This window comes from Prevotella bivia DSM 20514 (assembly GCF_000262545.1).
Taxonomy (GTDB): Bacteria; Bacteroidota; Bacteroidia; order Bacteroidales; family Bacteroidaceae; genus Prevotella; species Prevotella bivia.
This window is the reverse complement of the sequence record NZ_JH660660.1, coordinates 325,509-383,179: the sequence shown is the minus strand read 5'-3', so window position 1 is coordinate 383,179 and position 57,671 is coordinate 325,509. Positions and strand designations below refer to the sequence as shown.

At 40.9% G+C, this 57,671-nt stretch carries 47 protein-coding genes, 3 tRNA genes and 1 pseudogene (1 of these 51 only partly in view); 28 read left to right on the top strand and 23 right to left on the bottom strand.

The annotated features are described in order from the left end of the window. The 3 genes from PREBIDRAFT_RS03995 to PREBIDRAFT_RS03985 all read left to right on the top strand — a co-directional run. Positions 1-214: the 3' portion of a hypothetical protein gene (locus PREBIDRAFT_RS03995; protein ID WP_004338613.1), read on the top strand. 203 nt of this gene lie to the left of the window's left edge; the window shows 214 of its 417 coding nt (coding positions 204-417); its start codon lies beyond the left edge, outside the window; the stop codon is at positions 212-214. A 230-nt stretch (positions 215-444) separates the two neighbouring features. Continuing rightward, positions 445-1,488 carry an energy transducer TonB gene (locus PREBIDRAFT_RS10790; protein WP_162010940.1) on the top strand — a complete coding sequence of 348 codons (1,044 nt, stop codon included), beginning with the start codon at positions 445-447 and terminating at the stop codon, positions 1,486-1,488. 20 nt (positions 1,489-1,508) lie between these two features. Then, the gene (locus PREBIDRAFT_RS03985) at positions 1,509-1,997 is read left to right on the top strand and encodes a hypothetical protein (protein ID WP_004338618.1); all 489 of its coding nucleotides are present in this window, start codon (positions 1,509-1,511) and stop codon (positions 1,995-1,997) included. A gap of 349 nt (positions 1,998-2,346) precedes the next feature. Here PREBIDRAFT_RS03985 and PREBIDRAFT_RS03980 read toward each other — a convergent pair whose 3' ends face one another. Both PREBIDRAFT_RS03980 and PREBIDRAFT_RS03975 read right to left on the bottom strand, forming a co-directional pair. Then, entirely contained in the window at positions 2,347-3,123 is a 777-nt protein-coding gene (locus tag PREBIDRAFT_RS03980; protein WP_004338620.1) for an ABC transporter ATP-binding protein, read from the bottom strand. 28 nt (positions 3,124-3,151) lie between these two features. After that, complete coding sequence (locus tag PREBIDRAFT_RS03975; RefSeq protein ID WP_004338621.1) at positions 3,152-3,898, bottom strand: MlaE family ABC transporter permease; 747 nt, start codon at positions 3,896-3,898, stop codon at positions 3,152-3,154. A 151-nt stretch (positions 3,899-4,049) separates the two neighbouring features. Here PREBIDRAFT_RS03975 and lptB point away from each other — a divergent pair, with 151 nt between their 5' ends. The 7 genes from lptB to PREBIDRAFT_RS03945 all read left to right on the top strand — a co-directional run bounded on the left by lptB (position 4,050) and on the right by PREBIDRAFT_RS03945 (position 11,819). After that, complete coding sequence (gene lptB, locus PREBIDRAFT_RS03970) at positions 4,050-4,880, top strand: LPS export ABC transporter ATP-binding protein (protein WP_004338622.1); 831 nt, start codon at positions 4,050-4,052, stop codon at positions 4,878-4,880. A 145-nt stretch (positions 4,881-5,025) separates the two neighbouring features. Then, positions 5,026-6,393 carry a trigger factor gene (gene tig / locus PREBIDRAFT_RS03965; RefSeq protein ID WP_004338623.1) on the top strand — a complete coding sequence of 456 codons (1,368 nt, stop codon included), beginning with the start codon at positions 5,026-5,028 and terminating at the stop codon, positions 6,391-6,393. 183 nt (positions 6,394-6,576) lie between these two features. Next, positions 6,577-7,242 carry an ATP-dependent Clp endopeptidase proteolytic subunit ClpP gene (clpP, locus tag PREBIDRAFT_RS03960; protein ID WP_004338624.1) on the top strand — a complete coding sequence of 222 codons (666 nt, stop codon included), beginning with the start codon at positions 6,577-6,579 and terminating at the stop codon, positions 7,240-7,242. An 11-nt stretch (positions 7,243-7,253) separates the two neighbouring features. Continuing rightward, on the top strand, positions 7,254-8,489 hold the full coding sequence (gene clpX / locus PREBIDRAFT_RS03955; RefSeq protein ID WP_004338625.1) for an ATP-dependent Clp protease ATP-binding subunit ClpX: 1,236 nt from the start codon (positions 7,254-7,256) through the stop codon (positions 8,487-8,489). Positions 8,490-8,599: 110 nt separating this feature from the next. Continuing rightward, on the top strand, positions 8,600-10,783 hold the full coding sequence (gene recQ, locus PREBIDRAFT_RS03950) for a DNA helicase RecQ (protein WP_004338626.1): 2,184 nt from the start codon (positions 8,600-8,602) through the stop codon (positions 10,781-10,783). Between the two features lie 167 nt (positions 10,784-10,950). Continuing rightward, positions 10,951-11,091: a hypothetical protein gene (locus PREBIDRAFT_RS11580; protein ID WP_004338627.1), complete on the top strand. Its 141-nt coding sequence runs from the start codon at positions 10,951-10,953 to the stop codon at positions 11,089-11,091. 218 nt (positions 11,092-11,309) lie between these two features. Next, a complete protein-coding gene (locus PREBIDRAFT_RS03945) occupies positions 11,310-11,819 on the top strand; it encodes a nitroreductase family protein (RefSeq protein WP_004338628.1) in 510 nt (169 codons plus the stop codon). Positions 11,820-11,947: 128 nt separating this feature from the next. Here the strand turns inward: PREBIDRAFT_RS03945 and PREBIDRAFT_RS03940 are convergent, their stop codons facing one another. The 17 genes from PREBIDRAFT_RS03940 to PREBIDRAFT_RS03860 all read right to left on the bottom strand — a co-directional run bounded on the left by PREBIDRAFT_RS03940 (position 11,948) and on the right by PREBIDRAFT_RS03860 (position 32,965). Further along, positions 11,948-14,146, bottom strand: a complete 2,199-nt coding sequence (locus PREBIDRAFT_RS03940; protein ID WP_004339281.1) for a C10 family peptidase — start codon at positions 14,144-14,146, stop codon at positions 11,948-11,950. Between the two features lie 31 nt (positions 14,147-14,177). Beyond that, positions 14,178-15,824 (bottom strand): thiol-activated cytolysin family protein, encoded by a 1,647-nt coding sequence (locus PREBIDRAFT_RS03935; protein ID WP_004339279.1) that lies wholly within the window; start codon positions 15,822-15,824, stop codon positions 14,178-14,180. A gap of 602 nt (positions 15,825-16,426) precedes the next feature. Next, positions 16,427-16,660, bottom strand: a complete 234-nt coding sequence (locus PREBIDRAFT_RS03930; RefSeq protein WP_004338631.1) for a YecH family metal-binding protein — start codon at positions 16,658-16,660, stop codon at positions 16,427-16,429. Positions 16,661-16,727: 67 nt separating this feature from the next. Next, positions 16,728-16,802: transfer RNA gene (locus tag PREBIDRAFT_RS03925), tRNA-Val, on the bottom strand. Between the two features lie 46 nt (positions 16,803-16,848). Further along, positions 16,849-16,923 (bottom strand) — tRNA-Val (locus tag PREBIDRAFT_RS03920). 123 nt (positions 16,924-17,046) lie between these two features. After that, positions 17,047-17,985 (bottom strand): IS30 family transposase, encoded by a 939-nt coding sequence (locus tag PREBIDRAFT_RS03915; RefSeq protein WP_036875421.1) that lies wholly within the window; start codon positions 17,983-17,985, stop codon positions 17,047-17,049. A gap of 195 nt (positions 17,986-18,180) precedes the next feature. Continuing rightward, complete coding sequence (mutL, locus tag PREBIDRAFT_RS03910; protein WP_004339277.1) at positions 18,181-20,124, bottom strand: DNA mismatch repair endonuclease MutL; 1,944 nt, start codon at positions 20,122-20,124, stop codon at positions 18,181-18,183. Between the two features lie 10 nt (positions 20,125-20,134). Continuing rightward, entirely contained in the window at positions 20,135-20,464 is a 330-nt protein-coding gene (locus PREBIDRAFT_RS03905) for a hypothetical protein (protein WP_004337747.1), read from the bottom strand. A gap of 16 nt (positions 20,465-20,480) precedes the next feature. Beyond that, positions 20,481-22,370: an OstA-like protein gene (locus PREBIDRAFT_RS03900; RefSeq protein ID WP_050772592.1), complete on the bottom strand. Its 1,890-nt coding sequence runs from the start codon at positions 22,368-22,370 to the stop codon at positions 20,481-20,483. Positions 22,371-22,420: 50 nt separating this feature from the next. Beyond that, a complete protein-coding gene (locus PREBIDRAFT_RS03895) occupies positions 22,421-23,881 on the bottom strand; it encodes a peptidylprolyl isomerase (protein WP_004337745.1) in 1,461 nt (486 codons plus the stop codon). A gap of 14 nt (positions 23,882-23,895) precedes the next feature. Next, on the bottom strand, positions 23,896-25,029 hold the full coding sequence (locus PREBIDRAFT_RS03890) for a peptidylprolyl isomerase (RefSeq protein WP_004337744.1): 1,134 nt from the start codon (positions 25,027-25,029) through the stop codon (positions 23,896-23,898). 128 nt (positions 25,030-25,157) lie between these two features. Next, on the bottom strand, positions 25,158-26,642 hold the full coding sequence (gene guaB / locus PREBIDRAFT_RS03885; protein WP_004337742.1) for an IMP dehydrogenase: 1,485 nt from the start codon (positions 26,640-26,642) through the stop codon (positions 25,158-25,160). Between the two features lie 774 nt (positions 26,643-27,416). Continuing rightward, complete coding sequence (locus PREBIDRAFT_RS03880) at positions 27,417-28,745, bottom strand: zinc-dependent metalloproteinase lipoprotein (RefSeq protein WP_004337741.1); 1,329 nt, start codon at positions 28,743-28,745, stop codon at positions 27,417-27,419. Positions 28,746-28,770: 25 nt separating this feature from the next. Beyond that, positions 28,771-30,168 carry a hypothetical protein gene (locus tag PREBIDRAFT_RS03875; protein ID WP_004337740.1) on the bottom strand — a complete coding sequence of 466 codons (1,398 nt, stop codon included), beginning with the start codon at positions 30,166-30,168 and terminating at the stop codon, positions 28,771-28,773. 266 nt (positions 30,169-30,434) lie between these two features. Then, the gene (udk, locus tag PREBIDRAFT_RS03870; RefSeq protein WP_004337739.1) at positions 30,435-31,058 is read right to left on the bottom strand and encodes a uridine kinase; all 624 of its coding nucleotides are present in this window, start codon (positions 31,056-31,058) and stop codon (positions 30,435-30,437) included. A gap of 113 nt (positions 31,059-31,171) precedes the next feature. Further along, the gene (locus PREBIDRAFT_RS03865; protein ID WP_004337738.1) at positions 31,172-31,762 is read right to left on the bottom strand and encodes a uracil-DNA glycosylase family protein; all 591 of its coding nucleotides are present in this window, start codon (positions 31,760-31,762) and stop codon (positions 31,172-31,174) included. A 156-nt stretch (positions 31,763-31,918) separates the two neighbouring features. Beyond that, entirely contained in the window at positions 31,919-32,965 is a 1,047-nt protein-coding gene (locus PREBIDRAFT_RS03860; RefSeq protein WP_004337737.1) for an endonuclease/exonuclease/phosphatase family protein, read from the bottom strand. Positions 32,966-33,175: 210 nt separating this feature from the next. Here PREBIDRAFT_RS03860 and PREBIDRAFT_RS03855 point away from each other — a divergent pair, with 210 nt between their 5' ends. The 7 genes from PREBIDRAFT_RS03855 to PREBIDRAFT_RS03825 all read left to right on the top strand — a co-directional run bounded on the left by PREBIDRAFT_RS03855 (position 33,176) and on the right by PREBIDRAFT_RS03825 (position 40,602). Further along, on the top strand, positions 33,176-35,758 hold the full coding sequence (locus tag PREBIDRAFT_RS03855) for a TonB-dependent receptor (RefSeq protein WP_004337736.1): 2,583 nt from the start codon (positions 33,176-33,178) through the stop codon (positions 35,756-35,758). A gap of 21 nt (positions 35,759-35,779) precedes the next feature. Continuing rightward, positions 35,780-36,988 carry a DUF5689 domain-containing protein gene (locus tag PREBIDRAFT_RS03850; RefSeq protein WP_004337735.1) on the top strand — a complete coding sequence of 403 codons (1,209 nt, stop codon included), beginning with the start codon at positions 35,780-35,782 and terminating at the stop codon, positions 36,986-36,988. A 35-nt stretch (positions 36,989-37,023) separates the two neighbouring features. After that, a complete protein-coding gene (locus tag PREBIDRAFT_RS03845; RefSeq protein ID WP_004337734.1) occupies positions 37,024-37,941 on the top strand; it encodes a single stranded DNA-binding domain-containing protein in 918 nt (305 codons plus the stop codon). A 57-nt stretch (positions 37,942-37,998) separates the two neighbouring features. Next, a complete protein-coding gene (locus tag PREBIDRAFT_RS03840; RefSeq protein WP_036875451.1) occupies positions 37,999-38,412 on the top strand; it encodes a hypothetical protein in 414 nt (137 codons plus the stop codon). A 143-nt stretch (positions 38,413-38,555) separates the two neighbouring features. Further along, complete coding sequence (locus PREBIDRAFT_RS03835; RefSeq protein ID WP_004337733.1) at positions 38,556-38,807, top strand: type B 50S ribosomal protein L31; 252 nt, start codon at positions 38,556-38,558, stop codon at positions 38,805-38,807. A gap of 141 nt (positions 38,808-38,948) precedes the next feature. Beyond that, positions 38,949-39,905 carry a DNA/RNA non-specific endonuclease gene (locus PREBIDRAFT_RS03830; RefSeq protein WP_004337732.1) on the top strand — a complete coding sequence of 319 codons (957 nt, stop codon included), beginning with the start codon at positions 38,949-38,951 and terminating at the stop codon, positions 39,903-39,905. A gap of 271 nt (positions 39,906-40,176) precedes the next feature. Then, positions 40,177-40,602 (top strand): hypothetical protein, encoded by a 426-nt coding sequence (locus PREBIDRAFT_RS03825; RefSeq protein WP_004337731.1) that lies wholly within the window; start codon positions 40,177-40,179, stop codon positions 40,600-40,602. Between the two features lie 29 nt (positions 40,603-40,631). On the opposite strand, the gene PREBIDRAFT_RS03820 is transcribed toward PREBIDRAFT_RS03825, so the two are convergent. Further along, positions 40,632-41,537 (bottom strand): IS982 family transposase, encoded by a 906-nt coding sequence (locus PREBIDRAFT_RS03820; protein ID WP_004339036.1) that lies wholly within the window; start codon positions 41,535-41,537, stop codon positions 40,632-40,634. 219 nt (positions 41,538-41,756) lie between these two features. Beyond that, positions 41,757-42,146 carry a DUF3127 domain-containing protein gene (locus PREBIDRAFT_RS03815; RefSeq protein ID WP_004337457.1) on the bottom strand — a complete coding sequence of 130 codons (390 nt, stop codon included), beginning with the start codon at positions 42,144-42,146 and terminating at the stop codon, positions 41,757-41,759. Positions 42,147-42,349: 203 nt separating this feature from the next. On the opposite strand from PREBIDRAFT_RS03815, the gene dnaN reads away from it, so the two are divergent. The 6 genes from dnaN to PREBIDRAFT_RS03785 all read left to right on the top strand — a co-directional run bounded on the left by dnaN (position 42,350) and on the right by PREBIDRAFT_RS03785 (position 49,398). Next, positions 42,350-43,474, top strand: coding sequence for a DNA polymerase III subunit beta (dnaN, locus tag PREBIDRAFT_RS03810; RefSeq protein WP_004337455.1), 1,125 nt, complete (start codon positions 42,350-42,352; stop codon positions 43,472-43,474). Between the two features lie 89 nt (positions 43,475-43,563). After that, on the top strand, positions 43,564-44,427 hold the full coding sequence (locus PREBIDRAFT_RS03805; RefSeq protein WP_004337453.1) for a 3'-5' exonuclease: 864 nt from the start codon (positions 43,564-43,566) through the stop codon (positions 44,425-44,427). A 24-nt stretch (positions 44,428-44,451) separates the two neighbouring features. Further along, positions 44,452-45,696, top strand: a complete 1,245-nt coding sequence (coaBC, locus tag PREBIDRAFT_RS03800; RefSeq protein WP_004337452.1) for a bifunctional phosphopantothenoylcysteine decarboxylase/phosphopantothenate--cysteine ligase CoaBC — start codon at positions 44,452-44,454, stop codon at positions 45,694-45,696. A 112-nt stretch (positions 45,697-45,808) separates the two neighbouring features. Next, a complete protein-coding gene (gene recN, locus PREBIDRAFT_RS03795) occupies positions 45,809-47,470 on the top strand; it encodes a DNA repair protein RecN (protein ID WP_004337449.1) in 1,662 nt (553 codons plus the stop codon). Between the two features lie 11 nt (positions 47,471-47,481). Continuing rightward, positions 47,482-49,146, top strand: a complete 1,665-nt coding sequence (locus PREBIDRAFT_RS03790; RefSeq protein ID WP_004337446.1) for a tetratricopeptide repeat protein — start codon at positions 47,482-47,484, stop codon at positions 49,144-49,146. A 177-nt stretch (positions 49,147-49,323) separates the two neighbouring features. Beyond that, positions 49,324-49,398 (top strand) — tRNA-Arg (locus tag PREBIDRAFT_RS03785). Between the two features lie 63 nt (positions 49,399-49,461). Here PREBIDRAFT_RS03785 and PREBIDRAFT_RS11395 read toward each other — a convergent pair. Beyond that, positions 49,462-49,710, bottom strand: a pseudogene (locus tag PREBIDRAFT_RS11395) (IS30 family transposase); the annotation flags it as partial. A gap of 42 nt (positions 49,711-49,752) precedes the next feature. Then, on the bottom strand, positions 49,753-50,778 hold the full coding sequence (locus PREBIDRAFT_RS03780; protein WP_004337441.1) for an IS110 family RNA-guided transposase: 1,026 nt from the start codon (positions 50,776-50,778) through the stop codon (positions 49,753-49,755). 604 nt (positions 50,779-51,382) lie between these two features. Between PREBIDRAFT_RS03780 and PREBIDRAFT_RS03775 the strand changes: the two genes are divergently transcribed. The 5 genes from PREBIDRAFT_RS03775 to PREBIDRAFT_RS03760 form a co-directional block, all read left to right on the top strand. Beyond that, positions 51,383-52,456 carry a metallophosphoesterase gene (locus tag PREBIDRAFT_RS03775; RefSeq protein WP_004337439.1) on the top strand — a complete coding sequence of 358 codons (1,074 nt, stop codon included), beginning with the start codon at positions 51,383-51,385 and terminating at the stop codon, positions 52,454-52,456. Positions 52,457-52,522: 66 nt separating this feature from the next. After that, entirely contained in the window at positions 52,523-54,271 is a 1,749-nt protein-coding gene (locus PREBIDRAFT_RS11690; protein ID WP_004337436.1) for a TonB-dependent receptor, read from the top strand. 9 nt (positions 54,272-54,280) lie between these two features. Continuing rightward, complete coding sequence (locus tag PREBIDRAFT_RS11685) at positions 54,281-55,354, top strand: TonB-dependent receptor domain-containing protein (protein ID WP_262497949.1); 1,074 nt, start codon at positions 54,281-54,283, stop codon at positions 55,352-55,354. 53 nt (positions 55,355-55,407) lie between these two features. After that, positions 55,408-56,814, top strand: coding sequence for a hypothetical protein (locus PREBIDRAFT_RS03765; RefSeq protein ID WP_004339268.1), 1,407 nt, complete (start codon positions 55,408-55,410; stop codon positions 56,812-56,814). Between the two features lie 61 nt (positions 56,815-56,875). After that, positions 56,876-57,671, top strand: a 796-nt coding sequence (locus PREBIDRAFT_RS03760; protein ID WP_004339267.1) for an IS982 family transposase, incomplete at its 3' end; no start/stop codon positions are given.

Below are 57,671 nucleotides of genomic sequence, written 5' to 3'. Positions count from 1 at the left end.
TTATAAAGATCAGTTGGCTATCAATTTGCAGAAGTTCACAGAGGCACGCACAAAAGATCATGCCAAGGTCGACTCTATAACCATTGTCAACGCCACGTTCTCGGTCAAAGATAGTACCGCACGTGCTTATCTTATGTTGCATTATGCCGATACTACTCAAGAACAAATCGTTGTTCCGATGGAGAAATATCATGGTAAATGGTTGATGCGGTAAATACAGATACATTACTATATAAAATCCCATAATAGCAAGATTTTTTGTTGTTATGGGATTTTTTAGTGTCTTTACGTTTCTTATGATGTTAAATTTTAGTATTTTAGCACCAATTATCTGTTATTCCGCTTATGAAGAAACTATATCTACTTCTATTATTTACATTTTGCTTTAGCCTTATTAGGGCATACATTTATCGTGTCCCCGATAAGATATTTTTGCAAGGAAAGATGTATGAACTCAATGATCGTCCGCTTTATCATGATAGAGTAAATGTATCAGTCTTACGGAACTACCTTAACAAAAATATAAAACACGGTAATAGTTACGACGATGTTTGTTATTGGTCGGTAAAGGACAGTATGCTGGTGCTGGATAGTATTGTGGTGAGTGAAACAAACAATCGTCAAAAATCCTTATGGAAAGTTCCTAACCTTGAAGAACTTCTATTGGTCTATACGCACAATAATCGTATTGAAGCAACATGGCTAAACACTACGCTTTCTATCTTTGAGGGTGAGCCTGTTGAAATTTTAGGAGATGCCGTAAGGCACACGACAGACGAAATCTATATTTCTGTTATGGAAGGCAAGATCCTAGGTGTCAAAAAGCTGCATAACAAGCTTTATCATGGAATGTCGTTGAATGATATTCTCAAGCGAGATACTATTGAACGCGTCTTTCCTTTAGGTCTGTTTAAACAACTTGATGGGCATAAGTTTGGTTTTTCTGCTAGATTAGGCAGAATGCAAAGTGGTATGCTACAGGATATGCAAATCAGGTTTAGACAACTCGACAAGAAAGAAATAGATACGACTGTAATCAGAGAGGTCGAGGAGATGCTTCACAAAACTATGTTAGCTCAGTACCCTATGATGTCGGCATGGATTAATTCTACCCTACGGTATGTTGGCGGTTGTTGGAATGTAGCCGTAGATTATACGAAAAATCCATTTCAACCCATCTATACCGTATGTGAAACGATGCCTGAATTTCCTGGAGGCAATGGAGCGATGTTTAAGTTTATAGCCGAGCATTTACAATTCCCGCCTGAAGCTGCCGAGAGTAATATTCAAGGGCGTGTGATACTCAGTTTTGTCGTAGAGACAGACGGACGCATTTCCTGCATCGGTATTGAGCGATCGGTAGACCCTTGCTTGGATAGAGAGGCGATAAAAGTGTTGAAGCAGTTTCCTAAGTTTAGCCCTGCTATGAAAGTTGGGCAGTCCGTGCGTTGTCTCTATCGCCTTCCTATATCTTTTAGATTACTGTAAAAACAAAATTATAGAAAATTATGAAAGTAACACAGAAAAAGTCATTGTTGATACTAGCCATCTTTTCTAGTATGCTCCTCACTAGTTGTAAAGAGAACTACTCTAATGGAGAAAAAGTAGGCAACTTAATCGAATTTACACAGAAGGGAGTGTGGTGGGACTCATGGGAAGGGCGTTTGAATATGACACAAACAGGTATGAATACTAGTGGTGAGCCTTTTTCTTTCTCGTTCGATAACGATCGTGATAATCAGGATTCGCTTATCACATTAATGAAGGAAGCACAGGTAAAGGGTTGGAAAATAAAGTTGCGTTACCACGAAACATGGGGATTTAAAAACTTGTTCCAAAATCGTGGCGAAACCGATTACTTTATTGACGAAGTAACCGTGCTTGATAAAAACTTTGCTAATCCGCTCCGTAACAGCTTCGGAGGTGGAGGGCGACAAGGCAGAGTGGTCGATACCGTCTTTGTGGTGATAGACAAATCGCAGTTGAAGAAGAAGTAAAAGGCGGCACTAAAAGCGTATCTGCTGGCACTAATTTTCTGCCATAGCGCATGTGAGAATAAATGATTTTTTGCTGAGAAGTGATCCTTTTAATAGCAAAAGCTAGTTGCTTATATAGCAAAAGGTTGTTTATTATCTTGCAAAACGTGAGATTTTTAGTGCAAAAATAAATTATTTTTGCTCTATTTTTAATTTATTCTCCTACCAAAAATAAATTAAAAATACTTTTAAAAGCTCACCTTTTGTTGCCCGATAGGTTATCTCTTGCGCTCTGAAAGTTGCTCTTTCGTCAAGATAATAAGCGTTTTAATAAAAAAATAATGGTATTGTGTATGCTGTAACCTTGGGTTTAGCCGTTGTTTTCAGCTTCTTCCAGCTCGGCTTCTTTTACTTTTTTGAATAAATCGGAAGCAAAGACAAGACCGTTTAACTTCTTATTTTTGGCAGTCATAACACTTTCTTTGTCGCCTTGCCATTCGGCTCTACCATCTGCAATAAAGACAATGTTTTCTCCAATTCCCATTACAGAGTTCATGTCGTGGGTGTTGATAATGGTAGTTGTGTTTAGCTCGTGCGTAATATCAGTGAGCAGTTCGTCGATCACTAGCGAGGTCTTTGGGTCAAGACCAGAGTTTGGCTCGTCGCAGAAAAGGTATTTAGGCTTCATCACTATGGCACGCGCAATAGCCACACGCTTCTGCATACCCCCTGATATTTCGCCAGGGAATTTATCCTCTGCTCCCGTTAGGTTGACACGATCAAGACATTCCATTGCACGCTTCTGACGTTCACGCAAAGTCATGTTAGAGAACATATCTAGCGGAAAGCGCACATTCTCGAGTACTGTTTGCGAGTCGAAGAGGGCTGCACTTTGGAAGATCATACCCATTTCTCGGCGCATCTGTACTTGTAGCTTCTTCTTGAGGTTTACAAAGTTGCGTCCATCGTATAGCACTTCTCCACTTGTAGGGATCATCAGTCCCGTTACGCAGCGCATCAATACCGTTTTACCCGCACCACTCTGTCCGATGATAAGGTTGGTTTTGCCATCTTCAAACACCGTGCTGATATTCTTCAAAACTTCCTTATCGCCAAATGATTTATATAGATTTTTTACTTCAATCATAGTTGTATCTGTTAAAAAAGTGATGCGCCTAGCTAAGTATTTGTGTAAGGAAAACATCGCTAAAGAGCACTAGAACACTCGAGGTTACCACCGCATCAGTCGATGCTTTACCCACCTCTTGCGAACCACCTTTGACGGTATAGCCCATATAAGCAGCCACACTCGCTATGATAAAGGCAAAGAAGAGGCTCTTAATAATACTCATCCACATAAACCATTGGTTAAACTGATGTTGTACACCATCGGTTAAGTCGGAAGGCGAAATAATATGCCCAATATAAGCTGTAGCGTAAGCACCCAGCATACCTGTGGCAGCCGAGAAGATTACTAAGAAAGGCATAATAGTAACTAACCCAAGAATTTTAGGGAGAATAAGGTAGCTAGCCGAGTTGATACCCATAATTTCGAGAGCATCAATCTGTTGAGTTACACGCATGGTACCAAGTTCTGATGCTATGTTCGACCCCACCTTACCCGATAAAATCAAGCACATGATACTAGAAGAAAACTCCAATAACATAATCTCGCGGGTTACATAGCCCGATACCCAATGGGGCATCCAAGGACTTTGCACATTCAAGCGAATTTGAATACAAATAACAGCACCTATAAAAAAAGAGATCAATAGCACGATACCGATGGAGTCGACACCGAGTTGCGACATCTCTCTGATGTATGATTTCAGAAACATCCGAATACGTTCAGGACGACTAAAAGTGCGCCCCATAAGCATAAGATACTTACCAAAGCTAGTGAGCCAATTTACTATAAACATCTATTACAGTTTAATTATATTAGGTGCAAAAGTAGCTAAAATATACTATATACAAGCATAACAGATAGTTGAAGTTGCTGAAAATTTCCTTAAAAGCTCAATGATAACCAATTAAATTTCTTACATTTGCAAAATAAAGTAGAACTCAGAAATGAACGAAACAGAAGAAATTGTAGTTCGCCCAGAAGGAGAAGGAAGTGTTCTCCATACCGAAAATCTTGTGAAGAGATATGGTAAGCGTACAGTAGCTAATGGTGTTAGTATTAATGTGCGGCAAGGCGAGATTGTGGGATTGCTAGGTCCTAATGGAGCAGGCAAAACCACTTCTTTCTATATGACAACAGGGTTGGTAGTTCCTAACGAAGGTCATGTATATATTGACGATAAAGAAATAACCAAATATCCTGTGTACAAACGTGCTAAGGCAGGTATAGGCTATTTGCCTCAAGAGGCGAGTGTGTTCCGCAAAATGAGTGTGGAAGACAATATTATGAGTGTGCTTGAGATGACCAAGCTCAATCGTGAAGCGCGTATTGAGAAGATGGAAAGCCTTATCCGTGAGTTTCGTTTGGAAAAAGTACGCAAAAACCTTGGCGATCGTCTTTCTGGTGGTGAGCGTCGTCGTTGTGAGATAGCACGATGCTTGGCAATCGACCCTAAGTTTATTATGCTTGACGAACCTTTTGCTGGTGTCGACCCTATTGCGGTGGAAGATATTCAGCATATCGTATGGCGACTCAAATTTCGCAATATTGGTATCCTTATTACCGACCACAATGTGCATGAAACACTGAATATTACCGACCGTGCTTACCTCCTCTTTGAAGGTCGTATTCTCTTTAAAGGCACCCCTGAAGAATTAGCTTCTAACAAGGTGGTGAAAGAGAAATATTTGGGAACCGATTTTGTGCTTCAGAAAAAAGACTTCCAGTTGCTCGATGAGCGTAAACGTGCTCAAGAGGCAGAGATGACAGGCTTATAATTCGTTTTTTATACCTTATTAATTGGCTGTCGCTTAAAAAATTACTATCTTTGCACCTCATAATAATCTATGGCACGTTATGTGCTGATAGTTTGTCAATGGTTTTGATAAAAATAATAATAAATAATATAATAAATAGCTAGAAATGAACATTTCATTTGAGAATCCAGACAAGATCAATGGCTTGATGACCATTGTTGTTGAAGAAGCAGACTATAAAGAAGAAGTAGAAAAAGCTCTCAAAGACTATCGCAAGCGTGCAAACATCCCTGGTTTTCGTCCGGGTCAGGTGCCAATGGGCTTGATTAAACGCCAATTTGGTACACAGCTCAAGATGGATGCTGTCAACAAACTCCTTGGCGAGAACCTACAAAAGTATATTGCTGATAACAAGATTCAGATGTTGGGTCAGCCAATGGCTTCTGAAAAGCAAGATGCTGTAGACCTAGAGAAAGAAGCACCATACACCTTTATGTTCGATATCGCTGTAGCACCAGAGTTTAAGGCTGCATTGAGTGGTAAGGATAAGGTGGCATACTACGAGATTGAAGTTGACGACAAGATGATCGATCAGCAAGTAGAAATGTTCCAAAGCCGTGCAGGACACTATGATAAAGTAGAGGAGTTTGATGCTGATAAGCGTGATATGTTGAAGGGTGATCTTCGTGAGCTAGATGCTAATGGCAACACGCTAGAGGGTGGTTTGACTATAGAGGGTGCTTCTTTGATGCCACAATATATTAAGGTGGAAGATCAAAAGAACTTGTTCAACGGTGCTAAGCTAGGCGATATTATCACATGGAATCCATGTGCTGCATATCCAGAGAATGATGCGGAAGTATCTTCTTTGTTGAAGATAAAGAAGGAAGAAGTGGCAGAACACACAGGCAACTTCTCTTATCAGATCACTGAAATATCTCGCTTTGTTAATGCAGAGAACAACAAGGAACTATGGGTTAGCGTTTATGGCGAAGATGCAAAGATTGAAGATGAGGCAGCTTTCCGCAAGCATATTGCTGATGGTTTGGCAACACAGCTAGAAGGCGACTCTAACTACAAGTTTATCCAAGATGTTCGTACACACATGGAGAAAAAGGTTGGTAAGCTAGCTTTCCCTGACGAACTACTAAAGCGCATCATGCTTGCTAACAACCAAGAGAAGGGTGCTGAATTTGTAGAAAAGAACTACGAAAATAGCATTAAAGAGCTAACATGGCACTTGATTAAGGAACAGCTTGCAGTGGCTCAAGGTATTAAGGTTGAGGATAAGGATATTCGCGATAGCGCAATTCAGATGGCTCGTGCGCAGTTCGCACAGTATGGCATGACTAATGTTCCTGAAGAATACTTAACCAACTATGCTGATGAGATGCTAAAACAGCGTGAGAACATTGACTCTTTCGTTGAGGCTGCACTTGATCGCAAGTTGTCTGAGAAGCTAAAGGAAGTAGTTAAATTGGATAAGAAGACTATAAGCCTTGAGGAGTTCAACAAACTTGTAAGCGCAAAATAAGACTTATTTTTTAGGGAAAATAATCCCTTATAATATAGAGGTTACCGATTTTTTTCCTTATCTTTGTGTTAGATATAATGAGTTATGCCCCCTAGAGGTGGCACAATCTTTGTAAATATCACAGGCGATAGGAGAGGTCAGTAACCTCTATTTTTGTCTAATTTAATAAAGGAAACAATAAGAATGAATGATTTTCGAAAGTATGCTACACAGCATCTAGGGATGAGTGGTATGGTGATTGATGATGTGATAAAAACACAAGACCAGTATCTTAATCCTTATATTTTGGAGGAGCGCCAGTTGAACGTTACCCAAATGGATGTTTTTTCACGTCTGATGATGGATCGTATTATCTTCCTCGGTACACAGATTGACGATTATACTGCTAACACCTTGCAGGCACAGCTACTCTATTTGGACTCAGTAGATTCTGGTAAAGATATTTCTATCTATATCAATTCTCCCGGTGGTAGCGTAACTGCTGGTTTGGGTATTTACGATACTATGCAATTTATTTCTAGCGATGTTGCCACCATTTGTACAGGCATGGCAGCTTCGATGGGTGCCGTTTTGCTTGTAGCAGGTGCAGAAGGTAAGCGTTCGGCTTTGCCTCATAGTCGTGTGATGATCCACCAACCATTAGGTGGTGTACAAGGTCAGGCATCTGATATAGAGATAGAAGCAAAGGAAATTCAAAAGTTTAAGAAAGAACTGTATACCATCATTAGCAACCATTCGCACCAATCTTTTGAGAAAGTTTGGAACGACAGTGATCGTAATTATTGGATGACAGCCGACGAAGCAAAGGCTTATGGTATGATAGATGAAGTTCTAATACGTAAGAAGTAAAAAGGGGTTAGATGGCTCAGAATAAATGTAGTTTTTGTGGAAGAAATGAAAAGGAGGTAAAACTCCTTATCAATGGTTTACACGGACATATCTGCGACGACTGCGCACAGCAAGCTTATCGCATCTTGACGCAGGCAGGTGTGGTAGCAGAAGAGCAGCAAGCAGATGGTGAAAAGTTCCAATTAAAGGAAGTGCCAAAGCCACAAGAAATAAAGCAATATCTCGATGAATACATCATTGGACAAGATGAAGCAAAACGCTATTTGTCGGTTTCGGTGTATAATCATTATAAACGTTTGCAGCAAGAGAAAGGCGATGATGGTGTAGAGATAGAGAAGAGTAATATTATTATGGTGGGATCGACAGGTACGGGAAAAACCCTCCTTGCACGCACCATAGCTAAATTGCTCGATGTTCCTTTCACCATTGTTGACGCTACCGTGTTTACAGAGGCTGGTTATGTGGGCGAAGATGTAGAGAGTATTCTCTCTCGTTTGCTCCAAGTAGCTGATTATAATGTGGCTGCTGCCGAGCGTGGCATCGTTTTCATTGACGAAATTGATAAGATAGCCCGTAAGAGCGATAACCCAAGTATTACGCGTGATGTAAGTGGTGAGGGGGTTCAGCAGGGTATGTTAAAATTGCTCGAAGGTACGATGGTCAACGTTCCACCAAAGGGCGGTCGTAAACATCCTGATCAAGACTATATCCACGTGGATACAAAAAATATCCTTTTCATTTGTGGAGGTGCTTTCGATGGTATCGAACGCAAGATTGCTCAGCGATTGAACACACACGTTGTAGGATATAACTCTGTACAAAATGTGGCTAAGATTGATAAAAAAGACTTGATGAAGTATGTGTTACCACAAGACTTAAAGTCGTTTGGTTTGATCCCTGAAATCATCGGTCGTTTGCCAGTTCTTACTTATCTTAATCCGTTAGATAAAGAGGCTTTGCGCCGAATATTGGTGCAGCCTAAGAACTCTATTGTGAAGCAATACATCAAACTCTTTGCGATGGATGGTATCAAACTAAGTTTCACAGAAGAAGCACTCGATTATATTGTAGATAAAGCTGTAGAGTATAAACTCGGAGCACGTGGTTTACGCTCTATCGTGGAATCGGTAATGATGGACGCTATGTTTGAAATTCCTTCACAAAAGCTTACTAGCTTTGAGGTAACCAAGGACTATGCCGTTGCACAACTCGATAAGTCGCATCTTCAAAAGATGACGGCAGAATAATTTTGAGATAAAGAACATCTAGTGAATGGGTATTATTCCCATTCCTAGATATTTATTATTTACATCGCAATACCAAATAATACGATAGCACTAACACTGATTCTATTCACATGACTAAAGAGGTAAATCTTATTGATAATCTGAAACATTACTTTGGTTTCGACAACTTCAAAGGCGAGCAAGAAGCAATTATACGTCATCTTTTAGCGGGATATGATGCTTTTGTTCTTATGCCTACAGGTGGAGGTAAGAGTCTATGTTATCAGCTTCCATCGCTCATCATGGAAGGCACTGCAGTGGTGGTGTCGCCACTTATAGCACTGATGAAGAACCAAGTGGATGTTATCAATGGTATAAGTGAAGGAGATGGTGTAGCTCATTACTTGAATTCTTCGCTTAAAAAAGCTGAGGTTGACAAAGTAAGAACCGATATTCGTGAGGGTAAAACAAAATTGTTGTATGTTGCTCCCGAGTCGTTAAATAAAGAAGATAACATAGAATTTTTAAAAACTGTCAAGGTAAGTTTTTATGCTATTGATGAGGCTCATTGTATCTCTGAATGGGGACACGACTTCCGACCAGAGTATCGTAAAATCCGCAATGCTATCGAAGTGATAGGAAGAGCACCTATCATAGCCCTAACCGCAACAGCCACTGCTAAGGTGCGTACGGATATTGTACGCAGTTTGGGCATAGAAGGTTGCGCCGAATTTAGAAGTTCTTTCAATCGTCCAAACCTTTATTATGAAGTACGTCCTAAAAAGAGTGAGGACGATACCAATAAACAAATCATCCGTTTTATTAAACAGCATACAGGCAAGAGTGGTATTATCTATTGCCTATCGCGCAAGAAAGTGGAAGAACTTGCTGCCGTATTGCTGGCTAACGATATAAAGGCAGCCCCATATCATGCAGGACTTGACTCGGAAGTACGTTCCAAAACACAGGATCAATTTCTAATGGAAGATATTGATGTTATTGTGGCTACCATAGCCTTTGGGATGGGTATCGATAAGCCTGATGTGCGTTTTGTGATCCATTACGATATTCCTAAAAGCCTAGAGGGCTACTATCAAGAAACGGGACGAGCAGGGCGCGATGGCGAAGAGGGCATTTGTCTTGTATTCTATTCTCGCAACGACCTCAAGAAGCTAGAGAAGTTTATGGAAGGCAAGCCCATTGCCGAACAAGATATTGGTCGTCAGTTATTGCAAGAGACGGAGGCATACGCAGAGTCGTCGGTGTGTCGTCGTAAATTATTGCTTCATTATTTTGGTGAGGAATATCCTAAGGAAAACTGTGGTATGTGTGATAATTGTCGCCACCCCAAAACACTCATTGAGGCGAAAGAACCTTTAAAAATTGTGCTAGAAGCCATTAAAGAATTAAAGGAAAATTTCCGTCAAGAGTATGTCATCGACTTTGTAAAGGGCAGAGCTACTGACGATCTTCGCGACCATAAACATGACGAACTAGCGTTTTTTGGTGCAGGTGAGAAGGTAGATGTTAAGATGTGGAATCCTGTAGTACGCCAAGCATTGCTGTTGGGTTATATAAAAAAGAGCGTAGAAAACTATGGTATTTTGAAGCTCACAGCCAAAGGTGAACGCTTTATCAAGTCGCCAGAGTCGTTTATGATCGTCCTTGATGCCGAATTTAAGGACGAACCGAATGATGCCGAGGCTTACGGTGGTGGGGCGGTACTCGATCCTGAGCTTTTCTCTTTGCTAAAGGCTTTGCGTAAAACGGTGGCACATAAGCACGATGTTCCTCCTTATGTGGTGTTCCAAGACGTATCGTTAGAGCAAATGGCAATGATGTATCCCATTAACGAGCAAGAGCTTCAGAATATCCAAGGGGTGGGTGCTGGTAAGGCAAAACGTTATGGAAAGGAATTTTATACCTTAATTAGTAAGTATTGTGAGGAAAATGAGATAGAGCGTCCTGAAGAGCTTCGTGTGCGTACGGTAGCTAAGAAGTCGATGCAAAAGGTGAAGATTATCCAAAGTATAGACCGAAAAATTCCGCTCCATGATATTGCTTCTAGTGAAAGCTTATCATACGAAGCACTTTTAGCAAAGATCGAAGAGATAGTATATAGTGGCACAAAACTCAATATAGACTATGAAATAGATGAGGTGTTTGATGACGATCAGATAGATGATATTTATGATTACTTTATGGATAGCAAGTCTGATAGTATTGATGACGCTATGGACGAGCTAGACGGTAGCTTCTCTGAAGATGAAATACGCTTGGCACGTATCAAATTCTTGTCGGAGATGGCAAATTAAAAGCAAACTTATTTTATCAAAGTGGAAGGCTAAAAATATAAGGGGGGTAACTTTTAAAGTCGTAAGATTTAGGAGTTTCCCCCTTTTTGTTTGCCTTATATTTTGTAGTCCTTCCTATTCATACATTTATGTAGTATGAGTAAATCTTAATCTAACGAATAGACAAAATGAACGATATAAATTTTATAGCCATCGACTTTGAAACAGCTACAGGTAAGCGTGCTTCCATTTGCGAGGCAGGTATCTACCATACGACACGCATCACCGTGCAGGCGATGATGCCGAAATCTGCGCCCAACTGTTCTTAAGAGAAATAAAGAGTGCTGGGTGGGTAGCGTTGGAAGAGATGGTATATTGTAAAGGAAAGCTATAGTTTCTGTCATTTTCTTTGCAGCTCTCTATCTTTTCTTTGTGTGCAAAATATATAGTGCTTAACCATTTATCACGGTTTGGGCTATTTTCATTCGTACTTTTCTCTGTATCTTTGCTCTCGAAAGAAGTTTTTTTACTATTAAAAATTATACTTATGGACTTTAAACTATTATCGGCAGAACGTTATTCGTGCCGTATTTTCAATGATAAACCAGTGGACGAAGCACTCATAACGGATGTGTTGAAGCTTACCACACTAGCACCTACAGCCGTAAATTATCAACCGCTGAAATTCTTTGTTGTGAGAGATGAGGCTAAGAGGCAAAAGCTAATCGAAGCAGGTAACATCCGTTTTGTGGCTCCCGTGTATATTATCTTAGCGGAAGACGAAAGGGCAGCATGGGTGCGCCGTTACGATGGACATAATTATGCCGATATAGATGCTGGTATTGTAGGGGGACAACTTCTGCTGGCTGTTCACGAAGTAGGCTTGAGAACAGTATGGGTGGGATCGTTTGATGCCCCTAAGGTAAAGGAGGTTTTCCCCGAGCTGACCAGCTATACGCTTACCGCTGTATTCCCTATTGGTTATACCGATATTGACGAACCAGCCCCTCGTCATTTCCTTAGAAAAACCATTGAAGAGCTTAGTGCGGAGCTATAGAAAAGCGATTGATTTGTAAAAGGTTATCTTTCTTTTCTATGTTAAGTTTTTTCGCAACAAAATAAGCCCTGTATAGCGCAAAAATCGCTATACAGGACTTATATTATCATTATTCTATCCCAGCTATTTTAATAAATATATAGACTGTAATCTTCTACTTCACCATAGTTGAAGCGTTCACAAGGATCGGCATATCCTCCCTTTTTCATCGATACACGAACGCGATAATATTTACGTCGGGTTAAGTTGCTTGGAAGCTTAAAGTAGCCATAAATAGACATCTTATCGACTTTTTCAAAAACAAGTTCTGAGTTGTCAAATTCTTTATCATTATTGGCATCAATCCATATTCTCCAATACAAATCCTCACATGAATTATCAACGCCACTCAGTGTATAACGAAAGCTATAACCAGCATAACCAGAAGCCACCTTACGGTTATAATAATTGGTGTAAGAAGAAGCACCTGTTAAGTTTACCATACTACCTAATTGAACACTACGAATATATGCCTCTTGTGGATAGATAGATCCACTCTTGCAATAATCTGTAGGTGTTGGGGTTGGGGTAGGGTTAGGAGTAGGCTTTGGATTAGGGTTAGGAGTAGGTTGTGGGGTTGGTGTAGGAGTTGGATTTTGCTTCTCAACTACATAAATATCGTAATCCTCTACTTCACCATACCCAAACTTTCCTGTTGCAGCCGCATAGCCTTCCCAACTCATACAAACGCGAAGACGCGACTTATTGGTACAAGCGGTAGTAGGAATAGTAATATATTGCTGGTAAGGGCTAGTGCTGGTTGTTCTACCATAAGCTACTAACTCGCCATCATCAAACTTTCGGTTACAGTTATAATCAATGTAAGCAGTCCAATATTCTGCATATATGCCATTGGTAAATCCAGGTGTTAAGGATAGCAAATACTTTTCGCCAGCATATACTTTGAAAGGATTAGTTCCGTTATAAGTATAGCCTTGGCTGCTACTGCCTGATGTGCGGCTCTGACTTCCAAGCGATATATTCTTGATATAAGTGGTATGCCCACTTTCGCCCCATGCTTTTTCATACCCTCCGGGTGCGGGAGTAGGCGCGGGGTCAGGGGTAGGCTCTGGAGTAACGCCTCCTGGAGGAGCAAAGTTGATGACGATAGATTGGTTCCAATTAAATCCACCACCTGTTCCTCCGCCTGTTCCAAGCGAACCAGGATTAAGAGCATTAAGCCTAAAATAGTTGTCGGACATACCTCCCCAACCCCAATTAAAATGGAAATAACTGCTGCCCCAATAGCCATCACAAACAAAAGAGTGTGCTCCTCCTGTGCCACCACCGCAATACTGAACTGGACGTCCTGCACGTAGCTCACGTAAAACTAAAGCTTCCCACTGTGCTGCCGTATAGTTGTCTCGATTGGCATTAGTAACATTTGAAGGATATTTGTAATACTTCTTCAATACATTAGGAACATAATACTGCCACGTACCGCTACCATTAGGCGAGAAGCCCATATCTAGTGCCACAGCAACTCCATAGCAGAATTTTGCAACATCATCATTATAATAAGTCAATCTACCCTCTGGCATATTATCCCAATTAATTTGATAATTATAGTCAAACGATAGGTATCCATAATACGAGTTGTATCCATGCTTTCCTTGACCACTCTTTGGATACTTATAATGGCGCATAATCTGTGCTGTAGCAGTAGCAACACAACCTACAGGACAGTTTCTTGGGCAATACGTATTGTAGTAAGGTTGCTGATTCCAATGAATGTCACCCAAGATAGGTTCTATCTGCGCACCACCACTAGCACGTGTTACAGCTATCGGCTGCAAATCCTTTTCGCGCATTTGCTCTGTTGCCGATGTTGGCTTTAAAGTTTTGTTATAATACTTCACTTGATTAGCCAAATCGCCCAACATAAAGCCAACCCCATCAGGAATGGCTTGTGGCGTAAAAGCGGTATTAAAGGAGAAACCCAAAACAGGGGTTGTAACTTTCGACCCTGATACGACTACAAAGCTAGTAGAATCTAGGTTTACAACATAATAGGATGGGTGCTGAGTAGCAGAGGCACGTGTCTGTCCAGGAAGATCGGTATACACTACTTTAAATTGTCCTCCTGCAGCTGCACGTGTTACTGTGCTTTGTTCTCCATTGTTTTCTACAAACTTCTTCGCTATTTCTATTGCTTCATCAGAAGTAATATACAGGTCCGATTTAGGTTCTGATGTGCTTTGATGCACATCATCAGCACAAGAAGCAAAGAAAAATAAGCCTAGCAATACCGCAAGACAGCTTCTTAAAAAAGATCTTAAATTATACATAATCTTATATTTTTAATTACACATAGGACAATTATTTAAAATATATATTACTAATAGTAAACTGTGTATCTACCTTTACTCCTCTTCCATAGCTAGAAACAACGAAGTGTGGCTCACCACCTTTATACTTAGCAAGAAGATCAGAGATAGAATACTCTTGATAAGTTTCGCTATAGTCTTTATCATTCTTAGCTATAATACGAGCATCATAATCGCGCATATGTGTATAAATGCGGACACGGCTATTCATAAAATCGGCAAAGTTTTCACTAGCAGGCTTCTTAATAATAACCTCTGCTCTCTGACCATCTATGGCTGTAAAGTTAGTTCCTTTTGCAACATTATAATAGTTATGACGACCTATATTAAAGATGTCGTTAAGCTTATTTCCATTGTATGATGCCCATGCTGTACCATACATTTCAAATTCCTTACCAACTTCGCGAAGACGATTGCCCTCTGTACCTTTTAGTCCAGACAATGCTATTTCGATACGCATCTCTTTAAATTCTGGAACAAAAGTCTTAGAGACTACATCATATTCATTATTGTTCATAACCTTACAGATAGCGTTATCAGCAGCATAACGAAGTGAGAAGCTAATAGGGGTAAGATCTTGTACTTGAGGATCTACCTTCATAAACTCCTTAAAGCCTACTAAACCATCTATCAAAGGCATTGCCTGAGATGTATGATTGCCACCGATAATAGTAACATGTACTTTACTATCATCAAGCACTTTACGATATTGCTGCTCTAACTCAATATTCAAGTCAATGGCTTTCACGGCAAAGTTGAGTGCTGCTCTTACTTCATCAACACTGTGCTTAGTATCAATAGTCATCAACACCATACGACCATACGTAATATTACTTACATAAACAGGTTGATAATTTTCAAGGATATATGGATTAACCGCAGTAAAAATCGTAGGAGTGCGTGGGAAATCAGTAGTAACCGTGTATTGTTTTTGGATAAATTTTGCCAAAATATGGTTTTCGTTTCTATTAAAATCAAAACCTAAATTAGCACCTACATCCACTTGTTCGCTCTTGAAAGTAGCACCAAGCTTGGCCATAGCTTCTTTCTCCGAGGTAACAGTCTCAAGACTTTGCATAGATGTAACCGCACCTTTCTTAAAATTGAGACGCGCCCACTCATTAAAGACTGTACGATAATCGCTCATACGAGGGTTAAAAAGTGTATGACGAATAGCCGTAGGATCTTCGCCTTTCTCTAGCACCTGACTAATAGAGAAAGTAATCTCACCCACTTCGGCATCTGTAATTGGAGCATAGGTTCCATCTTCAATAGACTTACCTCTAAGCACACATCCTGGGTATAAGATTTCAGCCTTAGGGTCTAATACGATTGTTTCGTCCCATGCGTGGGAAGCCTTGTAATGTTTTTTGTTTATAACCCAATAACCTGGTACTCCGTTTTCTACACCCGGTATCTGCTCTGTGCTTAATCCTTCTGTAGGACTTCCTATAGCTGCACGAGTGGCAGGGCCGCCTTCTCCGGGCTTTACTAAACGAGAAAGGTAATCCTTAATAGCTTGAGGATCTGTAATTCGCCCTTCTTGTTGCTGGATCATTGCAGGTTCGTCAACATTTGAACAGCTACTTATTCCTAATAGCATCGCTGCTGACATTAGAGGAATGATTGTTTTTTTCATAATTCATAATAATTTAGATAATTATATTGTATTTAAAAATATCTAGAGAGTTCGGAATACTACTTCAGTAGTTCATCATTACTGCCATATATTTATTACTGAAAAGGATATAATTACTTCGATTAAACAAACAACCGAGTTATAGCGAGTATACGACTAGAGGTAAGCAACTCTTTATCCTTTCATTTAAGGCATACTATCGTAAGACCAACATCACCTTATAACTTTATAGAGAAAGCCCCTTTTTTATGTTCACTTGTTAGGGTAAAAATCTCTAGTTACTAGTTTAGGGTGCAAATATATAATACATATCAAAATTACTCAAATTATTAATACCTAAAACTTTTTCATGTTTGTTTTTTTTAATATTTTTGCAGCCAAAAAAAACAAAGTATCACATATATACATTTTAGTTCTGCTATTTTAACATTAAAACAGCCATTCTTCACTAAAATGTAACAATAGCTAAAATAAAAGAAAGACAAAATAGCAAAAAAACAGATAGAGATAATAAAAAACAGCATATAAAAAGAGATAATCTCAATTTATATGCTGTAGGAATATCATTGATAGTGTATCTTAAACACTAACAACAGAAGTGCTTAATGATTGCAGATCTTAGTAGTATCTACTGTGAAAGCATGATCATTAGCAAACAAGAACTTACCCTTCTTTGCAAGAAAATCTACAATTTCAGCAGCAGTCATACCTTCTGCAGAGCAAGTATGAAAACGCTCGTCCGTGCCAAACTTTTCTTCAACAGCCTTAACCAACTGTTCCTTACTTTCATATTGATTGCCCTCCATCATATGGAGAACGTCGTGTCCATGTGCCATTTAACATTTACTTTTAATGAATAAAACAAAAAAAGCCTAGCAACAATGTTGCAAGACTCGTCTTATGTGGGCGTTGACGGATTCGAACCGCCGACCCTCTGCTTGTAAGGCAGATGCTCTAAACCAACTGAGCTAAACGCCCGAAAGGGAACTTTTCAGATATTACAGCTTTTGACTTTCTTTTGAAGTGGGCGTTGACGGATTCGAACCGCCGACCCTCTGCTTGTAAGGCAGATGCTCTAAACCAACTGAGCTAAACGCCCGAAACATCTGAAAAGCGAGTGCAAAGATAGGGAGAAAAGATGATATTACCAAATTTTTAATTAAAAAAGTTGGCTTCTTCGAAGTAATAATGCAACTCGTAGAGTCAACTAGCAAGTGCAAAATTATAAAACGTATTTGAAGAATTCACACTTTGGTGTAGAAAAGTTTAATTTTTCTCTCGGTCTTTCGTTCAATTTCTTTTGTATCGACATTATTCTCTTGTCTGTGTAATGTTCAAACGAATCCTTTTTCGGTATATATTGTCTGATTAGTTTATTTGTATTCTCAATAGCTCCCTTTTGCCATGAGCAATATGGATCAGCGAAGTACACGGGTACGCCTAAGAACTTGGTAATGTCCTTATGTGCTGCAAATTCAGGTCCGTTGTCTGTTGTAATGGTCTTCAGACTGTCTTTGTATGGTAGCAGTAGTTTCCTAACTACCTTTGCCAGAGGCTTTGACTGCTTTCCAAATGGCAGTTTCTGCATAAGTAGCATATTGGTGGATTTCTCCACCAGTGTGAGTATGGCATGCTGGTCAGGGTCTACGATTAAGTCCATCTCAAAATCTCCGAATCTCTTCCCGTCAACTTCCTTACTTCTTTCATGGATACTCAACCTATCTTTAATTGGAAGATGTCTGCCCTTGGGACGATGCCTGTATTTCATCTTATGTCTTGTGTGTTTGGCAAGTTCCCCTGTTGTATCATTATGGATGATATTATAAATGGATTGGTGGGATACCTTTATCCCCTCACTCTTGCGCAGATAACCTGATATTTGTCGTGGAGACCACTGATCATTAGTGATATATTCCTTAATCCTCCAGACTAATTCATCGGAGAGCCTGGCGTTCTTTACCGTTCTCTTTCTGCGCTGCATAGCCATATCGTGTGCCTTTGTCCAAATATACTTTCCCGATGACGTACTGTTGCGTTTGATTTCACGCGAAAGTGTTGACTGGCTGATGCCGACGATTGCGGCAATCTCTTTTCTCCCTGTTTTCTTTTGGAGTAAGGCGAAAATTTGCGACCTTTGCTCCGAGATTAATTGATGATACATAAACAATACAAAGTTAGTTAATCTTTGGGAGACAGAGGTCTCCTTTTTTTTATTTGTATTGCTGGTTGTTTCTTTTTCCTCACCGAGAGATGCAGACAACCTCTCGCTACGCTTCGAGAACGTCTGCATCTCTCGGTGAGGGCTACTCTTTTATTGCACTTCGTTTTGGAACTTGCAACTTTCCTTTATTCTTTTCTAAAACCTACTTTCTATATCCTGCTGCTTTAATACGGCTATAATTACTTTACCAGAGGGCGTATAGTTTACATTTTCACAAGCAAAGAGATCGTTAACAAGGGCTTCCATCTCCTGATTGCTAAGCACTTGACCTGCAGGAATAGCTGCATTGTGTGCCAAGCTTGTGGCCAACGATTTATTAATATCTTCTTTTACACTTACCCCTTTTTCGTGTGCAGTACTGATCATTTCTTGCACAAGATTAATAATATTCAAGCCTTCTAGTCCTGCAGGCACACCATTAATAGCAAAGCTTCCACCACCAAGATCATCGAGTTGAAAACCTATTTCTTGCATTTCGATTGATATTTTCTCTAGCACTGTGAGTTCAGTTGCCGTGAGATGTACCACCTCAGGAAACAACATCTTTTGCGTATGTCCTTTGTGTTCGGCAAACTGCTTGAGATATTGCTCATACAATATGCGCACGTGGGCACGATGTTGGTCGATTATCATCAAACCCGATTTTACAGCAGTCATAATATATCGTCCCTTATATTGATAGTGCGAAGGCGATTTTTCTTCAATAATAGCTGCCGCTTCGTCCGACATTTTAGAAGCAATAAGCACCCCTTCATCTTCATGCTTAAAACCTAAACTAGGCAAAAGACACGCTTCCCCTTCTTCGTTTTTATCATTCGCTAACAATGAACCTGCATAAAGTTCCTCCCAATTATCAGAACTTACTTTAGAAAAATCAGCCCTAGAAGTATAACTTTTACTAGAGGTTTTTCCTTGAGTTGCTGCAAAAGTCGTATTAGAAGATTGGCTTCCTCCCTCCAAGAAGCTACTTTCTTTAAAGGGATTGAAGTTAGGATTAAAGTCCATTTTTGGCGCAGAAGCCTCATTTTCAGGATCGAAAACTGGAATATCGGGACGCCCTTCTGTATCAAAGTCTATCGCAGACACATCGTGGAACTTACCTATAGCATCGCGAACAGCCGCCATTAGGATCTGCCAAATAGCTTGTTCGTTCTCAAATTTTATCTCTGTCTTTGTGGGATGGATATTTACATCAATATCCTCGGCTGGCACATTAAAATAGATAAAATACGAAACTTGTTCGCCTTGTGGTATCAATCGTTCATACGCCGACATAATAGCTTTATGAAAATAAGGATGTTTCATATAGCGATCGTTCACAAAAAGATATTGGTGCGCCCCCTTTTTTTTGGACGACTCTGGCTTTCCGACGAAACCATGAATATTGCAGAGCGTTGTTTCCACCTCTACTGGCAATAGTTCATGGCTTAAACGCTTACCGAAGATCTCCACAATGCGCTGTTTAAAGCTACATGCGTGGAGGTTGAACATCTCTGTATCATTGCTGTGCAAGGTAAAAGTAATCGAAGGATATACTAGAGCTATGCGTTGAAAGGCAGTGATGATATTATTGAGTTCGGTAGTATTCGACTTCAAAAACTTTCTTCTGGCAGGTACGTTAAAGAACAAATTTTCTATTAAGAAATTGCTCCCTACTGCACACTGACAAGGCTCTTGTCCCACAAAACTACCACCAGAAATAGACAAGTGGCAACCTAACTCATCGCCCTCTATGCGTGTTTTCAACTCTACTTGAGCCACAGCTGCAATAGAAGCGAGTGCCTCTCCACGAAACCCCATTGTATGAAGCGAGAAAAGATCATCAGCTTTACGAATCTTAGAGGTGGCATGGCGTTCAAAGGAGAGACGAGCATCAATTTCTGACATACCCTTACCATTATCTACAACTTGTATAGATGTTCGTCCAGCATCAACTACTAGTACTTTGATAATTGTAGCTCCAGCGTCAACAGAGTTCTCTATCAACTCTTTAATAACAGAAGCGGGACGCTGAATAACTTCACCTGCTGCTATCTGATTAGCAACACTATCGGGTAATAATTGTATTATATCGCTCATGCAAAAAACTCTATGAAAAACAAAAATAAATAGACAGTAACAATACGATGAGTAACAAAGCCATCATACCCATAGGCATTATACGAAGAAAATAGGTGGACTTTAGGTGATGATTACCCGTGCGAAAATTCTCTCTTACACGTTCAGCCATCTCCTCTTGATAACTATTTGACGACTCAAAGCTAGGCAAGTCCTTATCAGGACTTGCGGTATTCGTATCAAGTCTAGTTTTTTTCTTATTATGTTTAACCTTCAACTTTTCAAGAAATTCTTTACGTTCATCTACGTAAATGTATTCATGATGAAAGCTGCGAGGTTTTTGATTGAAAAACAAAGCCATCCATTTTTCTCCTTACCTATTTTCCTCCTTCTATGCGCTGCATAGGAGGTGGAGCCACTTGGGCATTGCGCACAGTGGTAGCCGACTTACGCTCGGCTCTACGAAAAATATCCTTTTTATCCTTAGGACGTACCTCCTCAAACCATTCAAAATGAGGAAGTTTCAGTCGTTCAGGGGGGATTTGTGTCATCGGGCTCAAGGTGCCTGTCGACTTTGACAACCATATTTTCTCCAATTGTCGTCGTTTATCCATAAACATACGCAACGTATCAGTCTCAGTATAGTTGTGTCCCATAAGTGTAGTGTCATTCTTTTCCGTGTAATAGTAAATTGCAAGCACATTATCTATTGCATCTACACGACGCACTTTGCCATCGGTAAAGAAGGCATGCATCGTTTTTGAGGACAATTGGTTATAATGAACTTTATCGTGCAACTGCTCTATGGAAAAGGCATTTCCAAAGACATAAGCTTCTCTCACTGTAGAGTCGTTCATATAAGCACGAATAGAGTCGCCCACCAACTGTCGTGAACCGTTCCACACAATAGGATAATCATAGAGCGTTATCGTAGAGTCTTTCGTATTTGAAACTAAGAAACCACACACAGCCTGAATATCTGTGCGATAAGCACGAACATTATTCACGCCATATATCTTTCGATACATCTGTGGAGTATTCATATTAAAACCTTTCATGCTGATGGTGTCGGCATGTACATGAAGCGTATCCTTGCTCTGTGAAAAATCCATTGCCTCTGCACCAGGAGTACCTCCAAAAGCAATGGCAGCAGAGTCGGTATAGTGTACATAATCGCCTTTAAAAGCATGTTTTGCCTTATGATCAATGAAATAAACATTGCCTCGTCCCTCACCTTCATGTGTCTTATCGTTATAAATAAGGTCGCGCCCCGTGATGACACGTTGTTTTTTATCATCAACAATCTTCACATTTCCATGTCCTTCGCTATGTCCTGTCTTGGAATTGTATATCACAGCATCGCCTGTTATAGTACGTTGCTCTCGATTATCTATAACTTTCACATTACCCTGACCTTCGCTATAGCCAGTTTTTGCATTATAGATAACATCCTCACCTGTTATGATGCGCTTGTTCACCTTATCTACAATCTTCACCTTTCCATGTCCCGTAGCATCGCCCGTACTACTATTATAAGTAATATAGTCGCCTTCCACATCGCGTTGAGGAGAAGTAATTGTAGAGCGACCGTTAAGTGTCATATCGTCCGACTTACTATTATAAGTACCGTCATTGGTATGCACCACCTCACCTTTTGCTGTACGAATAACGGATGGTCCCATAACATGCAACTCACCTGTTTCCATATTACCCTGAGCTGTAGGGGTGTTGATTTTATATTTTGGGGTGCGCATCACTACATTACCAGAAAAGTTGGCATCTTTCGTCTCTGTATTATAATCGCCCTGATCGGCTATTATCGTGGTATTACCATATACTAAAGTGCCACGCCCACCAAAATAGTTGGCAACCTTTGAGGTCATATTATAGTCCAAACTATCACAACGAAGAGATCGTCCGGGCGCACGTAACACCACAGCACCACGTGCCCGCATCATCTGACTATACCCTTCGTAATAAGCACGCTGACTATCCATTATCACGCCATCTGGACGCGTTATATGAACGTTTCCAAATGCAGAGAAGCTATTTTGCACATTATTTAAATAAGCACTATCACATCGAAGCGTAGAACCTTTATAACGCATCATAACGTTACCTTTTGCCACCTGTACATCGGGTAAATCGTTCTGATGATGACGTAAAATATCAGCACGATCCAAATAAACCTTAGCTCCCTTCGACTTATCTTTTGTTTGTGCATGTAACCGCCCAGCCACACAAGTCCCAAAAAGGCATAGAACCATCATTATAATAATTCTATGCCCAATTATTGCTTTATATAAACGATTTAAAATCATCTAACCCAACCTTCATATTGATACTTGCCATTTCTATATTTAGGCAACATTCTCACATAAGTATCTTTTATTTTTTTCACCACCCAATCGTGAATAACTTCCTTACGTCGCTCTGCTAACACAATATCTTTCATCTCTTGGAAATCTTCTGTAATAGATGCGCGATGCTCTGGTGTACGCGATTTTAGCTTTACAATAGCACAAACCACCTTGCCCCGAGCATTAGCCATAGTGAACGGTGCAGAGATTTCATCTACTTTCATCGTGTCGACCACACGTGCTACCTCTGTAGGAAGGTCTTGCATGCGGAAGCGTGAGGTACGCGAACTTGCTGTAGAGTTAACCATCAAGCCCTGACTATTCTTCGTGTCTTTATCATCTGAAACGTAAGCCGCTGCCGCTTCAAAGGTAAACTTCTTTGCACGAATATCATTTCCAATAGAGTCGAGACGTGCTTTTGCAGCATCAATAGAAGCTTGCGAAACCTTTGGTTTTAACAAGATATGGCGCACATTAATCTTATCACCCCGCTTATCAATGAGCTGAATGATGTGATAACCAAACTCGCTCTCTACGATCTTAGATAGTTTCTTTGGATCTGTAAGGTTGAAAGCGGCACCAGCAAAAGCAGGATCAAGTGCTGCACGACCAATGAATCCTAGCTCACCACCTTGTCGAGCCGACCCAGGATCTTCAGAATAAAGGCGTGCCAATGTTTCAAAAGAAGTTTCTCCCTTGTTCACACGATCGGTATAATCGCGTAATTGGTTTTTTATTCTGCTTACTTCTTCTTTCTCTATTTTAGGAGTTTGGGTTAATATTTCCACCTCTACACGGGTTGGAATAGTAGGAATACTATCGGCAGGCAATTTCTTAAAATACGCTCTCACTTCAGCAGGCGATACTTTTAAGTCGGAAACCAACTGCTCTTGCATCTTCTGAACAAGCTGTCTGTTCTTGTAATCGTCGTGCAAATCCTGACGAATTTGTGCAACACTCTTACGCTGATATTCCTCTAACTTCTCTTTAGATCCTATCTGTGGCAATGAGATCCAATAGTTTATCTGTTGTTCTACACCTTGAGCAATCTCGCTTTCGGAAACACTGATACTATCCAAAGCTGCCTGATGAAGGAAAAGTTTCTGAACAGCTATTTGCTCTGGCACAAGATATTCAGGATCGCCATCCCATTTCATTCCCTCTGCTTCACCCTGCAACTTGGTGATCTCTACTTCCGATAGCAGGATAGGTTCATCGCCTACCACCCAAATAACTTCATCAATAGTGTTTTTACCACTAACATAAGTGTCTGCTACTTGCTTAGCAGTATCCACTTTGGTGGTATCGCTCAACGATAAAGGACTCTTCTTTGCGCTGAAAGCGCCAGCCTGAATGCCCATTACGGATAGTGCTGCCCCAAAAAGCAACATACCTGTCTTTGCTTTATTTATCTTCATCTATTTTAAATAACTTACTTATGATTGATAGCCGACAACACTTTCTTATTGACAACTACTTTATATTTTCTTTTTAATTCTTTTTCCCAACCTTTTTCGAGCGACTGCTGATAATCGTTTTCCACGAGCGGAAGTACCTCATCAACCGATTTTGGCACATCGCTTTTGCCTTTCAAAACCCCTCGATATTCTTTCCTATGTTTACGAAAATAGCGTTCGAGTTCTGACCTGTTATTAGCTAAAATTCCCAATTTTTGATGGGTAATAGCAGTTACTAATAATCCATCGCATACCTCTCGTTTTAGGTTTTCATCAACAGCCGTTGCTCCTTTTGTATCTAAACTAGGTGCTAAAACGACAGTATTCACAGACTGACCTTGCTGCTGACGGATAATCTGCTGGCGCAAGTTTGCCATTTCTAGCTGTTTGATCAATCGTGGACGCACCACCTCATAAGCTGGATATTGCTCACGAGCATACACCTTTAATATATGAAAGCCAAAAGGAGAAGTCACTGGAGCACGCAGCTCGCCTGCCTGCATAGAGAAGAGAGCTTTCTCCACTTCCTCTAAAACTTCATTTCTTCCCACTACTGCAAACACGCGTCCTCCTTTGGTTTGTGAATACTTCTTGGCAAGCGTTGCAAAGTCGGCACCACCTTGTAGCGCACGATAAACCGAGTCGGCTAACACACGTGCCTTGTCTTCTTCATACGCTGTAGCATGCTGGTTTATGCGGATCAATATCTCGCCATAACTCACTAAGCCACCGTTGCCTTCCACCTCTCTCCGCTCCTCGTTATACAAACGGCGAGCATCTTGCTCAAGACTAGCCGAGGGGGTGCTAACAGTAGGTATGGAAACAGGCGCAACAGTTGGAGAAAGCAAAGATTCTACTTGCTCATTAAATGAAGCAGTCTTGTCTAGCCGTGCCTCTTCGGCGGCTGCTACTTTCTGCTTATAAAGTGCATATTGTTTAGCAAAGTTGGCTATTTTAATATGCCGACCATTCTTATTATTTTTTTGATAAGCATACTCAAACTCCGAACGCGTAACAGCTTTGCCGTTAATCGTCATAACAATAGAATCTGTTTGAGCTATAGCTTGCAATCCTATCATTGAGAGAAGGAGTAACATCTTTATTTTCATACGTACTTAATATCAGAGTACAAAGATAAGGATAAAATACCATAACTCACAAAAAACAACGATCCCTCTCTCCTAATTTTCACATAGAAGAGAGGGATATAACTTATTTTTTAATTTTATTAATCTTATTATTCGTGGCGAGAGTAGTTTGGAGCCTCACTGGTAATGGAAATATCATGAGGGTGGCTCTCTAGCACACCAGCATTGGTAATGCGTGTAAACTTAGCTTCGTGAAGTTTCTCTATAGATGCCGAACCGCAGTAACCCATACCCGAACGAAGTCCACCAACGAGCTGATAAACCACTTCTTGCACTGTGCCTTTGTAAGGCACTCTACCCGCAATACCCTCTGGTACAAGTTTCTTCACATCATTAACATCGCCTTGAAAATAACGATCGCGTGAACCATTCTTCTGCTCCATTGCTTCCAAAGATCCCATACCACGATAGCTCTTAAACTTACGACCATTGAAGATTATGGTATCGCCGGGACTTTCTTCCGTACCTGCTACCAATGATCCAATCATAACCGAACTACCACCTGCCGCCAATGCCTTGACAACATCACCAGAATAGCGCAAACCTCCATCAGCGATCAATGGCACATCGGTGTTTTTCAAAGCTGAATATACATCATAGATGGCACTCAACTGTGGCACACCCACACCAGCAACCACGCGTGTAGTACATATAGAACCTGGTCCTATACCCACCTTAACAGCATCGGCACCATTCTCTATTAAGAACTTAGCAGCATCGCCAGTGGCTATATTTCCTACTACTACATCAAGATTAGGGAAGGCGGTCTTTACATCGCGAAGCTTACCAATAACGCCTTGAGAATGTCCATGAGCAGTATCTATAACAATGGCATCGACACCAGCATCGACCAACGCTTGCGCACGTTCCATTGTGTCAACCGTAACGCCTACACCAGCAGCCACACGCAACCTACCTTTCTCGTCCTTGCAAGCCATAGGTTTATCCTTAGCTTTGGTAATATCTTTATAGGTGATCAAGCCCACAAGATGATTATTATTATCTACTACGGGGAGCTTCTCTATCTTATTTTCCTGCAAAATATCGGCAGCTTCAGCCAAGTTGGTCTTTTGATGAGTTGTAACAAGGTTCTCACTAGTCATCACCTCATCAATACTCTTATCCAAACGACGTTCAAAACGTAAGTCGCGATTGGTAACAATACCCACCAAATGGTTGTCATCATCTACCACAGGAATACCTCCAATGTGATATTCTGCCATCATTGCCAAAGCATCTCTTACTGTACTACCACGACGAATAGTAACAGGATCATAAATCATACCATTCTCCGCTCGTTTTACGATTGCCACTTGGCGTGCTTGTTCCTCTATCGACATATTCTTGTGAATAACACCGATGCCTCCTTCGCGTGCAATAGCAATAGCCATAGCACTTTCTGTAACAGTGTCCATAGCTGCTGTTACGAAGGGAACATTCAGTTCGATATTACGAGAAAACTTGGTTTTTAACTGTACTTCCTTAGGAAGCACTTCTGAATAAGCGGGGATTAATAGGACATCATCATAGGTCAATCCGTCCATAATAATCTTTTCTGCAACAAATGAAGACATAGTAAGTAAAAATTTTGTTGCATGCAAATATACTAATTACCCAATAATTAACAAAAAAACAGGGAATATTTAACGCTGTCTTTAAAAGAATTTAACTGAAGATCTTTCTAAACGCGTAACAAACATTGTTACTACACAAAAATGCGTATTTACACACTTTTATGCAATGGCCCACAAACTACTAAGAAAACATTATATAACGATATAAATAATACTTTTTCTTTACGTTGCCCAAAGTTTTATAAATAGAAAGTGCCTAGTACTTTAGCTGAAGTTGCAAAAAAGTGCTTAGTGGCCCCAAGAAAGTATAGTACATTTTTTGCCTTTGTAATGATTTGTATATCAGGCACTTACAAAATGTTATCTTTTGCCTTGCAAAACATAACCTTTTACCGAGTAAAAGGTTATGTTTTACGACGTAAAAAGTAACCTTTTGTTTTGGACTTGTAAAATGTTTGATTTTTAATTGCTTGCTACCTGTAGAGATGTGGTAACGCATATTTTGGTGGTTTGAAAAATATATGCAATATCGGCTCACTATCGTTCTGTCTTTATGTTGTTCCAGTTATGGTATTTGCTCTCTCAATATCGTCAGGTAAAAGCAATACTAGTCTAAAATAGTAGATATAAGTTTTTTAGTGTATTATTTTTAGGAGGGTTAGAAAAGGTCTACCTAGAACTGTACTCGCGTTGCTTATAGAAAGCGTAGTACGCCACTAGGTAGACCTTTTAAAGTTTTAGCTAAAAATGCTATTAGTTTGCTGTGTTTAGTTTTTACAAGTCTCTACGATCAATCTGAATTTGTGGACGTAGCTGTGCCTTTGTGTTTGGTGTGCCGTTTGTAGCACGTGTCTTTACTGTAGAGTATTTTGGACCCGGAACGTATGGGCAGTTGAGTAAGACATAACGGATACGTGCTACTTGCTCTGGAGTAAACTCATTCTGGCGTGTGAAGTAATAGTCCATTACATTGGTAGACTCGAAAGTTTGTTTTGGCTTAGTGTTTGGGACAACTCTTTTGAGGAGGAAAGGAAGATCGGCATCTGTAAGATTTGGATGTTTTCTAATATAGTTTGATACATTGATTACATAGTTTTTGCGATGATAGGTAGGAGTATCGGTACAGTAGTCGGTATCCTTAGTAGCATCATCCGATGTTTTTCCCTCTCCAAAGACATGGCGAAGTCCAAAATAATGACCTAATTCGTGTGCAATGCTTTCTGCAAAGTTGCTACTTCTTGTGAGTGTTTGTGGAAAGTCTTTCAAGTAAGCAGTGTTTAGTGCAACACAGTAAGGAAGTATTAGTTCATTAGGCTTTACCCAGTGGTTTAATTTTGTAAGACCTATTAGCGTATCAGGGGCTATAGTGTAGGGGAAACACGAAATTCCTGCTACGTCTTCATCGGCAAAGTCGAAAAGACAAATATTGATATATCTGTCTTGGTCCCAAAGAATATTCTTATATTCTGCTGGAGCATCCTTAGTATAGCCCATAAAAGCATCGGTGTTTATGCTTTTGATAGACAATTTTGTGCGATTGATACCCGCAATATCCATCTTCTTTCCATTTGGAGTTTCGGTAGCCAGTACAAACTCAACGTTAGCTCCCGACTTTTCATAGATTTCGTTTACCCTGCCTAATACTGTAGTGAGATAGCTTTGGCTCATATCTTCTAGGTTTTTTGTAGAGTCAGAGTAGATTATCTGAAACACTACTGGCAGTTTGTAATGATAATCTTCGGTAAGTTTGGTCGTTGTGGCTTGCTCCACCTTGATAATCTTAACAGCTGTACCATCTACCGATGCTATTTGGATAGAGTCGGTTCTGTTGCCGCGATACAGATTTTCAGGAATTGTTACGGTTACTACATCAGATCCTTCACCCTGTGTTACCGAGGTGGTAAGCCAACTGTGATTGGTGCGCAGTGTCCATTTCACATTTGCTTCGATGGCTAGTTTTACAACAGTACCCTCTAGTGGAGCTTTTATTTCACTATTATCAACGTTTAGTTGTGATGTTTGCTCTATCTCATTATCATTGCAGCTGCCAAGCAGGAAAAGAGCAGCGATGGGCATTGCCCAAATAATATTTTTAAAGTTCATATTTTCTTATTTTTAAGGAGTGAGACTATTTTGTAAAAAGTTGAAAAGCAGGTAGTTCGCCAAAGATAGGCTTGATTTGGTCTCCCTGGAAATAGAAAACCTTTGCCGAAGTGCTGCTACTGGATGATGTCGAATCAATGATAGTGTTATCAGGGCAAGTATAGTCGAGTGTAATCTTATATCCTTTCTTTGTTGTGGCATTAACAACAATGTGTAAGTTGGTAGGGTTATCTGAATCAGCAGAAATAGTTATCGTGCCACTATTTAATAGACCTATAATATCTATGTTTTCTCCTGTTTCATCATAATGTGCATAATACGATCCATTAGGTAACCATATACCATAGTTGCTAGAATATATTCCGCCAACAGATCTTCCTGGCTTATAGTCGGTTACACTGCTTTCTCCACTTATTATGGTAAACTCTCTCTTTAGGTTATTAAGATCCATTGTGGTGTTAGGATTAGCAATAAGGAGGAGATTTAACAAATCGCCAGCACCATTAGTGAATCCGTTTGCATCTACTGGAACATTGAATAGTGTAAGATAATAAATACTAAAATCAGAATTGTAAGGCATAAATCTTCCTGTCATCTTTGTAGGTTTCACTTCAAAATCTTGGCGTAGTGCGTTGTAGTGAGAAGGATCTTGGTCTGTGTAGGTAAGTTTGCCTTTGTATGTAGCATGGATATATTGAGCAGGGTCGTATTCACTTTGTGCGCTTACTTCAATGGTGTAAATGCCCTCATTGTCTTTTTCTACTTTCACGATTGTAGAAATAAAGCGCACACCATACCCCTCTAGCTTTCCGTCGGCAGTTGTTCCCGTACTATGTTGGAACAAGCTACTTGGGCTATAAACAGTATATATACCCTTGCCTTCTGTTAAGGTATAGGTGCCACTTGCTAGGCTAATAGCATCTCCGTCTATACTTGGTTTTGAGGCTAGATAGAGGTGCATCACGTCTTGGTTAACCTTTGTAGGCAAACCTTTATCGGTTACAATATCGGTTCCTAGATAAAGCATATAATAGCCGTTACCATCGGTCATAGCATCGCCATAATAGGTAACATTAGCATAGGTCATATTCGACTCTATGTTGTATTGTGTCTTTGTAGTAAATTCTACGTTTTGCATATCGGCATACACACTGTTACGAACCACAACATATATGCGATAGGTTTTGTTTACCTTTAGATTGGACAGCGAAATTTTTGGCATTTGGGTAGGATTAAAGGCTTTTCCTTTTTGCCACACATCATAATTGGTAGGTGGTGCATCTTCTGCGGGTAGGCAGAGGTAGGCTGCTTCGCTAGTGTTGGTGGTCGTTACATTTACGGTAGCTGTGGTTGGGAATACTTCGCCAACAGCAAGTGCAAGCGTGGGTTGCACTGGTGTGTTGTCTTCACTGCAACTTGTCATTAATATGCAACTAATGAAAAGTAGGTAACTCAAAATTTTTCTCATATTAATATTTATTAGTTATAAAAACGGTAATAGGCTGCTAAATTAGTAAATTGTGTTTGATAATAGTATTATTTTCGATGTTATTAACATCATTTTTTTTCTAATTGTTATGAAGTTGTTCGTAAAACGTATAATAATACATACAAAAAGGAGATGTACTGTGCGTACACCTCCTTTTTGTATGTATTATTATAGAATGTGTTAGTATCTTTCTTCTTTTCTTATATAGAGGGTGTAAGTCCTTCGATATATTTACAGAGAATGGCTATTCCCTTAACGTTTTCACCACCCTGTGGGATAATGAGGTTAGCATAACGCTTGGTAGGTTCGATAAACTGTTCGTGCATAGGTTTGAGAACCTTAAGATAGCGATCGACAACCATTGACACCGTGCGACCACGATCAATAGTATCGCGCTCAATATTACGGATAAGACGCTCGTCAGGGTCGCAATCTACAAATACCTTCAGATCCATCATATCACGGAGCTTCTTATTACTTAGGGTCATAATACCTTCTACGATGATAACGGGTTTAGGCTCTACGTGTATGGTTTCGGGCAAACGATTGCTAAGCAAGTAGCTGTATGTGGGCTGTTCGCAGGCATGCCCATTGCGCAATTCGTTGATATGCTTGATGAGAAGTTTCCAATCGAAGGCATCAGGATGATCGAAGTTGATCGCTTTACGTTCCTCATCGGTGAGGTCTGTAGTGTCATTGTAATATGAGTCGAGTGGCACTACAGCGACATAATCGGGTGGTAATGCTTCTACTATCTTACGTACTACAGTACTCTTTCCAGAGCCTGTTCCGCCTGCTATTCCTATAATGGTTGTTTTTTCCATAAACGAATTGGTTGAAATTTGAAAAAGAGTGTTACGATTTTTCTATCTTATAAATATGTGGGACACTTTGAAAAGTGGAGTGCGTACGAAAGGGAGAGAGAGAAAAAAGCTATTTATTCAACGCTTAATTCCTCAAACATTTGTGCATAATACTCCGCCTTTTTCTCTACTTTCATAGGGTAGGCACGACTGCTACTCGGTTCTCTGTATAGTCTTATCTTGCGCCCTTCAAACTCGAAAGTAGTATATTCTCCCATCTTTAAGTGCTTAGCATCGATGCCATAGTGGCGTGTGAAGATGTCGGTGGCAAGCCTACCTGCAGTTATAACGGCTTTACATTTTGGTAAAGCATGCAACATTCCGTCAAGATCGGCAGGTTCTATGATTTTCAAATCTTTATCGGAAGCTGTGCCTGTGGTGCGGTGTATGCGCTGTGCGGTATCAAAGATTGCTACACCTTCTTCTATCAGCATCTCTTTAATGGCTTCAAGGCGATAGGTCTTATTGACTTCATCTACAAACGCTAGTTTGTCGTTGCGAAAGAGAATACCAAAGATGCGCCACATATCGTTGGTATAGTTAGGGTAATACCAAGGCATACACCAGCGTTTGGGCGCAGGCGGAAATGTGCCTAGCATAAGTAGTTTGGCATGTTTAGGAAGCCAAGGCTCAAAAGGATGGTTTTCTATCTCTACTTCAGACATAATGTACAGTATTTTTTAGACAAGACTTACAAAATCCTTTGTTTCTCTTTTTCGACATAATTTATAAGATTTACAAGAATCTTTATCGCTAGTCTTTTTAGAAAAGTCTTGTTAATCTTGTAAATTATGTCAAGTCCTAGTCCTATCCTTCTAGTCTTACTTCTGCTCCTTTGCGAGATATGTTACAACAGGAAGGTGATCGGAATAGCCGTCAAGCCATACACCACCAGCTGTGGTACGCTTTGTGTTTCCTTTGTATTTGCCTTCTTGCTGGAAGAGGTAATCGCGACGGAATATTTGGCTTTTCCAATATTTTAGCGTAGTATAATCCTTAGTTCCCTCCTTATTTAATAGGTTAGGAGAGAGGATAATCTGATCGAATAGGTTCCACTTACCTTGATATTGTAAGGTGCCATGACCTTGCTTAGCAAGGATATTATACCATGGATTGTACATGTCGTTAGGACCTACCTCGGCTATTTCAGCTTTAGCCGATAGACTTTTGTGCATAGAAGCATCCATTGGGTCATCGTTCATATCGCCCATTACAAAGATTTTGCAGTTAGGATCTTCTTGAAGCAGCGAGTCTTTCAAAACTTTTACCTGCTTAGCACCTAGCTCACGATAGTAAGAGCCTGCACCACGACTTGGCAAGTGGCATACGATTACGGTAACATGCTCGTTTGCCATTGTTCCGCTAACAGTAAGGAAACCTCTGGTAGCGCGGGTGCTGTCCTTTGGTAAATCGTAAACGTAGGGTACAAGCTTGGTATTGCGTACAGTAAAGAACTTTGGCTGGTAAATAAAAGCACAATCGATACCACGTTTGTCTGGACCTTCTATGTGTACATATTGATAGTTGCGTTGTGCCAAAGCAGGTTGGGCTACAAGGTCTTTCACTACGTGCTCATTTTCACATTCTGCTAGTCCTATAAAGGCACACCCTACGTTTGGTAGCACATCAGTACCCATTTCTGCAAGAACTTGCGACATGTTGGCTAGCTTATGTGTGTATTTCATTTCGTTCCAATGATAACTACCGTTAGGGGTGAAATCGTAATCATTTTTGCCCTCATCGTGTGTATAATCAAATAGGTTTTCTTGGTTATAAAAACCTACTGCGTATACAGAAAACTTCTTTTGTGCATAGGTTGTTATAGCACAAAGGCATAAACAAATAATTATTAAGCAACGCTTCCTCATTTTTTTATATTTTAGTTAATATTCACAACTATTTTAACGATTATATTATGTCGTTAATGCTAATTTGTGACCTTATGTCGGCTACAAATTTCGGTAATTATTTTGATATTCTCGCATTTATATCTAAGTTTTAACGAAAATATATGCTATGTTTAAAATATATTTTGTTACTTTGCAAAACATAATATAACATACATTAATATTAATAATATGCAGAAAAAGCTAACGTTAGCGGTTCTTGCGTTATGTAGTTCTACAGCAGTATTTGCTCAGAATACTACTACTAAATCTACTACACAGCAGGAGCAAACGGCAAATATTATGGATGAGTCTTCGTTTACCTTTTCCGAGTCGCAGCTCGGCGAGGACAATTCTATGAGTGAGAATGCCATTATTCTAAACTCTAGTAGTAATGTATATGCTTCCCAGATAGGCTATCTTTACTCGCCGATGCGCTTCAGGTACCGTGCCTTAAATCAGAAGTACAATGAAATTTATATCAATGGTACTCCTGTGAACGATATGGAGAGTGGACAGTTCCGTTACTCTATGGTGGGTGGTATTAATCAGCAAACTCGTAATGTAGACTTTGCGTTGCCTTTCGAGAACAACAATTTCTCGATGACAGGTATTGCAGCAAGTAACAATTACGATTTCCGTGCAGGATCAATGGCTGCTGGTAATCGTATTACGCTTTCGGCTGCTAATCGTAACTACACCGCACGTGCTATGTACAATTATGCTAGTGGCTTTAATGCTAAAGGGTGGGCTGTTGCTGCGAGCATAGGTTATCGTTGGGCAAACAGAGGTTATGTAGAAGGCACTTTCTATAACTCTTTGTCTTATTACTTCGGTGTTCAGAAGAAGTGGAACAATGGTCATTCTTTGAGCTTCTCTACATGGGGTAACCCTACTGAGCGTGCTGGACAAGGTGCTAGTACCGATGAGGCTTATTGGTTGGCTAATGATTACCAATACAATCCTTATTGGGGGTATCAGAACGGACATAAGCGTAATAGTCGTGTGATTAACGACTTTGCTCCTTCTGCACTCTTAACATGGGATTGGAATATCAATAAAAAGACAAAGCTTACTACGAGTTTGTTTGCAAAGTATGGTATTTACAAGAGTACTAAGCTAAATTATAACAATGCAGAAAATCCAGCACCAGACTATTGGAAGAATATGCCAAGCAATTTCTTTGATGTATGGCATAATACGAATAGTCGTTATCGTACAGCACAAGCTTTTGACGATTGGAAGAGTGCTGTGGCTTATTGGGGTGTGAAGGAAAATCGCCAAATACAATGGGATCGCCTTTATGCTGCTAATGCACAGGCTGCTGCTAATGGGCAAGATGCGCTCTATTACTTGCAGGCACGTCAAGATCGTAATATGACTACAAGTTTGGCTTCCACTTTAACTAGCCATTTAGGCAAGAATAAAGTGTTGAATGTTGGCTTTGTGTTGGCTCAAAACTTAGGGCATCATTATCAAACAATGGAAGACTTGCTTGGTGCTAACCAATACCATAATATTAACAATTATGCAGTGGGTACATACGCAGCAAGCGATCCTCGTGTGCAGTATGACTTGAACACGATGGGTACTATGGGCTTAGGTAAGCTGGTATATGAGGGCGATCGTTTCGGTTACGACTATAATATTAATGTGCGCAAGGCTAAACTTTGGGCTAACTATGCTGAAACCTTTGGTAACGTACATTATATGGTAGCAGCTAAGCTGGGTTACGATAATATGTATCGTAAGGGCTTTACTCGCAATGGCTTGTTCCAAGATAATTCATACGGTAAGAGCCGTCATGCCGACTTTATTTCAGGAGGTTTTAAGACAAGTGCAACCTTTACTCTCGGTGGTGGTAGTGCATTGTTAGCAGGTGTAGGATACGAGCTTCGCGCACCAGAGGCAAGAAACGCATTCGTTTCGCCTGAAATGAATAACGACTTTGTTCAGAATTTGCGCAATGAGCATGTGTTCTCATCTGAGTTGGGTTATCAATATTCAGGTAGCTGGTTGCGTGCTAACTTGAGTGCATACTATAATCGTTTGACGCATGTTACTGAATGGCAGAACTTCTTCTTTGATGATGTCAACTCGTTTACTTATGTTAGTATGACTAATATTAAGAAGAGTTTATATGGGGTAGAACTTGGATTGGATTTCAAGTTGACAAACTTCTTAAATTTCAAGACTTTGGCAACATGGCAAGAGGCTAAGAATGTGAATAATGCAGATGTTGTTTACATGAACTCTACAAAGAGTACCTTCTATAAAGATGTTGTTTATAATTATGGTATGCGTGAGGCAAATACTCCATTGTCTGCATATAGTGCTATATTGAGCTTCCATAAGGGCGGATGGTATATTGATTTAGCAGGTAACTACTATGACAGAATATATTTGTCTTACTCTCCTAACCAACGTTATGGCTCTACGCTAAAGACTATGGGACAAGCATTTGGAGGTATTGATGCAGAGGGTTATTACAATCCTGCTCCTCAAGCAAAAGGTCATGGAGGTTTTATGCTTGATGCTTCTATAGGTAAGAGTATTTATATCGGGCGCAAGAGTTTGTCTATCAATTTGATGGTAACTAACATTTTGAACAATCAGAAGATAGTAAGTGGTGGTTATGAGTATGGTAGAAGTAGCTATACGGTTAATAAAAAAACAGGTGCAACAATGGGTCGTGCTTACGATTTCGGTAAAAATCCTAAGCTTTACTATGTTTATGGTATTAACGGAATGTTGAACATCGCTTATAAATTCTAAATTATACTAGATAATTATCTTATGAGAAATTTTAAATTCTTAGCATTAGCTGCAATAGCAATAACGCTCTTTGCTTCATGTATGGGCGAAAACTATGCTGCACCACAGGGTTCTGAAAGTCCTTACGGTAACAATGCGCTCACAGAAAGCAACGTGTTGACGGTTGCTCAGTTGAAAGAGAAATTTGCTTCTGCTTTTGCAACAAATAAAGCTTTTAAGGAGATAACAGAGGATATCCAAGTAAAAGGTGTTGTAACAAGTTCTGATAAAGAAGGTAATATTTATCAAGAGGTTGTGTTGCAAGATGCTACAGGTGCTATAAGTGTATTGGTAGCACAGAGCAATACATACGGTTACTTACCTTTAGGAGCTGAAGTGTTGGTTAGCTTAAAGGGACTTTGTGTTGGCAACTATAAATTTCAGCCACAGATACGAGCATTAGGAAGTGGATCTTTAGGTAAGATTAATAAGTTCGTTTGGAATGAACATTTTAAGATATTAAGTAATAATAATAAGGTAGAACCAAAGGTTTTTGATGGTTCTTGGAACCTTGATGCAGACGCAGGTAAACTTGGTATTATCAAGAATGTAAGTCTCAAATCGGGTTATGATTTCAATGCTAAAGTCAATGTTACTACATACGCCAATGCAAATGGTGGTGCAGGTAGTGTTAGTTGGAGCTTGAACGAGCAAGATAGCAAAACCCTTGTAATGTACAATAGCAACTTTGCAAAGTTTGCAAGCCTTCCTGTTCCTGTAGGTAAGAAGGTTAATATAACAGGAATTTTTAAGCGTTATAATAATCTTTGGGAAATCATAATTCGTTCTATTGATGATGTTGAAGAGGTAAAAGCTCCTCTTGATCCTTTGGCAGGCTTAAAGGGTACTGGTAAAGGTACTGCTGCCGATCCTATGGATGTTACACGTGCGTTGGCTTTGATCAATTCGGGTAATGCTGGCACAACAGAATGGTATGTAAAGGGTAAGATCTCTACTTTAGCAGCACGTGGTTTTAATGCACAATACCATAATTATACTTATAGCATATCACAAGATGGAACCACTAATAATGAGTTGGAGGTGTTCCGTGGTAAGTATCTTAAAGGTGCCGATTTTACTTCTGCCGACCAACTAGCGTTGGGTAAGACAGTTGTTGTTGCGGGCAAACTCAAAAACTATAACGGAACATTAGAGTTTAATGCAGGAAGTAAACTTATCTCAATAAACTAAATCAATCTTTAAATAAAATAGAAAATTAAAACAACATGAAAAAGATATTAATTCCATTGATGGCACTAGCGTTTACGGCTACTGCTTTTACAAGTTGTTCAGATGTTCCTGCTCCTTATAGCATCAACTTTGAAAACAATAATAATAATACAGGCGGTGCTACTACTAGCGAAGCAAAAGGCACTGGTACTCAAGCCGATCCATTTAATGTGGCTGCAGCTTTGGCATACATTACAGCAGGTCAGAACTTAGATAAAGAAGTGTATGTAGCTGGAACTGTAACCGATTATAAGGGTTTTGATGCTAAATATGGCTCGGCAGGATATTCCTTGACAGATGACGGCACAGGCAACAAACTTGTTGTTTTCGGCGGCAAGTACCTTGGTAATGTTAAATTTACTTCAAACGACCAACTCAAGAATGGTGATAAAGTTACTGTCTGTGGTAAATTGGTTAACTTTAATGGAACTAAAGAGTTCGCTGCTAAAAATTATATTTATGAATTGAATGGTAAAAAGGCAGGTGGTACTGCACCTGCACCTGCAGCCGATTTGAATACAGAGGAAACCGCATGGACACCCGAGCAGGCTGTAGAAAAGATAAAGGCAGAGGCTGATGGCGTTCTTGATGGCGAGGCTTATGTAAAAGGTAAAATTGCTAGTGTAGAGAAGTATAATGCTAAGTTTAAGAGCATGGATTATTATGTTTCTACTAATGGAACAGATAAGACTCTCTATATATATTCTGGTAAGGGCTTAAATGGTGCTGATTTTGGAGCGAAAGGAGATTTAAAGGTCGGTCAAGAAGTTATCATTAAAGGTCTTTTGACGAAGTATCACAATAAGAAAAAGGGTGATATTTATCAGTTTAATATGAAGAGCAAGATAGTTAAGATTATAGGTGAAGGTACTGCTACTCATACTGACCCAGACCCTTCTACTCCAGGTACATAGCCAGGTACAGGTGGTAGCACAGAAACTCCTGCTGCTGGTACAACTGTAACTTACTCAATGAAAAGAGCTGATGTTACTTCTGACCAAAGAAGTCCAACTTTCAAAGTTAATGGAGTGACGTTTACTGCAACAAAAAATGGTGGTCAGAATCCTCCTTTATATCATGCTAAGTATCCTGCAGTACGTTTGTATGCAAAGAACCAACTTGAGATAGTAGCTGAAAAGGAAATTGTAAAGATTGAAATTGTTGTTGATAATGGAGATCCTAAAGGTAATAGACCATTCAATGGCAACGATGAAGCTTATGCAGAGAGTGGCACAAAGAAAGTTAAGATTAACAAAGATAGCGATGATAAGATTTCTTTCAGTGGTTTAAATAGCAAAGTTGTTACTATTGTAAATGATTATACAGAGAAGAGTGGCGGTCGTCAGATTCGTGTAAAAGAAGTAGTTGTTACCTACGCTAAGTAATAGATAAAGGTATAAAGTACTTAAAATATTTGGCAGGGTGCAGAATTATTCGTAATTTTGCACCCTGTTGAGTATCTACTAGTTAATGTGCTTAGTGGTTCTTATACAGAAAACGATTATTATAATTAAACAGAATAAATAAAATGAAACAAGGTATTCATCCAGAAAACTATCGTCCCGTCGTATTTAAGGATATGTCTAACGGCGATATGTTCCTTTCACAATCTACATGTAAGACAAACGAAACAGTAGAGTTTGAAGGCGAAACTTACCCATTGGTAAAAGTCGAAATCTCAAGTACCTCTCACCCATTCTATACAGGTAAGAGCAAGCTTGTTGATACAGCAGGTCGTGTTGACCGCTTCATGAGCCGTTACGGTAAGTTGAAGAAGTAAGCTAGATACCTCTTACATTTAAGAAATAAAGTGCGAATAAACGTAGTTGCATATACGTTTGTTCGCACTTTTTTTGTATCTTTGTGTCATAATAATAATCATAATAAACATCTATATTAACTAATTAGATAATCAGACAAGATGAAAAAAACAACAATCTTTGCTTTGTTACTATCCTTTGTCTTTGCGCTGGGTTTCACTTCATGTACTGTTGATGATGAAGTTAGAGTTTACGCTGGAGTAAAACCAGAACAAGGAAATAACGATGATGGCAAAAATCCAGGTGGACTTCCAGGGGGAGGCGGTGTTACTAACCCTAGTGATTTCTCACGTAATCTTGAAGTTCCAAAATTAAAGGGAGGAAATAGTTTGTTTATAACCCATACGCTCGATAACGGTGATGTTAATTATAGTGTTGAGTGGGATAAGGAAAAGATGTCTAATCGTTGGTCATGTTGGACTTTAACAAAGAAGAATACAGAAGATAACGTAAAACGTGCAAGGGGTGATCAATTTGCTTTCGATCCTATGTTGCCAGCAGGTTCTTATTTGAAGGTTCTTAACTTCGGTAGTGGTTTTGATCGTGGACACTTATGTCCTTCTGGAGATAGAAAGTCGTCTCGTCAAGCAAATGATCAGACTTTCTATATGAGTAATATACAGCCTCAATACAGTTATTTTAATCAACATGTATGGCAAGCTATGGAAAACTGGACTCGTGAGAACTTTAAGCAAGAATTACATTCATGTTCAGATGCAGTATTGTATATATGTCGTGGAGGTACTATAGATAATCCAAGTTACCTGTTGAAAAACTTCAAAGGCTTGCTAGTACCGAAATATTTCTTTGCAGCACAGTTGCTTCAATACAAAGAAAGAGGTCAGGGTCAATGGAAGTATAAAGCTATTGGTTTTTGGTATGAGAATGTACCTAACAAAGATGCAGATACGACTTTAAAAATACATGTTGTAAGCATTAAGGATTTACAAGATAGAACTAATATTGATTTCTTCTGTAATCTACCTGATGACATAGAAAATAAGGTTGAAAATGTAAGTAGAGATCAAGTATTATCTTCTTGGCAACTACCTAATTAATGATATTGAGCTACAAGGTTAAACAGAGAATATCTTTATAGTATTAATAAGCTATTAAATGATCGCTTCTATACAACAAAACTTGCTGTGTAGAAGCGATTTCTTTTAATATATAGTTTTGTTTTTTATAAAACTAATAAAACGCTAATATCCCATAGTAAATGTTAATGAATTTGCAGAATTGTTCGTTTTGTATTAATTTTGCATCAAAATGAGAATTATGTAATAGCGTGATGCTATTTTTGATAACTAAAATAAAGAATTATAGACGATGAAAACAAGATTATTTAGAGTGAAAGCGTTTTCGGTTTTAGCAGTAGTAGCAATAGCTGTTATGTTTGCCTTTACCTCATGTAGTAACAATGATGATCCCACGCTTGGTTCAGGCGGAGCAAGCCTAACGGAAGTAGATGGCAATTTTGTAGTTAAAGTAACAGGTCTGTTTGACACTAGTCGCTATGCTATTTTTACGATCCCTGCCACATCAAATAATAAGAAGATAGATCTTAATGCGAGCGATGTAGCTTGGAAAGTGATTGGGACAGGCTTAGAAGGTAATAGCGTTAACAATCGTTTTGAGATGGGTAGCTATGTTTTGATTAATAAGAAAGATAGCAAAAATATTTATGTAAAAGCCCTTTTGAAGCGCGTTAATAGCAAGGAAGAATACTTCTACGAGGGTAAAATCACCAATTAAATAATTAATTTAACGTGAGTTCGACGAATTTAGAACAGAGCAAGCTGTGTGTCAATAGTCCTTTGTACATTGATACACGGCTTCTTTGGGAACAGACAATAGGCAGCAATAGCACCCAATAAATTGACAATGAAATTGTCAAAGCATCTATGTCTGGAGTGTTCCGCCTGCGCAATATTCTTAAGCTCATCATTCACAGTTTCTATAATGGCTCTTTTTCTGAGTAAGAGTCTGTCAGCAACACTCATCAAAGCTCCTTTCATGTTGCTTTTCAGCTTGGTAATAAGTTGTATTCCATCCACAAACAACCTTTGGAAGAGATTTTTGCTGATGTACCCCTTGTCGCCGACCAGCTTGCCATATATGAAATCTACAAAAGCTTTGTATTCCAAAGGCTTACGGTCATCAATATCTCCCGGTGTTATCATAAAATTGAGAAGCTCTCCTTTCTCATTGCAAATCAAATGCAATTTGAAACCGAAGAACCAACCCATAGAGCATTTTCCTTTTTGGGCTATACCTTTGAAAACCTTGTGAATATGTATTCTTTGGTTCTTGCAGACACGCAGTGGTGTGCTGTCAACAAAACTTATGCCCGTGCATTTGCCCAGCAGAACCTTCTTGATAAACAAGGTTAAGGGGACGGCTACCTCCCTTTCCAATTCTACTATACGGTTATAAGAAACAACTTTTGGAAATAGATGGCGAAGATGCTTACATACTTTTTCAAGATAGAAATGTTTAAAGCAGCGATAACCAGAGTCGTGAAAAAGAATCATTATTAGTATGACTTCTGCCTTTGACATCGTGGAATCTCGATGATACTTTCTTTTTCCAGTAGGCTTTAGCGTATATTTTGCCACCATTGCATCAAAAAACTTGCAGAAATCATCTGCCATACAAAATATTTCAGTAACTTTGTCCTCGGTGATCATAGCGATTTTTGTTTGTAATTGTTTGTAAATCAATACCTTAAAGTTACAACAAATTTCGCTAATCACCAAATTTATAGACACTTATAATTCATCGAACTCACGTTAATTTACCTCGATAGGATACGAAAAAGCACCAAAGGTTTTTATACCGATTGGTGCTTTTATTGTTTATACAAGGGCTGTTATATTACGCTCTCTTGTGTTTTTCTTATTCTTTTTTTAGAAAGGAAGATCGTCTGTCGAGTCAGCACTTTCTGTTGCTGGAGGGAAAGGAGTAGGTGCTTGTGGAGCAGCCTGTGGCTGTGCAGCAGGGATAGGGCTAGCAGCTTGAGCAGCGGCAGCATCTATGCGCTGAATGTTCCATGCACGAATGTTGTTAAACCAACGACCATTGTACTCGTGAGCGTCTATATCGAAGCTAACGGTCAACTCTTCGCCAGCCTTGATAGCAAACTGGTCAATCTTTTCTGCACCGAAGATATTGAAAACCATCTTACGTGGAAACTGATCATGTGTTTCAATAACATATTCCTGCGACTTCCATGGTCCGCGAGCCGAAGTTCCTTCACGTGGAGGCAATACTGCGATAACCTTACCTGTTAAATCCATATATTTTTATCGTATTTATTTAATTATTCTGTCTGCGAAATTACTAAAATAGTTCTAAAAACAAAAACTTTTACGTTCTATTTTTTGTTAATAATGTGCGTTTTTTGTATTTTTGTAAACTAATCGTAGTGTGTTGGCGAAAGCCATTTTATGTATCTTTCCAGCACACCGAATGTAGAGTATTAACTAAACAAGATATATTGATGAGATTTAATCTTTCAAGCTCTGTGTTGAGCAGCAAGTTACAAACCTTGTCTAAGGTCATTGCTAGCAAAAATTCGCTAGCCATCTTAGATAGCTTTTTGTTTGAAATCAAGAATAACCAGTTGACGATTACTGCGTCGGATAGCGAGAACACTATGCACAGCACCATCAATCTTGATAGTGCGGAGGGCGAGACTAGCTTTGCTGTTAATAATCGTACAATTATTGATGCTGTAAAAGAATTGCCAGAGCAGCCCCTTTCTCTTGATGTTAATATGGATGAGCAAAAGATTTATATCACTTATCAAAACGGCTCATACAATTTCCCTATACAGCCTGCCGATGAGTTCCCAAAAGTTCAACCTATAGCTGCAGGTGCAACAACAATCACCATTGACGCTGACATATTGGCTGAAAATATCAATCGTTCGCTCTTCGCCACTGCTCAAGACGAGCTTCGACCAGTGATGAATGGTTTGTATTTCGATCTTTCTGCCGACAGCTTGGCTATCGTGGCAAGCGACGGGCATAAGCTTGTACGCAACAAGATTTTCACCATTAAGAGCGATACTCCTTCTGCTTTTATCCTTCCTAAGAAGCCTGCCAATTTGCTAAAAAATGTGCTAACAAAGGATGGTGGCGATGTTGTTATCCGTTACGATCAGCGTTCTGCCGAAATATCTTATGCTGAAGGCTATCTTTCTTGTCGCTTAATCGAAGGCAGATACCCTAACTATAACAGCGTTATTCCAGAAACCAATCCTAACCAAATTACCATTGATCGTCGCTCCCTCATAGGTGCTATTCGCCGTGTTTCACCTTTTGCAAGCGAGTCTTCACAGCTCATTCGTTTCCATATTGAGAACGGACAGCTAACGCTTAATGCGGAAGATATCGACTTCTCTACAAGCGCAAAGGAGAGCGTTATTTGCGATTATGCTGGTAATGCTATGAGTATTGGGTTCAAGGGTGCAAGCATGCTTGAAATATTAAACAACCTAGAAGGTGATGATATAACCATACAGTTGGCCGATCCTTCACGCGCTGGTGTTATTGTTCCGGGTAAGCAGCCAGAGAATGAGGACGTATTGATGCTTATCATGCCTATGCTCTTGAATGACTAATAGATAAATAAGATAGTAAAAGAGAAAGCACAGAGAATATTTATTTCTTTGAGCTTTCTCTTTTTTTGATTTAAATACACAACGAAAGCATGAAGTTAAACTTAACTCGACCATTAATTATCTTCGATCTTGAGACAACAGGACTCGACCTTGTTAATGATCGCATTATCCAAATATCCTATATCAAAGCGTATCCTGACGGTAGGGAAGAACGCGAAAACATCTTTATCAATCCTGAAAAGCAAATCCCTGAAGAGGTGATAGCCTTAACAGGAATTACTAATGCTGATGTGGCAGAAGCCCCAACTTTCAAAGAGAAAGGCAAAGAGTTGGCTCAGAAATTTGCTGGTTGCGATTTTGCTGGTTTCAATTCTAATCGTTTTGATGTACCGATGTTGGCAGAAGAATTTCTTAGAGCAGGTGTAGAGTTTGATTTTTCTAAATGCAAACTGATAGATGCACAGAACATCTTCCATAAGATGGAACGCCGTAACCTTGCTGCTGCTTACGAATTTTATTGTGGTAGAAAAATGGAAGATGACTTTGAAGCTCATCGTGCCGACCAAGATACCGAAGCCACTTGGGCAGTGTTACAAGGCGAAATAGAGATGTACTCGGCTGAGAGACAGAAGGACGAGGAACGCATTCTTGAAAACAATGTTGATAGTTTGGCTGAATTTTCAAAGATGAACAACTTTGTCGACTTTGCTGGTCGCATTGTTTGGAAAGACGAAACCGATAAGGACGGTAATATCCTTGTGGACGAAAAGGGCAATCCTCGTCGCCATGAGGTGTTCAATTTTGGTAAATATAAAGGCTGGGATGTGGCTGAAGTATTACATCGTGATCCAGGATATTTTAGTTGGATGCTTGGCAACGACTTCACTTACAATACCAAACAAGTACTCACTATCATCCGTCTCCGTGAGTTTAATAATCGTATGAAGGGTTAAAACCTGTCTTAAAATGATGTTAATATGCTAGAAGGAAAGAAAATAGTACTGGGTATCACGGGTTCGATAGCAGCTTATAAGAGTTGCTTAATAGCACGCGAACTAATAAAGAAAGGGGCTGAAGTACAGGTGGTTATAACTCCTAGTGGGAAGGAATTTATCACTCCCATAACCCTTTCCGCACTTACCAGCAAACCTATTATTAGCGATTTTTTTGCCCAACGTGATGGCACATGGCATTCGCATGTCGATCTTGGGCTATGGGCAGATGCTATGATTATTGCGCCTTGCACAGCTAGCTCGCTTGCAAAAATGGCTCACGGTGTGGCAGATAATATGCTCATTACCACCTATCTATCCATGAAAGCTCCTATATTCATTGCTCCAGCGATGGACTTGGATATGTTTCAGCACCCTTCCACCCAACATAATATAGAGGTGTTGCGTAGCTATGGCAATTATATTATCGAACCAGCCAGCGGATTTTTAGCTAGCGGACTAGAAGGAAAAGGACGTATGGAAGAGCCTGTGAAAATAGTAGAACAGCTTGATTACTTTTTTTCTAGCCCTGAAAATGGAGTTACTGAGCTTTCCGAAAACGTAAGCAGCGGCTCTCAAAACGAAGCCGACTTGACTGGAAAGACCGTTCTTATTACGGCTGGCCCTACTTATGAGAAGATCGACCCTGTGCGTTTCATCGGTAATTATTCTTCTGGCAAAATGGGCTTTAGTCTTGCCGAAGAATGTTATAAACGTGGGGCAAAGGTGGTGCTAGTGGCAGGTCCTGTCAGCTTGCATTGCAGTGCAGGCATTGAGCGCATTGATGTAGAGTCGACTCAAGAAATGTACGACACCGTTATGGAGTGTTTCCCTCGTGCCGATGCTGCTATCCTTTGTGCTGCTGTAGCCGACTTTAAACCTATGGCAATTGCCCATACGAAGATAAAACGCGAGAAAGATGTGCTAACTCTCCAGCTCGAAGCCACGCAAGATATTGCTGCTGCTGTGGGGAGAATAAAAACAGCAAAGCAACGCATCATAGCTTTTGCGCTTGAGGTAACCGATGAAGAGGCTAATGCACAACGCAAGTTGGAGCGGAAAAATGCCGACTTCATCGTGCTAAATTCTACCCGTATTCCAGGAACTACTTTCCGTTCTGACGATAATCAAATCACGATCATTTCGCACGATAAAAAACTATGCTTTGAGAAGAAATCAAAGCCCGAAGTTGCGAAAGATATTGTCAACGAACTAAAGGCTATCCTTTAAGAAAGTAAAAGATGACCTTTTACGCCTTAAAAGGTAACCTTTTAGTGAGTAAAAGGTAACCTTTTACAAGGCAAAAGGTGATGTTTTATAACTAATTGATATTAAGACGATTATGCTGAAGAAAATCTATATAAAAAACTTTACACTCATCGATCAGCTCGATATAACTTTCCACGCTGGTTTTTCTGTCATTACGGGTGAAACAGGAGCAGGTAAGAGCATTATTCTTGGAGCTATCGGGCTACTGCTAGGTAATCGTGCCGATAGCAAGATGATTAAGATGGGGGAGAAAAAGTGTACTATTGAAGCACATTTCGACCTTTCAAAGTATAATTATGAGGCTTACTTTGAGGAGCTAGATATTGACTTTGAGCCAGAGGATACCATTATCCGCCGTGAACTTACCTCGAATGGCAAGTCGCGTGCTTTTATCAATGATACCCCTGTTTCGTTGCAAGATATGCGCACATTGGGCGAACAACTCATTGATATTCACTCTCAACACCAAAACCTTTTGTTGCAGAAAGAGGATTTCCAACTGAATGTTATTGATACCATTGCTAGCGATCAGAAAGAAGTGGCAGCCTATAAAGCGGCTTTCCAGCAATACAAAAACGCCGAGAAACAATTGGCTGAACTTACCTCAAGGTTAGCTAAGGCTAAGGAGAATGAGGACTTTTTGCGTTTCCAATACAATGAGTTGGCAAGTGCAAACCTTGTGTCTGGCGAGCAAGAAGAGCTAGAACAAGAGAGCAAAATGTTGTCGCATGCGGAAGAGATTAAGAGTGCGCTCTATCAAGCGAATGGTTTGTTGAGTGATGATAATGCTATCATTGACCAGTTGCGTACCGTGTCGGAAATCTTAAACAAAGTAACAAGCGTTTATCCTAAGATAGAGGCTGCTGCTGCTCGTGTGGACGAAGCTTATATCGAACTGAAAGATATTGCGAGCGAAGTGAGTGCAGAGAGCGAGAATATCGACTATGATTCTACTCATTTGGAGGAGGTAAATCAGAAGCTCGACACGCTATTTACGCTTGAGCAGAAGTATCATGTAAGTAGTGATACCCAACTCATTGCGCTGAAAAACGAGCTAGACGAGCAGTTGCAAAAGATAGATAATAGCGATGAGGAAACGGCTGAACTGGAAAGGGTAGTGGGGCGCTGGAAAGCTGAGGCAGAAAAGCTGGGCAAGACTTTGACCACTGTTCGTAAGAAGGCTGCTAAGACGATAGAAAACGAAATGGGTAAACGGCTTGTGCCATTGGGTATCCCTAAGGTGCAATTTAAGGTAGAAATTGCTGAAAAAACTTTATCGTTGGATGGTAGAGATAAGGTGCAATTCCTTTTCTCGGCTAATACTAGTACCGCACTAGAACCTATTGCACAAGTGGCATCGGGTGGTGAAATAGCTCGTGTGATGCTGTCGTTGAAAGCGATGTTGAGTGGAGCAGTGAAATTACCTACTATCATTTTCGATGAAATAGATACTGGTGTGAGCGGCAAGATAGCTGAGAAAATGGCACTGATTATGAAGGAGATGGGTAATGCTGATCGTCAAGTACTATCTATTACCCATTTGCCACAGATAGCTGCCCTTGGACATTCGCACTATAAAGTAGAGAAAGAAGAGGCAGAGGACGGCACCCATAGTCGTATGCGCGAGTTGTCTGATGAGGAGCGAGTGCAAGAGATAGCTCAAATGTTATCGGGTGCTGATATTACCGAAGCTGCACTTCAAAATGCACGTGAATTAATTAAACAATCTAAATAGAATATTGCCTTATGAAAATAGTAAAGTCGATTATTATCTTACTAGCCTTGATCTTTCAAGTGCAGTATGCTATAGCCCAATCTTCTGGAGTAAAGAAGACTGCTGGATGTTGTTTTACGCTCACCACTTTTAAGGCTGATGGATCGTTGCTAAGTACGGCTAATGGGGTGTTTATAGGTGCTGATGGTATTGGGGTGAGTGCATGGACACCCTTTGTGGGAGCAGCTAAAGCCACAGTAATCGATGCCAAAGGAGTGCGCCACGATGTGGAGTGCTTACTTGGTGCTGATGAAATTTACAACCTTGCTAAGTTTCGTGTACAAGGAAAAGTTACAGCTGCACCTTTGGCAACGAGTGTGAATAACAATCAAACGGTTTGGATAACCCCTTCGTCCTCTAAAGGATCGCCTATGAAGGCTACTGTAACGAGTGTTGAGAAGTTTATGACACAATATAATTATAGTGTGCTGAACGCTTCGGCTACTGATCAAATGAATGGTACAGCAGTGATCAATGAAAAAGGGCAGGTAATAGGTTTGTTTAATGCTTCATCGTCTCAAAAGAGTGCTACCGATGTAGCTAGCATTCGCGATTATAAGCTAGTGGGATTGACACAGAACAATGCAACCTTGCGATTGAGTACCATTCGTATTGGTTTGCCTGAAACTGAAAGCGAAGCTTTAATTGCTATGATGTTAGCAAGCGAGAAGTCGCCAGAGGTATATATTGCTACAGTTCAAGAGTTTATACAAAAATTCCCAAAAGCTACTGATGGTTATAATAATTACGCTAATCGTCAGTTGGCACAAGGCGATTTGGCAGGTGCGGATAAAACGATGCTGCAATCTATAGCCAATGCAACAGCTAAGGATGAGGCCCACTTCAATTATGCACGCAATATTTACCTTGCAAGTGTTAATGATGCGTTAGCCGACAAAGTGAAGGCACAAGGCTGGAGTCTTGACAAAGCGATGAAGGAAGCTGAAATAGCTTATAGTTTGAAAGCTGCTAATATCTATAAACATTTGCAAGCGCAAATTACTTATGCTAAGGGCGATTATAATGGAGCATATATAGCCTTTGAAGCATTGACAAAGACAGATATTAAGAACCCTGAACTCTATCTTGAAATGGCACAGAGCAAGCAACGTTTGAATGCTTCAGACGATGAGATATTGCAGTTGCTTAACCAAAGTATTCAGCTCTGTGATACACCATACGTAGCCACTTCGGCACCTTATTTCTTTGCACGTGGGCAGCAATATCAGAAGATGGAGCAGTATCGTTTGGCTGTAAAGGATTATTACACGTATGAGTATTTCAATCTAGGGCGCTTGTCATCCGTTTTTTATTATAATCGTGAGCAGTGTGAGGTGAAAGCTAAGATGTGGCAGCAAGCCATTCAAGACATAGCCATCGCTGCACGTTTAGATCCTAAAGAGCCACTTTATCCCATAGAGGCTGCTAGTATTCTGTTGCGTTTAGGTAAGTATGATACGGCAAAGAGTGCGGCAGAAGAAGCCATTAAGCTCGATCCTAATGCTGCTGAAGCCTATCTTGTTCTTGGCGTTTCACAATGCGAATTGAAGGATAAGGTAGAGGGATTGAAGAATATTAATAAGGCAAAAGAACTTGGTAATGCGCAAGCCGACAACTTCCTTGCAAAGTATAAGTAAGTCGTTCAGTGTGGGGAGAGCAGCTTATAAAAAGCTGGTTTAGCACTTTCCGTGCGAAAGATAAGCAACCTACAGAGCGGGTAAAGAAAACAGTCTTATAGTCCTCTCGTAGCAATTACTATGTCATAAATTTGGTTAATTGCAATAAAAGTATTACTTTTGCACACCAAAAAGGATGGTTCCGTAGCTCAGTTGGATTAGAGCAACAGCCTTCTAAGCTGTGGGTCTTGGGTTCGAACCCCAACGGAATCACGAAAAAGGGGTGCAATTGCACTCCTTTTCTTGTTTACGTAGAGTCAACCAGCAAGTGCAAAATTATAAAACGTGTTTGAAGAACTCGCGTTTTGGTGTAGAAAAGTTTAATTTTTCTCTCGGTCTTTCGTTCAATTTCTTTTGTATCGACATTATTCTCTTGTCTGTGTAATGTTCAAACGAATCCTTTTTCGGTATATATTGTCTGATTAGTTTATTTGTATTCTCAATAGCTCCCTTTTGCCATGAGCAATATGGATCAGCGAAGTACACGGGTACGCCTAAGAACTTGGTAATGTCCTTATGTGCTGCTTTCTATGTTAATATCCAAATGTTTTGACCATTATTTTCAATTTATGCTGAAATTTTATATTCAGGGGTGAATGTTTTGCGGTTTCTAACCATTGCAGTGACCAAATGCACAAGTTTGTTCTTGACATTGTTCAGTGCAACTTGCTTCTTCTTTCCGCGTTCCACGAGGCGCATGTAGTACCTCGCCATAACGGGATTGAATTTGACGGCAGCCAGTGCAGCTTGTGTCAGCATGGCCTTTATCTGGCGGTTCGCCATATAATGTACATGCGGATCAGAATGTACACTGGTGCCAGAGTCTTTGCCGAATGGGGCTATGCCGTAATAGCAGGCAATCTTGCGCGAGTCGTAGTTGAAACGACTGAAGTTGTCTGTATACACCATCAGGCAGACAGCGTTCTGCGTTCCTATGCCAGGCACCGAGGTCACGATTGTGAACACCTCGGTGAGCTCTTCGTCCGACTTAATGAACTCGGCGATTCGCTTGTCTATCTTCTCAACTTCCTTGTTGAGTTCTGACACGATATGCCTTCCGCTCTGCGAGATCATCGTCTTGATAGTCGATTTCTCCATGGTGAGCTTCTTCTCGCCTCTACGCACCTGAAAGCTGCATCTATGGCGCACCACCATTTGACGATACAGAAACAGCTCTCGTAGTTGTGCAAGTGACTCGCTAAGTGGCTCGTACATAATGGCTCTGTCGTGATTTCTCATAGCGTATTCTGCAATCATCGAGGCGTCGGCGCGGTCAGACTTCAATCGTCTGAGACTTGATGCGTCCTTGATGCTCTTGGCGTTCTCAAGCCACATGTCGTAGCCTTTGCCGTAGAGGAAATTGCATAGTCCTTTGCTGTAGTCGCCAGTATTTTCACCGCAGAAGAGCCACAGGGAGGGGTCGATGCCGTAGGAATTCTTCTCCACCCACTTGACCAGTTGCTTGTAGCCAGACACTGTTGTCTTGAACTCGTTGAACACTCTTGGGGCCGTTTCTGTCAGTCCGTCTGCAAAAACGATAGCCACATCAACTTTTTCTTTCGAAAAATCAACTCCGATAAATAAATTCTTCATATCTTTGTGCGATTTTTATTGAGTAGAATTGGTCAATAGTTGTATGGACTAACACTCTAACAAGGCTCAGAGCCGATAACTTTCTATCTGGTCTTTGCAACTATGTCGATGAGGTCCGAAACAGATCTTAGTCTTCAGACTAGCAAATTCATTGGTTTACCTCTTCGACAGACCGATTCTACCTTTTTACAACAAAGGTACGAAGCTGTCTTTAGCAATCATAGTTTTACCTTGATTATTTAATGTTTATGCGACTGCGTCGCATTCTTCTGCAAACTTAGAGCAAATTCAGTAATGAGAGGACGTGTAAACGCAAGAAGGACGTTCAAGGGCTTAGTTGCGGATTTGAGGTATAGCTGAAAACAACAAAGGGAAAACCATAAACCTGCGTATGATTTTCCCTAGAATCATCGGGGGAGATTCCCTATAGCAATATTTTAAAATCCTTGTAATATCTCTGACACATAATACCCCTACCTTTGCTCCCGAAATTTAATAGGTACCATCCCAAAAGGGGAAAGGTATTATCAACATTTAATAAAGGTATTATAGTCTAATAAAGGTATTATAGTCTAATAAAGGTATTATAGTCAGATAAAGAAAAATGGAAAAGAAAGTATCGAGTAAGCATAGCAGCATAAATGGCTTTGCTATGATGAAAGGGAAAGTAGCTACTGTAGTTTTGGCTTCGGCTTTATTGATAGGCGGCGGTTTGACTGCACAGGCTCAAAACACAGCATTAACCACCTGCTCGCAGAGTGCGGCAACCGCCATTCCGCAGAATCCTAACTGGAAGGCGAATGCTGCCGAATGGCAGAAACTGAAGGGCGAAATCACCCTCTACATGACCAATGACATGGGCCGCAACGGTTACTACGACCAGAAGCCTATCGCCGAATTGATGGGCGAGATGGCGGGTACGGTAAATCCGGAATGCGTACTTGCCGTGGGCGACATTCACCATTTCAATGGCGTGGCTTCTACCCAGGACCCTCTGTGGCTTACCAATTACGAATGGGTTTATTCTCATCCCGACCTGATGCTCAACTGGTTCCCAGTTTGCGGTAACCATGAGTATCGTGGTAATACCCAGGCTTTTATGAACTACGGCAAGGTGAGCCGCCGCTGGATGATGCCAGCCAAATATTACACCAAGGTGTTCGAACACAAAGGAACCACCGTGCGCATCATCTTCCTCGATACCACACCCCTCATCGATTCTTACCGCAAGAATCCAGAAATCTATCCTGATGCCTGCAAGCAGGATGCAGAGGCTCAGCTCTCCTGGCTCGACGAAACTCTGAAGAATGCCAAGGAAGACTGGGTAATCGTGGTAGGCCATCATCCTATCTACGCCTACACAGAGAAAAAGGAGAGCGAGCGCCTCGATATGCAGAAGCGCCTCCTTCCTATCCTCCATAAATATAGTAATGTGGCGATTTATGCCTGCGGTCACATCCACAACTTCCAGCACATCCAGAAGAAGGGCGATAACATCGACTACGTAGTCAATTCCTCTTCATCTCTGGCTCGCCCTGTAAAGCCTATCGATGGTACCGTGTTCTGCAGTCCTGCCGATGGTTTCTCTGTATTTACAGCAGATAAGAAGCAGCTGAGAATGTCGATGATTGACAAGGATGGAAAAATCATTTACACGGTTTTAAAGGTAAAAAAGTAAAAAGAGTAAAAAGGTAAAAGAACGTTATTGCGAAAAGTAACGAATGAAGAATCAATAGCGATATAGATGAAAAGATTTTTACTGAGTGCGGCGCTTCTTGCCGCTGCAACTTCCGCCATCCAGGCTCACACGCTGGATGGTATTGTTAAGGATAACAAAACGGGCGAACTCCTCATCGGAACAGTAATCCGAGTAAAGGAGCTGCCCAACGTGAGTACCACCACCGGACTTGATGGTACTTTCACCCTGCATGAATTGCCTGATAAAGGCAAGTTTACCATCATCGCTTCCTATATGTCTTACAAGACCAAAGAGATGGTGGTGGATATGGCTAAAGACTTCTCAAAGGATGGAAAAGAGGGAAAGAATGAACAGTTGACCATCGCCATGGATGAAGACCAGAAGCAGTTGGGTGAAGTGGTGGTTACCGGTCATCGTGAATACCACAGCGACCGCAGCGCCATAGAAACCGTGAAGAATGCAGGCAACGTACTCAACGTGATGAGCCAGCAGAGCATCCAGCTTTCGCCTGACGTCAACGTGGCGAGCGTCCTGCAGCGAGTATCAGGTGTAACTATGGAGCGTGATGCATCGGGCGAAGCTTCCTACGCCATCCTCCGAGGCATGGACAAGCGCTACAACTACACCTTGGTAAACGGCGTGAAGATTCCTAGTCCAGATGATAAAAACCGTTACATCCCATTGAATATTTTCCCTTCAGATCTGATGGACCGCTTGGTGGTTTCCAAGTCTCTGACGGCTGATATGGAAGGCGATGCAGCCGGCGGCGTGGTGGATATGGTGATGAAGGATGCCCCATCCCGCTTCCAGATACAGGCGAATGCTGCCATCGGAGCAAGTGATTATTTTTGGAAGGATGGCAGAGATTATCTTACCAGCAACCGCTCTGATTATACCAGGAAATCTCCTTACGAGGCTTTCGGAAAAGACTACAAGGCACAGATGAGCGATTTCAAGAACGGTCCTGTTCAGTTGAAGAGCCTTTCTCTTCCTGCTCCTAACTTCATAGGAGGTCTGAGCATCGGCAACCGCTTCTGCAACGACCGCCTGGGCGTGATGCTTGCCGGAAGCGTGCAGAATGTTTTCCGTGGTACCGAGCGTACCTACAATTCCGTAAAGATGGCTTCGGGCGAGCAGGCCATGTACATTTACTCCCTGCAGCATCGCTACTATAGCATCCACGACCTTACTGCGGGTGCTCATGCCAAGATAGATTTAACCCTGCCTGGCCACAAGCTGGAATGGTACAATATGTATGTGCGCACCAATTCCAAGGGCATCAGATACAACAATAGCGTCAACACCGAATACATCGGAGCCGACAGCTACACCCAGGATGATGAGGTGCGCTCTCTCTCAACCACCCAGAGCATCTTTGCCACCAATCTGAAGGGTACGCATCATCTTACCAAGGATTTTACCGTAGATTGGTCGGGCATATTCTCGCAGGCTAAGGAGGAAGATCCGGACAGAACTTACGTTACCCTAACCAACACTATAAGCAGAACTGCCGAGAATGGCGGAGATGCCGTTTCGGGTTCCATCTGGGAAGGCGACAAGAACATCACCAAGACCCTGCCTAAGAGTGCCGAGCGCCGATTCCAGCACAATAAGGATACCGACTGGGCGGGTTACATCAACCTCTCTTACGATACCCATTTCGCCAATGATGTGGAGGCACTCTGGAAGGCGGGAGCGCAGTATCGCAGAAAGGAACGCAGCAACAGATATTATTCTTACATCTTCAATCCTGCCAACATCTCGCAGCGATTGGATGGCAACGGAATAGACTAGTTTGATAACATCGATTGGGTTTGCAAGACTCCTTATTCTCAGGCTTCTCAGCTCAACTACGATTCCAAGGAGCACATCGGCGGTGCCTACGCCATGGTAACCCTGAAGAGCGAAGTGGGCGAACTGAATGCCGGTTTCCGTGCCGAGCACACCAACCAGATTTACACCATGCTCCAGCACTTCCGCAACATGGGACAGGTGGGCGAGCAGAGCTACTGGGATTATCTGCCATCGGCATCCATCAAGTGGACGCCAACCAGGAAGATGAACGTGCGTCTCTCTTACTATCGCTCCATCAACCGTCCGGGCTTCTACGAGATAGTGCCTTATCAGATTCAGGGCGAGGAGTATCAGGAAAAAGGTAATCCAAACCTGAAGCGTGCACGCATCGACAACATCGACCTGCGCTGGGAGTGGTTCCCAAGCAAGACCGAGCAGATTCTTGTCGGCGTATTCTATAAGTATCTGAAAGACCCTATAGAGCAGGTGTTCGTAACATCGGATGGCAAGATTGGCGCTGGAACCGATGCCTACTACATGCCGGATAACCTGGGTAATGCCAAGAATATGGGCTTCGAAATCGACCTCATCAAGTACATCCGCCACTTCGGAGTGAAGGCGAATTATACTTACACCCATTCTGAAATCACCACCTCGAAGCGTGAGTACCAGGAGGGTAGTGCTGAGTATAAGACGGGCGTAACCCAGACCCGTCCGCTGGTAAACCAGGCTCCTCATACCGCCAACATCTCCTTATTATATAAGGATACGGAGAATGGCTGGAACGCTCAGTTGGCCTCTTCCTTCACGGGCACCAAGCTTGTCCTGGTTTCTCCTTTCAAGGATGCCGACCAGTGGGACAAGGCGATGTTCGGTCTCGACCTGAGTGCCGAGAAGCAATTCGAGAACGGTATCTCCATCTTCTTCAAGGCTAACAATCTGCTCGATGCCAAGCGCGAGAGATACTTGAAGACCGTGAACAAGAGCAACCTGGAGTATGAGGGCCAGAAGAGCAATAAGACCATCGTAGGAATTTATCAGTATGGTAGAACCTTCCTGCTGGGAGTAAGATACAAACTTTGAAAGGTAAAAAGGTTATTAAGGTAAAAAGGTTTTGAAAGTAAAAAATGAAAAAAATGAAAAAGATAAATACTTTTGCTGCTTTGCTGTTGATGGCAGCAACTGCAATGTTCTCCACATCTTGCGAGAACGATAATATCAATCCATACGATTACGTGAATAATGGCGGTAATGGAAGTAGAAATGGTAATGGAAACAATGAGAACCAGGGTTCTGAAGGTGCCTTTACAACAAAGGTGGCAGAATATCCTGCAGGTTCTGTGGTTTGGACCAAGGATACTACCCTGAGCCAGAGCGTTGAGATTCCTGTAGGAGCATCGCTCTACATTGAGCCAGGCGTAACCGTTACCTGCAAGTCAGAGGTTCAGGTGCCGGTAGAAATCGTAGTATTGGGTAATCTCTATTGTATGGGAACTGCCGAGAAGCCAGTAGTCTTTACTTCTGATACCAGGAAGCCTGCCGATTGGGGTGGCATCATCTGCGGATATAATTCTGAGGAGGTGGTGCTCAACCACGTGAATGTAGCTTATGCCGGTGCTACTCCTACCGAGAGTTCTGCTTCTTTCCAGAACAAGCTTTTCAAGACCACCATCGATGGTGGTGTGCCAGCCTTCCACTTCTGTAATGTAAACGGCAAGTTTGTGATGGCAAACAGTTTCTTCCATGACAACTACAACGACCAGACTTACTTTACTGGTGGTAACGGCGTGATTATCAACAATATTTTTGCCGATAGCGGAAATGCAGCCGATGGCGGTGAAGCTATCAACGTGAAGTCGGGTTGCAAGCTCGATGTAGCCAACAACCTCATCTACAACGCCTGCACCAACGCCTTCAAGCTTTCTAATGCCGGCAATAGCGAGGTGATCCCTCTCTCTGAGATGATCGCCTATAACAACACCATCGTTAATTGCGGCTGGCGCCGTTCCAAGAACAAGAAGGGTGGTTCTGTCTGGGTAGAGAAGGCAGCTAAACCAGTCTTCGTGAACAACCTCATCTACGATTCCCGTTACGGACTGAAGCAGCCAAAGAAGGATGGTGCAGATATGGAGCACAGCCGTCTTACCCCAAACTACTACTTTGCATCTACAGAGAGAGGCGTAGCGCAGATGGCGAAGGATGCAGAGCTCGGCATCTGGTTTGATACCGACATCAGGAGCAGCGTGGCAGGTCAGTTCAATCCACTCTTCAAGCGTTTCAAGCAGAGCGAGAAGATGAACATCAATTGCGAGATAGATGATGTAGCCCAGGGTGCTCCATTGGCATTCGACAAGAGTTGGAATTTCGATTATCAGGCAGGCAGTCCTGCTCTCTCAGGAGGTGTAACCGATTTTTCCCGCCTCTTCCCAGAGGGTCTGCCATTCTTCGGTATGAAGAAGGTGAATTTCCTGGATAAGAATAACGACCAGAACTATTACTTTGCCGCCCCATTGCCAAGCGCAAGATTCGGAGCGTGGCTGTAGGATTGTAGGATGAATATAAGATATAACCCGTTGGCGGAATTAAAATAATAGATAAATTTATATGAAAGAAAAGTTGTACATACAAGAATTTATTTGTAACTTAGTGTTGCTCAATACATTAAGTTATAAAATCAGTATGCACAACTTATATACAAATTTCGTAAAAATCCTTGATATATGCAAGCTATTCTCAAAAGATTTAGTAAATGAGCAAGGTAATATTCCATGCCCAGGCGTCGTTCCGAGATTTAGCGACCTTGAAATAGTATCGCTTTCCATAGTAAGCGAGGCAATGGGCATTGATAGCGAATGCCTGTTGTTTGCTAAGTTGAAAGAGTATGGAAAGGAAATGCCGAACCTTATCTCACGCCGCCAATACAATGACCGTAGGAAACTAACCAGCAATCTGTGTGATACCATAAGAAAACGTATGGCACTGGAAATAGATGGTACAGAGGACTACTTCTGTATTGACTCCAAGCCAATCGAGGTGTGCAGACTATCCCGCTCCAAGCGTTGTAAGATGGGCAAAGATGAATACAGAACAGCCCCTGCATATGGTTACTGTGCATCGCAAGGCGCATACTACTATGGTTATAAGTTGCACGCTGTCTGTGGATTAAGTGGCGTGATACATTCTTTTGACCTAACAAAGGCTAATGTCCACGATATTCGTTATTTACAAGACGTAAAATATGAATATCATGACTGTTGCATTTTTGGAGATAGAGGCTACATCAGTGCAGCGGCGCAACTGGACTTATTTGAAACCGCAAATATCAGATTGGAAGTTCCTTATCGGCACAATCAAAAGAATTGGAAGCCTACTTTTATTCCTTTTGCGAAGGCGAGAAAAA

What these genes read in the sequence shown, in the direction of transcription:
- PREBIDRAFT_RS10790 (WP_162010940.1), top strand. Translation starts at nt 445, where the DNA reads ATGTATGAACTCAATGATCGTCCGCTTTATCATGATAGAGTAAATGTA.
- PREBIDRAFT_RS03985 (WP_004338618.1), top strand. Translation starts at nt 1,509, where the DNA reads ATGAAAGTAACACAGAAAAAGTCATTGTTGATACTAGCCATCTTTTCT.
- PREBIDRAFT_RS03980 (WP_004338620.1), bottom strand. Translation starts at nt 3,123, where the DNA reads ATGATTGAAGTAAAAAATCTATATAAATCATTTGGCGATAAGGAAGTT.
- PREBIDRAFT_RS03975 (WP_004338621.1), bottom strand. Translation starts at nt 3,898, where the DNA reads ATGTTTATAGTAAATTGGCTCACTAGCTTTGGTAAGTATCTTATGCTT.
- lptB (WP_004338622.1), top strand. Translation starts at nt 4,050, where the DNA reads ATGAACGAAACAGAAGAAATTGTAGTTCGCCCAGAAGGAGAAGGAAGT.
- tig (WP_004338623.1), top strand. Translation starts at nt 5,026, where the DNA reads ATGAACATTTCATTTGAGAATCCAGACAAGATCAATGGCTTGATGACC.
- clpP (WP_004338624.1), top strand. Translation starts at nt 6,577, where the DNA reads ATGAATGATTTTCGAAAGTATGCTACACAGCATCTAGGGATGAGTGGT.
- clpX (WP_004338625.1), top strand. Translation starts at nt 7,254, where the DNA reads ATGGCTCAGAATAAATGTAGTTTTTGTGGAAGAAATGAAAAGGAGGTA.
- recQ (WP_004338626.1), top strand. Translation starts at nt 8,600, where the DNA reads ATGACTAAAGAGGTAAATCTTATTGATAATCTGAAACATTACTTTGGT.
- PREBIDRAFT_RS11580 (WP_004338627.1), top strand. Translation starts at nt 10,951, where the DNA reads ATGAACGATATAAATTTTATAGCCATCGACTTTGAAACAGCTACAGGT.
- PREBIDRAFT_RS03945 (WP_004338628.1), top strand. Translation starts at nt 11,310, where the DNA reads ATGGACTTTAAACTATTATCGGCAGAACGTTATTCGTGCCGTATTTTC.
- PREBIDRAFT_RS03940 (WP_004339281.1), bottom strand. Translation starts at nt 14,146, where the DNA reads ATGTATAATTTAAGATCTTTTTTAAGAAGCTGTCTTGCGGTATTGCTA.
- PREBIDRAFT_RS03935 (WP_004339279.1), bottom strand. Translation starts at nt 15,824, where the DNA reads ATGAAAAAAACAATCATTCCTCTAATGTCAGCAGCGATGCTATTAGGA.
- PREBIDRAFT_RS03930 (WP_004338631.1), bottom strand. Translation starts at nt 16,660, where the DNA reads ATGGCACATGGACACGACGTTCTCCATATGATGGAGGGCAATCAATAT.
- PREBIDRAFT_RS03915 (WP_036875421.1), bottom strand. Translation starts at nt 17,985, where the DNA reads ATGTATCATCAATTAATCTCGGAGCAAAGGTCGCAAATTTTCGCCTTA.
- mutL (WP_004339277.1), bottom strand. Translation starts at nt 20,124, where the DNA reads ATGAGCGATATAATACAATTATTACCCGATAGTGTTGCTAATCAGATA.
- PREBIDRAFT_RS03905 (WP_004337747.1), bottom strand. Translation starts at nt 20,464, where the DNA reads ATGGCTTTGTTTTTCAATCAAAAACCTCGCAGCTTTCATCATGAATAC.
- PREBIDRAFT_RS03900 (WP_050772592.1), bottom strand. Translation starts at nt 22,370, where the DNA reads ATGGTTCTATGCCTTTTTGGGACTTGTGTGGCTGGGCGGTTACATGCA.
- PREBIDRAFT_RS03895 (WP_004337745.1), bottom strand. Translation starts at nt 23,881, where the DNA reads ATGAAGATAAATAAAGCAAAGACAGGTATGTTGCTTTTTGGGGCAGCA.
- PREBIDRAFT_RS03890 (WP_004337744.1), bottom strand. Translation starts at nt 25,029, where the DNA reads ATGAAAATAAAGATGTTACTCCTTCTCTCAATGATAGGATTGCAAGCT.
- guaB (WP_004337742.1), bottom strand. Translation starts at nt 26,642, where the DNA reads ATGTCTTCATTTGTTGCAGAAAAGATTATTATGGACGGATTGACCTAT.
- PREBIDRAFT_RS03880 (WP_004337741.1), bottom strand. Translation starts at nt 28,745, where the DNA reads ATGAACTTTAAAAATATTATTTGGGCAATGCCCATCGCTGCTCTTTTC.
- PREBIDRAFT_RS03875 (WP_004337740.1), bottom strand. Translation starts at nt 30,168, where the DNA reads ATGACAAGTTGCAGTGAAGACAACACACCAGTGCAACCCACGCTTGCA.
- udk (WP_004337739.1), bottom strand. Translation starts at nt 31,058, where the DNA reads ATGGAAAAAACAACCATTATAGGAATAGCAGGCGGAACAGGCTCTGGA.
- PREBIDRAFT_RS03865 (WP_004337738.1), bottom strand. Translation starts at nt 31,762, where the DNA reads ATGTCTGAAGTAGAGATAGAAAACCATCCTTTTGAGCCTTGGCTTCCT.
- PREBIDRAFT_RS03860 (WP_004337737.1), bottom strand. Translation starts at nt 32,965, where the DNA reads ATGAGGAAGCGTTGCTTAATAATTATTTGTTTATGCCTTTGTGCTATA.
- PREBIDRAFT_RS03855 (WP_004337736.1), top strand. Translation starts at nt 33,176, where the DNA reads ATGCAGAAAAAGCTAACGTTAGCGGTTCTTGCGTTATGTAGTTCTACA.
- PREBIDRAFT_RS03850 (WP_004337735.1), top strand. Translation starts at nt 35,780, where the DNA reads ATGAGAAATTTTAAATTCTTAGCATTAGCTGCAATAGCAATAACGCTC.
- PREBIDRAFT_RS03845 (WP_004337734.1), top strand. Translation starts at nt 37,024, where the DNA reads ATGAAAAAGATATTAATTCCATTGATGGCACTAGCGTTTACGGCTACT.
- PREBIDRAFT_RS03840 (WP_036875451.1), top strand. Translation starts at nt 37,999, where the DNA reads ATGAAAAGAGCTGATGTTACTTCTGACCAAAGAAGTCCAACTTTCAAA.
- PREBIDRAFT_RS03835 (WP_004337733.1), top strand. Translation starts at nt 38,556, where the DNA reads ATGAAACAAGGTATTCATCCAGAAAACTATCGTCCCGTCGTATTTAAG.
- PREBIDRAFT_RS03830 (WP_004337732.1), top strand. Translation starts at nt 38,949, where the DNA reads ATGAAAAAAACAACAATCTTTGCTTTGTTACTATCCTTTGTCTTTGCG.
- PREBIDRAFT_RS03825 (WP_004337731.1), top strand. Translation starts at nt 40,177, where the DNA reads ATGAAAACAAGATTATTTAGAGTGAAAGCGTTTTCGGTTTTAGCAGTA.
- PREBIDRAFT_RS03820 (WP_004339036.1), bottom strand. Translation starts at nt 41,537, where the DNA reads ATGATCACCGAGGACAAAGTTACTGAAATATTTTGTATGGCAGATGAT.
- PREBIDRAFT_RS03815 (WP_004337457.1), bottom strand. Translation starts at nt 42,146, where the DNA reads ATGGATTTAACAGGTAAGGTTATCGCAGTATTGCCTCCACGTGAAGGA.
- dnaN (WP_004337455.1), top strand. Translation starts at nt 42,350, where the DNA reads ATGAGATTTAATCTTTCAAGCTCTGTGTTGAGCAGCAAGTTACAAACC.
- PREBIDRAFT_RS03805 (WP_004337453.1), top strand. Translation starts at nt 43,564, where the DNA reads ATGAAGTTAAACTTAACTCGACCATTAATTATCTTCGATCTTGAGACA.
- coaBC (WP_004337452.1), top strand. Translation starts at nt 44,452, where the DNA reads ATGCTAGAAGGAAAGAAAATAGTACTGGGTATCACGGGTTCGATAGCA.
- recN (WP_004337449.1), top strand. Translation starts at nt 45,809, where the DNA reads ATGCTGAAGAAAATCTATATAAAAAACTTTACACTCATCGATCAGCTC.
- PREBIDRAFT_RS03790 (WP_004337446.1), top strand. Translation starts at nt 47,482, where the DNA reads ATGAAAATAGTAAAGTCGATTATTATCTTACTAGCCTTGATCTTTCAA.
- PREBIDRAFT_RS03780 (WP_004337441.1), bottom strand. Translation starts at nt 50,778, where the DNA reads ATGAAGAATTTATTTATCGGAGTTGATTTTTCGAAAGAAAAAGTTGAT.
- PREBIDRAFT_RS03775 (WP_004337439.1), top strand. Translation starts at nt 51,383, where the DNA reads ATGGAAAAGAAAGTATCGAGTAAGCATAGCAGCATAAATGGCTTTGCT.
- PREBIDRAFT_RS11690 (WP_004337436.1), top strand. Translation starts at nt 52,523, where the DNA reads ATGAAAAGATTTTTACTGAGTGCGGCGCTTCTTGCCGCTGCAACTTCC.
- PREBIDRAFT_RS03765 (WP_004339268.1), top strand. Translation starts at nt 55,408, where the DNA reads ATGAAAAAGATAAATACTTTTGCTGCTTTGCTGTTGATGGCAGCAACT.